Genomic DNA, 57,671 nt, shown 5'->3' on the forward strand with positions numbered 1-57,671 from the left:
CGGTGCGGAAGGTATCGGCCTGTGCAGAACAGAGCACATGTTCCTGTCACCGGCAAGAGTGCCTATCGTGCAACAAATGATTATGGCAGATAAGGATATCGATCGTCAGCTGGCATTGAATCGGCTTCTGCCAATGCAGCGTGCAGACTTCGAAGATATGTTCCGTGAGATGAACGGATTGCCGGTTACCATTCGCCTGCTTGATCCTCCGCTGCATGAATTCCTCCCGAATCTTGAGGAGCTTACAGAGCGATTGGATGCACTTCGTTCCTCGGGAGAAGAAGAACGTGAGCAGGAATATGAGCGCAAGGAGCTTGAACGGATGATCCGCCGAGTTCGGGATCTGGAAGAAACGAATCCAATGCTTGGACAGCGTGGCTGTAGACTTGGAATTATGTTCCCCGAAATTTATGAGATGCAGGTAGAAGCAATATTCCAAGCTGTGCTGCGTTGTCTTCGTGATGGTGTTGCAGTTCAGCCACAGATTATGATCCCACTTGTCGGTCACGTTAATGAACTGCAATTCCTGCGTAACATTGTTGATCTCGTGGCGGAACAGGTATTGGGTGAAGAGAGACGTAATTGCATGTATAAGGTAGGAACGATGATCGAAGTGCCTCGCGCGGCATTAACAGCAGGCGAAATTGCTCGTTCGGCGGATTTCTTCTCCTTCGGTACGAATGATCTGACGCAAATGACATTTGGCTACAGTCGAGATGACGCGGAGGGAAAATTCCTAACGCATTACGTGGAAAATAAGCTGCTTCCTCATAATCCATTTCAAGTGCTGGATACGGAAGGTGTTGGGAAGCTGATTGAGATGGCGGTCAATCAAGGCCGCTCCGTTAACCCGATGCTCACGACCAGCATTTGTGGGGAGCATGGTGGTGACTATGAATCCATTATGTTCTGTCATCAGATCGGCTTGGATTATGTTAGCTGCTCTCCGTATCGGCTTCCAGTCGCTCGTATTGCAGCGGCACAGGCGCAGATCCGTCTGGGAGGCGCATTAAGGCGACAAGCAGAATCACATGCAGGAGAACGGCCAGTAGATCAATCATCACAAGAAGCAGCGGTATGATTAGCTTGACTTTATAACCCTGCGCATGACTTACGGGGCGGAGTGCGTGATCTTCTGCAATCAGGAGTTACGCACTGTCCGCCCAGAATGCTATAATCTTGTCAGATGATGAACAGAATCCTACGTATTTCACGTATGGGCAGGGATCGTGATTCAAGGCGACCTTTATAGCATGAAACGGAGGGATGCGCTATCGAACTAACAACGAGACAGTTAGAAATTATTAAAATCGTCAAGAAGCATGCCCCCATTACGGGAGAACAAATCGCGGAGATGTTGACGGTCAGTAGACCTACGATTCGTGCGGATTTATCCTTGCTGGTCATGCTCGATTATATTGCGGCAAAGCCCAAGGTAGGCTATTTTCTCGGGGAGAAGGCGGAGAAGAAGGAGTCGGATTCCTACGTCCTGCGCAACATGAAGGTCGGACAGGTTCAGGGCATGCCAGTTGTGGTTGATGTGAAGACGACAGTACAGGATGCGGTTGTCACCTTATTCCTAGAGAATATCGGCAGTCTCATTGTAACCGATGAAGGCGGCAAGCTTGCAGGTGTCATTTCGCGCAAGGATTTACTTAAGGTTACATTAGGCAATCCGAATGCGTCCTCGATGCCTGTCAGCATGGTGATGACCAGACAACCGAATATTGTAACGATTACGCCAGAGGAATCTGTATTGGAAGCTGCGCGTAAAATGATACATCACCAAGTAGACAGCCTTCCGGTCGTATCTTACCCAGAGAATCGTTCTGATCTGGAAGGGAATGTCGTAGGACGAATAACGAAGACGACGATCATCAAGCTGATGCTCGACAAAGTAGACCAGGATTAGCAGGGGGACGAAGCGTATGGGGAACGCGTCATATACGATAACCGTGTGTTCAGATTCCGTCGGGGAGACGGCAGAGGCTGTAGTGAAGGCGACAATACGCCAATTCGAAGCGCCGCAAATCAGGATTAAGCGCTATATGAATGTGCGCAATGAGGAAGAGCTCCGCATGTTGATGGAGGAGGCTGCCGAATCCGGAGGATTTGTCGTGTATACGCTCGTTCAGCCTGAATTGCGGGAAGCCATTAAAGAGCATGCAATCCGTCTAAATGTTCGAGCTGTGGATGTTATGGGGCCGATGATTCAAGCTTTCGTCGATACGTTTGCGGATCAGCCGAAGCGAATGCCAGGATTGCTGCATCGTTTGGATGCCGATTATTTTCAGCGCGTTGAAGCCGTGGAGTTCGCTGTCAAGTGTGATGATGGCAAGGATCTGCATGCGATCCTGAAGGCGGATATTGTGCTGTTAGGGGTCTCTCGCACCTCCAAAACACCATTGAGCGTCTTCTTGGCTCATAAGGGGAAGAAGGTTGTCAATTACCCGGTAGTGCCTGAAATTCAGCCGCCGGAGCACTTGTACAGCATCTCCCCAAGTAAAATAATCGGTTTGACGATGAACGCTGAGCATCTATTGAAGATCCGTTCTGAGCGGCTGAAGACGATGGGGCTTCCTGTCTTAGCTAGATATGCTTCGCTCGATCGCATCGTCGAGGAATTGGAATATGCCCGTTCATTGTTCGACCGATTAGGTTGCCCTGTCATCGATGTGACGGATAAAGCAATTGAGGAAACTGCAGGCATTGTCATGGATTTGATTACGTGAGTGAAATCAACTTGTCGTAGATAAAAGGGAGAGAAGTGGAGATGGATCGTCAGCTAGCTCTGGAAATCGCACGTGTTACAGAGGCAGGCGCTCTGGCGTCAGCCTCCTGGATCGGCCGGGGTGACAAGCATGGCGCGGATTATGCCGCTACCTCTGCTATTCGGGAAATGTTCGATTCCGTTCCGATTAATGGGACGGTTGTAATCGGTGAAGGTGAAATGGATGAGGCACCAATGCTCTATATTGGAGAGAAGGTTGGGAGCCGCTTCGGGCCGGATGTTGATGTCGCAGTGGATCCGCTAGAAGGAACAGAAGTTGTTGCGAATGGATTAAATAACGGAATGTCAGTCATCGCTATTGCAGAGAGGGGCAATCTTCTGCACGCTCCAGATATGTATATGCAGAAGCTAGCTGTAGGCCCGCTGCTCGCAGGCCACGTCAATTTAGATGATCCGATTGAGGTAACACTGGAGAAGTCCGCAGCAAGGCTGGGCAAGTCTGTAGAAGATCTCACGGTCATGATTCTTCAACGAGATCGCCATCGTGAACTTATTGAAGCCCTACGCAGCAGTGGAGTTCGGATTAAGCTGCTTGATCATGGGGATGTATCCGGTGCGATTGTACCGGCAATTATCGAGAGTGGCGTTGATCTGTACGTCGGTTCTGGCGGAGCACCGGAAGGCGTGCTGGCTGCAGCAGCTCTCCGCTGTCTTGGCGGAGAAATGCAGGGTCGGCTCATGGTGCAGAGTCGAGAACAGCTAGAGCGCTGCAAGCGGATGGGGATTCAACAGCCTGATTCATTGCTTCGAATGGAACAGCTTGTAGGTACAGGCGATATCATATTTGCAGCGACGGGCATCACGAATAGCGACTTGCTGAATGGGGTTCGTAACTTACCTGGTCAGCGTGTGGAGACGCATTCGGTCATTATGCGTGCGAATACAGGAACCATACGTTACTTGCGGTGTGTGCACAATATGTCGATTAAGCTTAAGTATGCGGCAGGGATGCATGGATAGAAGCCGATTTCATTTCAAATGAGATGGCCATCCTTCACCTGAATGAAGATGCAGCAAGTGAACATGATCCTCTACGATCACAAATTCAAATTACTTCTCTTTTTGTAGACGAGACCCATCATGAATATACGTGCGAGAGCTGGATTGCAGCTGCTGGCAGCGTACGTTCAATGATGGGTCTTTTGTTGTGTTAACTTGACCATCAGAGTGCCTTGAATATGATGTGTTTGCAGTAAGTTTTCAGAAAAACAGATAAAAAGTCATAACATCTATAAAAATTATGTCTGATTTTGTCGATAATGATAAAGTTAACTAGAGGGGAGAGAAAGCATGAAGTTTAGATTTAAAGACCTGAACACTTCAATTAAAATTTTTATACTGGTTGGTGTCGGCATTTTGCTGCTGGCATTAAGTACGTCGATTTCGTATCGCGCCATGAACGAGATCAATCATAAGAACGACACCATTTTCAAGCATAATCTGATGTCGATCATGTGGGTGAAGCAGATTATGGTGAATAACCGTTCCATTGACTCCGCCATTTTCGAATTAATGGCAAGCAGTGATGATCGGCGGAATAGTGAGCTCAAAGCATCTATTGCTCGTTTCCGTGGTGAAAGTGATACACTCATGAAGAAATATAAGGAAGTCTTGCAAACAGATGAGGAAAAAACATTCGTAGCTGAGTATGAGAAGGCGCTAAAGCCATATCGCGATAGTAATATTCGTGCTATAGAGTTGGCAATCGCGAATAAGAACGAAGAGGCATATGACTATTACGTAAGCAATGTACGCGAGTCTCGAAGTAAGGTACAAGAAGTGTTGACCGAGCTTGTAAAGTGGAATGAAAATTTGGCGGATCAGCAAGCGAAGAAATCAACGGAGCTAACGAAGTCTTCCACCACGACGAACATAATCATCGGAATGATTTCACTGCTTGTATGCGTGCTGGTTGGATATGTGATCGCCAATCTGATTGTGAAGCCGCTTCGACAAATGCAAACCTTGATGAAGCAAGCACAACAAGGAGATCTCACGGTTCGCGGTTCCTATGATTCGAAGGATGAGATTGGGGTGCTGATGAAGGACTTCAACAAGATGATGGACGGTTTGTCCTCGATTATGAGCACGGTGCATGAGCGTTCGGTGCAACTGCTTCACAATTCACGCTTAGTCTCTGACAATGCAAATGAAACGGCGCAAGCGACAGAGCATATTGCCGCTTCAATGGAACAGGTCGCATCGGGTGCGCAGCTGCAGCAGACAGCATCGGAGGAAAATGCGATTGCGCTTGAAGAATTTGCACGCGGTATTCAATCGATTGTCGAAAATACATCGAGCGTTGCGGAATTGGCCAATCATTCGGCCATACAAGCTGAGCAGGGCAATGCAACGATCGTCGATGCGATGGAGCAGATGAAGTCAATTAACCAATCCGTACAAACAACGGAATCTGCTGTTGAACAGCTGCATGATCATTCTCAGCAGATCGAGAACATTATTGATGTTATTACGAATATTGCAGGGCAGACGAATCTTCTTGCGCTCAATGCCTCGATTGAAGCAGCGAGAGCCGGGGAGAGCGGCAGAGGGTTCTCAGTCGTTGCTGGAGAGGTACGCAAGCTGGCTGAACAGTCTAGTGAATCTGCCAAGCAAATAGCCGAGCTCATTGCGGAAATGCAAAACAGCACACAGGAAACGGTAAATGCAATGGCTTATGTACGTCAGGATGTTATGTCAGGTATGAAGGCAGTTGCGCAGGCAGGGCAGATGTTCGAGCATATCATGGCGCTGGTGCAGCAAGTGACAGGGCAAGTGCAGGAGACCTCAGCTGCGACAGAACAGATGTCAGCAGGTACTGAGGAGATTACGGCTTCAGTTGACGAAATGGCGAAGATTGCAGCGGATACGTCTTCCACCGTACAATCGGTGGCGGCTGCATCTGAGGAGCAGCTTGCCTCTGTAGAGACCATTTCGGCTTCGATCGGGCAGTTGAAGCAAATGGCGGAAGAACTGCAGGAGATGGTGAATCGTTTCAAGCTATAATCGCATGGAGAATAGGGATTTCATTGTATTACCGGTTGCTAGAAATAGCGGCCGGTTATTTATTTTGTATATGAAGCAGAAACATTATGTTCAGAAAAAGGATGTGCCGCAGCACATCCTTTATGTATACGATTATTTATAATAGGAGTCGATGAGTGGAATAAAGTATCCACCGCCGCCCTTGACTTGGAAGCTGATAACGACATTTTTAACACCGCCAATATTGGCTTCAATTTCTTTGAGACCATCTTCAGGAAGAATCGAATCTACTTTCTTTAGCAGTGCGTTCTTGTCAAGATCGGAAATCTCGATATTCGTTAACTCTTGATCTATTGCAGCAAGCTTGATGACGATCTTCTGATATTTTTTGTTAGGAGTGACGATGATGGATGGCGCTTGCGAACTATCGGAATGATCATAGATGACTTCCTTATAATTTTTGCCGCTGTAGGTCGTTTGTGCAGGGTCTTTGGAGTAGTAAGAGTTCGAAAAAATTTCTGCATTTAGAGGAGTGCCGTTTACTTTTTCGCCCACAATGATTTCATTTGTTTTCGAGTCGATGGCAACAGCAACATTCAATGCGCTGCCAATGCCTTTAACCGGTACATATACGTTGCCGTTATACCTAATCGGTTGCAGTGCCAATCCCTTGTCATCATTGAACTGAACTGCCTTTCCATTCACCTTCACCTTAGCAGTGCTGTCCAAGTAAGCCTCAATCTTCTTCAGGTTGGTGCCTGCATACACGCCAGTGCCTAGGCCGACTAGTAATGCAGCGCTAGTTAGAGAAGCGACTAGTGCTTTTCTCAATTCATCCCACTCCTTTTTATTCACACAAATGAAAGGAAATCATAGCTAGATAGTAGAGGAACAAAGGTCTACAATCAATAGTTCTAATTGCTTATTATTCGAGCAAACTGTCACTTTCCCAGCGTCAAGAGGGGGTGATCATTGGAAGGAGAGTGTGTACAGATAAATAAAACGCTTGGACTACGAAGAGCCCAAGCGTTTGAGGGGGGAGATATACTAGCTTTATTGTGCTTTTACAAATTCAGCAGATTTAATACCTGCTTGACGACCGAAGATAATGATATCTGCAACGGAGTTCCCGCCGATACGGTTCTCGCCGTGCAGGCCGCCGATGACTTCACCTGCTGCGTAGAGACCTGTTATAGCCTTGCCATCCTTGGTTACAACTTCGGTGTTTGTGTTGACTTTTACGCCGCCCATTGTGTAGTGGATACCAGGAGCAATTTTGATTGCATAGAATGGTCCAGCGGACAATTCGTTGTCCATGCCTGTTGTTCTGCCGAATTCAGCATCTTTTTTGTCTTTCACCGCGCCGTTCCATGTATCAAGTGTAGCTTTGAGCTGGTCGCCCGGAACGCCCATTACTTTGGCCAAATCTTCAACCGTTTCGCCTTGGATGACAAATCCCATTTTGTCGTATTGTTGAATAGCTTTTGCACGGGATTTCACGCCAGAATCAAATACAAGGTAAGCTGCTTTGTCAGACAGTTTATTAATTGCTGCCGTTACGTTATCGCGAGTATCCAGCTCGTTCGTGAATCGTTTGCCGTCTTTATCAACCAAGATTGCACCTTCACCGCGAACTGCTTCCCCGATAAGATAGGACTTCTCTTGCTGTACAGTAGGGTGAACCTGAATTTGATCCATATCTACAGTTACGCCGCCGAGCTTCTCAATCATCGTAATGCCGTCACCAGTGCTGCCGATTTGGTTCGTTGTTACGAGACCTTTCAAATCAGGGCGAACAGAGGAGATCATGTCCATGTTAGCACCATAACCGCCTGTTGTGACAACAACTGCGTTTGCGGCAATGTTCTTCTCATCCTTCTCTTCGAAGAGGACTTTAACGCCGTTCACTTTTCCGTCTTTTTCTGTAATATCAGTAACTTTCGCATTTACGAAAACCGGAATTCCTTTGGACTGTACATTCTTGACCAAGCCGCTGACGAGATATTGTCCAACAGCAGATCCGTCTTCAGGACGGTGTGTACGTTTTTCCTTCATACCGCCAGTAATCGTAAGGTTGTTCAAGCGAATGCCAATGGAATCCAACCAGTCGATTGCGCTTGCGGAATTGTCTACGAAGTAACGAAGCATTTCTTTGTCGTTCGTACCGTGACCGCCTTTTAATGTTTGTTCGAAGAAGAGGTCGTTATTGTCTTCAATGCTTTGCTCTTTTTGGAACTTGGTCTGAGATGCATTCATACCCGAAGAGGATTTCATCGTATTTCCGCCAGCTGCCGGCATTTTTTCGAAAATAACCGGATTCATGCCTTTGGCTTTGGCCTCAAGAGCAGCCGTCATTCCCGCTCCGCCAGCACCGATGATGATGATGTCATATTTGTCTTTCAATTGATCGATAGGGGTATAGCTCGCTTTAGAAGCGCCGGACACAGCTTCTGTTTCTGGTTTCTCCGTTTTTGCTGCATTGTCTTGACCCTGCGTTTGGTTCCCGTTACTGCCGCATCCTGCGATGATAAGCATGAGCGACAGAAGGAGAATCATGGTTGCTGTTGCTTTCTTTCTCATGTGAAAACCTCCACTTTCTATCTCTTTATAAATGAACATAATTTCAATACCCCCGAATGAAATCAGACGAAGCAAACCAGATGTTGGGTGAGCTATGTACTCAATATCTCCGTTGTTTTACGGTTATCTCTGGTGTTGTTCCGTACTGACAGGGTATGTGTTTGATGCTCATTTCAATTTTAATCAATTATTAATACAATGATTGTGACATATTTCACATTATAGAGTGATTTTTATCATATTTGTCCTGTGTAAATATTGGTAAATCGAAACGTAGTTAAATGGTGCCTAGCATATTGGAGTTAGAACGGGTAGATATAGGTGGTTCTTGCTAAGAAGTTTTGCTATAATGGGGGTTATATTATGAATTCCCCCCTATAACATTGTAAGGTGATCACTTATTATGGCACTCTCATTTGCAAGATTAATCAAATGCAAACCCCCGATACCCTGACATTTCGATGATGTAATTGAGATTTCCGAAATTATAGGGGGAATGCAACTTGGCACAAAAAATCTCAACTCCATCATTGCTTTTGTTTATTATTCTTGTGGGATTTCCACAAATCAGTGAAACGATATACACGCCTTCCTTGCCGGACATTGCTAGTCAATTGCAGGCAAGCAACAACATGATCCAGCTTACGCTCAGCATTTATTTTCTTGGTTTTGCATTTGGCGTGTTGTGCTGGGGAAGGTTATCGGATGCAATTGGCAGACGTCCTGCTATGCTGTGGGGCATTTTCGTATATGGAATCGGTAACCTAGGCTGTTACCTGTCAGGCTCCGTGGAATGGCTATTGGTAAGTCGGTTCATTCAGGCATTCGGTGCAAGTACAGGGTCGGTTGTGACGCAAACGATATTGCGAGAAAGCATCGACGGTTCGAAGCGTCATGCTGTATTTGCTCAAATCTCAGCAGCTCTTGCCTTTACACCGGCTCTTGGGCCTCTGATTGGGGGCTGGGTTGACCAGTCGCTAGGCTATAGGGCTGTATTTCTAACCCTTATCGTGATGAGTGTGGCAATATTCGCGTACACGTTCGCTTCTTTAGCTGAGACGAGAGTTGCCACGACGACCTCGAATGTGAGTACAATATCTGTCGCCAAGCGCCTCATTGCAGACGGCAGAGTATGGGCATTTGGCTTTCTAATCGGCGCAACGAATGGCATTCTGTTCAGTTACTATGCAGAAGCGCCTTTCGTTTTTATTGAATACTTTGAGATGACGCCTGGCATCTATGGCTTCTTTGGTATTTTTGTAGCGTTGTCTTCAATAATAGGAGCCATGCTGTCGAAAAGACTATTGTCCACTTACAAGCCAGAGCAGATCATTCTGATCGGTTGCCTCGTAACTGCACTCGGTGCTGGAGCGTTGGTCGGCTTTACGCTTAGTGGATTAAGCTCGTCGCTGTTGTGCATGGGTGTATTTGTCGCCTGCGTCTTCATCCTTCTGCTTGGGATTGGTATGGCCATTCCGAACTGCCTAAGCTTAGCGCTAGTGCGCTACAGCGATGTATTGGGGACAGCAGGAGCTATTTTTGGATTAGGGTATTATCTCATCGTGAGTCTGATTACGAGCGGAATGAGCTATTTGCATAATGACTCATTAGTGACGATGCCTATGTACTTCTTCGTGCTGGCAGCTATTATGGTTATCGTGAGCAGACGAATTTCGAGTGAGTAAGCAATGTAAACGCATAGCAACTAGAAGTGCTACTGCATAGAGACAGAAGCCGATTTTCTGAAATAGAAAATCGGCTTCTTTTGCTTTTTTTCATATGACCAAATGATTAGCATATAGATCTTAATCAAACAGTGAGGTTGAAGGGATTCCAAGTTCTGAGCGGAATAGTTAAATATGTATTTATTTCATCTATATTACTTCATATAGGAGTTGAACCACATTTGAATGATACATTCAAAACTACCTTAATCATCTTGTTATCAGTGCTAATTGTATTTGGAATCCCAACGTTCATATTCTTAGAAGTCTACCAATTTCCTAAGAAGATCGATGTGGTTCGATCTGCTATAACTTATAATGAGAAAGACCCTTCATCTTTTAAGAAAACCTCGATTTACATATCCGGGACATTCGTTCGGCCTTTTCTACGACAACATAAATTCGTAGGTTCCATTCGAATTGACGGCATCGATATTTCGAACAAGTATATATCATTAGATACGTATATATTTGAAAAAATAAAAGGGATTAATTCAGGAAGTTTGCTTTATCATAGCCCAGACCTAAAAAAGTATAAAGCGGAAGGAGCTATCTGGGCAGGCATGATTTGGTTTGATGATGATTTTCAGGATATAAACATAGAGTGTTTCAAAGAGATGAAGGAGAATGTGGACTTTATTGTCACGGCTGATTCTTATGAAGATGCGCTTCTTGTTCAACAGAAGATGAGGAAAGCTTTTGGATCTGGCTTTATGCCGAGTGAATAGTTCGATTTGATGTGCGTGGTATTCAATAGAGAAGTCCGTAAACACATAAAACAGCGGCAGTCTGGCGATTTTGGTCCATGACTGTCGCTATTTTTATCTGGAAAAGTCACGTGTTCATTTCGATTCTTACTAAAAAGTAAGGAAGATGATGAAAATGGTTAGACAAGAGTCATTAACTTGAGAAGCAAAGTCATCTATAATCCAGACATCAGATGAATTTGATAAAAGGAGCAGACATGATGAAAAAAATAATTGGTTTCGTGTTGGTTATCGCTATTTTTGCAGGAATAGGATTTGGGGTAAAACGATATATAGAAGGACCATCGCAACCGGCCGATGGAATTGTAGTGATTGGAACGAATCAAGATGTGAGCAAAGTCAAAGAGAAGTACAAAGATATAAGCAAAGAAATGATCGATTACAAACTGAAGCTGGTAACAACAACAATATCCAAGAAATTGTCAGAGGAGGATCAGAAGGAATTGGGTATGGAATTTGATACTCGAGTTGAGAAGTATTCGGTTATTACTCGTTCTACAGCTGAGCAATTCATGAAGAAGGGGATTATTAGAGCCAGAAAAGAACCTGACAGTGTGTCTATTCTTTCAGATCCAGTTACCTCCATCAAAGAATTATCGGATGGTCAAAATCTGTTATTCTCTTTATTTGACGAAACGAAGAATGGTCAAATTGATTTGAATGGTCAGATGGTGCCCGTACAGTATGTGAAACATCAGGCGTGGATCGGGTATATGCCAACTATGGATCTTGTTATTGTTGACGACCAAACTTACAACAAATTAAAGGAAGCAGAGTCAACGCTCTCATTAATTCATTTCCAAAGATACAGCTACGATTATAAAAATAAAGAGAAGGTGAACAAGATTTTGGATGAAGTCAGAAGTGTGTATCCTGATAGCGAAGACAAAGTAAACTTTGTAGATGTTCAAAATTAAGTGTAAGAGTTTGAACTTTACATGATAAGTGGGTGACAGTATGGAAGTTGTACGCATGGAAAATGTAGTGAAGAGCTATGGCGAAGGCAATAGCAGGGTAGACGCGTTAAAAGGGATTAACCTTTCGATTCAGCAAGGAGAATTTGTCTCCATCGTAGGTGTGTCCGGCTCGGGGAAAAGCACACTGCTGCATATATTAGGAGGATTGGATCGGCCGACCTCAGGACAAGTATTCATCGGGGAAAATAGTATTTACGGTTATTCGGACGATGAGCTTTCGATATTCAGAAGAAGGAAGGTCGGGTTTATTTTTCAATTCTTTAACTTGATTCCGGTATTGAATGTCCAGGAAAATATCGCGTTGCCTATGATATTAGATAATGAACAGGTAGATACGACGTATCTCGATGAAATTATTGAAACCTTAGGGCTTCAGGAACGGAAGACTCATCTGCCATCCGAACTATCTGGCGGCCAGCAGCAACGGGTCTCCATCGGCAGGGCGCTTATCAATCGTCCACATTTGATTCTGGCCGATGAGCCCACAGGCAACCTAGATACGAAAAATACAAAGGAAGTCATGGATTTATTACGTTTGACAGCGAAGAAATACAATCAAACCATTGTGTTGATTACGCATGATTTATCGATTGCTTCGGCTTCCGACCGGGTCATTACGATCGAAGACGGCAGTATTATTTCAGATCAACAGCTAGCTGCGAATAAGGCATAGACTGGGGGAGGATGAAGTTGATCAGCAGTTACAAACAACTTAGCAGCCGGTATTTAAAAGGGAATATCAAGCGAACCATCTTGACCTTGGTCGGAATCGTACTCTCAGTAGCGTTAATTTCCACGATCGGTCTGTTTATGAAGGGATCACAGCTCTCCCAAATTGAAAACATCAAAAAGCTAAATGGGTTTTCGTTTCATGTCGGCATATCCAATTACGATGAAGCGATACTGAATAAGATCAGATATAATCCCCAAATCGAATCGTATGGATTGATGTCTCAGGGCAAAACCATCCCAGTTGGAGACGTTTCGGTACAAATGAATTTCGCCGATCAACGTGCAATGGAGTTTTTACCCTATAGCCTTCTGGATGGCCAATTACCTGCAAATGAGCATGAGGCGGCTGTAGATTCATGGACTCTTCCTTATATTAATAAAAATCTTAAGCTCGGTGATTCATTTCAATTGGATGGAGAAACCTATAAACTTGTTGGGTTGCTCGACAATCGCGAGTTTACACAGAAAAGTAAAGTTGGCCGCTTATTAACCTATAAGCATGATTTTGCCATCGGAGAAGGCCAAATATTAATTACAATCAACCATAACGCGAACTTTAATGAAGTTTTGGACGAGATCAAATCATTCACTGACAATGAGTATGTGGTTATCAATGAAGAATTGATCAGAGTGTTGAAGCCACAGTCGGATCGCTCAATTTTGGCTGTGCTCGTCATCGTCATCAGTATCGTTGTGGTCGCGACAGCTGTCGTCATCTATAACGCTTTTCAAATTAGTGTCGTTGAGCGGATGAAACAGTTCGGATTGCTCCGAAGCATCGGCGCGACGCGCAAGCAGATTCGACACATCGTCATGAGGGAAGCAGCTGTGCTGGCTGTTATCGCCATTCCGATTGGGATTGTATGCAGCATCCTGGCACTTGCAGCTCTACAGTTCATTTTCTACCTGTTATTAGAAACGGGTGCAAGCGTCTCGTTCTTTCATATCGATTGGTCGATCATATTGATCAGTTCGCTCATTCCCCTGACAGCGGTGCTGGCGTCCAGCTATTATCCTGCTTTTTTTGCAGGCAGAATATCTCCCTTGCTGGCAATCAGCAGCAGGTTATCCATAAGGAAAGAATCGATCAAGAAACAAAAAAATACGGTGCTGAAAAAGCCAGTGTCTTTTCCATTGAGCCTGGCCCTAAAAAATGTGAAGAGAAATAAAAATCGATATACCATTACCATCTTATCCATCATTATTAGCAGTGTATTGTTTATTACGTTTTCGTCGATTATGGATATTGCATTTGCAACCAAATACGTGAACAATGAGTCCACGAAATCGGATCTAACCATCTATCTGCAAGATGATATACATGGTAAGACATCAGCAAGACAACAAGTTATGGAGCAGTTGAAGTCGCTTAGTAATGTATCTGAAGTTAGCCAACAGGACGCTAGTTTTCGAATCAACTTGAAGGATGTGGATCAATCTAGCGCGACTGTTGCGGACATCCAGCAGAGCGTTGGAACCAATCACTCGATTACAATCGTTAATCAGCTGGACGAGAATAAAACAAGGAAAGAATCAGAGCTTGTGATTAAAGTGCTCGTATATGGTTTTATTGCGGTTATTTCTCTGATCGGCAGTGTGAATATCATCAATACGATTACAATCAGCATTATCATCAGGCGCAAAGAACTGGCTGCATTAAAATCCATAGGCATGTCGCAAAAAGATCTGAAAAAAATGATTATCTATGAAGCGCTCATATATGGCGTGTCCGGAAGTTTACAAGGGATCTTCTTCGGTTGTATACTTTCTTATATATTATATGTGGCTGTTTCCGGTATCAAGAAGCTTGAATGGACGATCCCTTATGCGGCTTGTCTCCTTACATTTGCTGCCGCTTTGTTCATCAGTTATGTATCGGTTCTGATTCCGCTGCGAAAAATCCAAAAGGATAATATTATTGATGTGATCAGGGAAGAATAATACGAAGGGCCTGGCTATGTGTATAGTCAGGCTATTCTGATTTGTTGGCCTATGGCAGAAATAGAAAGAGGAGAAGGAGGGCCATACGTTGAGTACAATACTGCTTGTTGAAGATGACGAAGCTCTTGGACTAGCCATCGAATTTTCATTAAAAAATGAGGGGTATGAGGTAGTCAAAGCCTCTAGTGTCAAAGAAGCGAAGCAAGAGTTTGATCGTCAACCTTTTGATTTAATTATTCTAGATATCGGCCTACCAGATGGAAATGGATATGATTTATGTATGCATTTCAAAAAACACAGTGATACATCGGTAATTTTCTTAACCGCCCTTGATGAAGAAGCGAATGTGGTCATGGGACTGGATATTGGAGGGGATGATTACATTACGAAGCCCTTTCGCGTGAAGGAACTGATGTCCAGGGTGAAAGTGCAATTGCGCAAGCAAGCGCGTCTTGGGGCTTCTTCAACGATCTTAACGTCAGAAAATATCAAAATCGATATGAACCTCGTCAAGGTGTACAAAAATCATGACAGCCTACCAGTAACGAATTTAGAATATAAGCTCCTGCTAACGTTCATGATGAACGCGCACAAAGCATTGAAGAGAGATGAACTCCTGTCAAACATAACAGAAGGAGATGAGGTTTTCTTTGATGAAAATACGCTATCCGTATACATTCGACGTTTACGAGACAAAGTTGAGGGTGATCCCAAAAATCCGCAGTTCATTGTGACGCAAAGAGGATTGGGCTATCGTTGGAGCAAGGATGTGAATAGAGAGTAAGATGATGAAAATTACCGAGTTGAAACGCTACATAGTGATACTAGCCGTTCTGTTCATGCTATTTACAGGTTATCAAGTGATTGCACAACAATTGTTCTACAATCAAATGAAAAGCGATTCAGTGGCATCTTGGGGGGGAATAACTGCAAGATTGATTGAGCAAAACCCTGAAAATGAAGCAGTAATTATGAAGGTCTTAACGGGCCATTCGACTGATTCCATTCCTTATCAGGAAAAAGGAAGAGAGATCTTAAGGCAGTATGGATTATATGAGGGTCTGGAATCGCAGCTTTTTCCGCTGCTAAATAACCATATTGATCGCCATAATCAATTTATGTATTGGGGATTGGTGTGTTTCGGTTGTATGCTCCTTCTGGCAAGCTACATGCAGCACAAGATGATCTTCCATAAAATTAGACAGCTTACCTCGGCAGCCAAAAAAATCATCGAGGGGGATTACTCGGTTGTCATCAATGAAAACAAAGAAGGGGATCTCGCCAAACTGGCAGTTTCCTTTCGTTCGATGAAAGATATTATTCGCAAAAGCATGCAGGATTTACGTGAAGAGAGAGCATTTCTAGTACAAATGCTGCAGGATATATCTCATCAATTAAAAACGCCGCTTTCCACCATATCCATCTACAACGAGATGATGATGAATGAAGGCTTGCCGCGCCAGCAGCAAGTTCAACTGTTGGGAAATAATGATGTGCAAATCTCAAGAATGAATGTCTTGATTCACAATTTGTTGAAGGTAGCAAAAATCGATGCAAGAGCTATTTCATTTGAGAAAGAACCGGCCAATTTAGTAGAGACCATTGAGGATGCTCTAGATCGCTTACAGAGCATGATTATCAATCAGCATATATCGATTGATTGGCATACCCCGGAGGAAGTAGTCGTTGTTCACGATAAAGTATGGATGCAGGAAGCATTATTGAATCTGCTGAAGAATGCGATAGAACACTCCGAACCGGGTGAGAAGATTAAGATTGCAATTGAAGATACACCGATTTATACAGAGCTCGTGATTCAAGACTTCGGAGAAGGGATTGCTGCTGAGGAATTGCCGCATATTTTTGAACGATTCTACAAAGCTAAAGGCTCCAAAAAGCATGATTCGGTAGGGATTGGCTTGGCCTTAGCCAAATCTATTATCGAAGCGCATCAAGCCTTGATTAAGGTGGAAAGTGTGAGATACGAGTATACGAAATTTATGGTTACGTTCATGAAATACTAATGTTCACTTCTTAACCACAAAAACAGCGACAGCCGTGGACTAATTATGTCCATAACTGCCGCTGTCTTCATTTCTAGCAGATCCATTTCTTGTTTTTGCAAGAAATGTGGTCGGTATTATATCAACCTAAGGTCAATTAATGAAATAAGTAGCCGTGATGTGGTTGATTGTATAGGTGGAAGGTGCCGCAAACTGCAAATACAGATACCCGTCTTCAGTCGCAGTGAAAATTCTTCCTACATTGCTGTTGAAAAATGTCCCGAGATGATTGCTCGAGTCATATACCGAAAAGTACGAATAGCTCCCTTGTGCATAGACCGTAAGCTGTTGGCCTTTCTTCAAATAGATCCCTTCCAGTGAGCTCAGTTCATTGGGACGAAGTGCAAAGTACTTAACGAACTTCTGTGTTTGTTGAACCTCAGGCTTGACAGCATCGACAGGTGCAGTGGAAGCATATGCAGGTGCTGCTGTAGCCAGGGCGACCAGTACTGATAATGACATAAGCAATTTCTTCAAACGGATTCAACTCCTCTGATAGTTTTGCAAGTAATATCTGGAAGTTATGTTAAATATAACTCAACATCGGATTCTTGTAAACACTAAATTCCGATTTTTTTTGTAGGAAATGAAAAAATATCAATACGTGAAGAAAGGCTGCCAAAATGATTGGCAGCCTTTACTATGATTAAAGATATTGTGATTCATTGATTTGTAGGATTGCGAACTCAAAACTATCAATTAATTGGGTCGATCAATGCTAAAGATTTCACCTAGCTTCGAGTAGTTGTTACCGGCTAGTCGGCTCACAGGCTTTAATCGTTGTGCATCGATACGCCCGCCCTCAACCAATTCTTCCGCAATGTGAAAGCACACGACTCTCCCGATAATGAGATCACATGCTGGAGACGAAGGCGTTCCGCCAAGAGCAAGAGATTGCTCTAACGTACATTCCATGCGGATTTTGGCTTCGGCAATCCCTGGAACCTTAATTATGGTGCTTGGGATGGAAGTAAGTTGAGCGAAGTCCACTTCGCTCTCATCAGGCGGAAGATTGGCCGCGGTTAGATTGATTGCCTCGATGTAATCCTCATCCGATATATGAACAACAAACGAACCTGTTTCCATCATATTTCTAGAAGTATCTTTGCGAACGCCATTTTTCCTTTGAACGGATACAGAAATCATGGGCGGATCGGCAGAAATGATATTGAAATAGCTATAAGGTGCGGCATTTAATACGCCTTCAACTGACAATGTTGTGATGAAAGCAATTGGTCTCGGGAGGATACTGCCGATGAGCAGTTTATAATTATCCCGCTCGGTTTGCTCCTCCGGATAAATGGTTAACATGGGCTCACCCCTGATTAATATGGCTTTGCAACCAAGATGAGGCTGCATGAACCTCAGAATGCGTTAATTGATGGCCTTGCTGCTCCCAATGTACGGTTACATGTGCACCTGCTTGGGTTAACAGCGTCTGCAGTTCTTCCGTCTCTTGCGGTGCGCAAATCGGATCGTTCGTTCCTGCACCGATAAATACAGGCGTACCGGACAGGTCGGGCAGTTTCAGCCCGCGACGCGGAACCATAGGGTGATGCAGTATTGCTCCTCTTAGGGAACCTTGGTGGTGAAATAAGAGGCTTCCAGCTATATTGGCCCCATTGGAGTAACCGACTGCAATGAAGTTGTTGCGATCAAGCTCATATTTGGACGCTGCTTCATTCAGAAATTCATTCAGCTCATTGGTTCTAACGATCAGATCCTCTTCATCAAAAACGCCTTCGCTTAATCTGCGGAAAAAGCGGGGCATGCCGTGCTCAAGTACATTCCCTCTAACGCTCAGTACTGATGACTCCGGCGATACGATTTGCGCTACCGGAAGCAAATCATGCTCAGTTCCGCCGGTACCGTGGAGCAGGACGAGTGTAGGCTTCGAAGGATCCGTGCCTTTTTGGAAAATATGCTGCATGATTTATTTCCCCTCCAATTCACGTACCTGGATAGGTGGCAGGAGCTTCTCGATTTGTGCACGGTGCGGTTCATATTGTGCAGGCAGCTTCAAATTCGTACCCAGTCCCTCAAATGTCTCGTCACGGGTGAATCCTGGAGGATCAGTAGCAATCTCGAATAAGATTTCTCCCTGCTCGCGGAAATAGATCGCATTGAAATATTGACGATCGATGACCGGAGTTGGGTGATATCCGGATTGCGCAACATGCTCTCTCCATTCCTCATGATCCGCAAAGTCTGTGGCGCGCCATGCGATATGGTGCACGGTACCGTATCCGCCCGACCCGCGTTCCATTGGTGCGATATTAATGTCGATTACATTGCCAAGATCGGCGCTCCCTTTGAAGCGCATCCAGTCTCCTTCTTCTCCTATCTTTTCGAGTCCCATCACGTTCTCAAGCAATTCAGAGGTTGCCTTCGGTTGAGTACTATATAATATAGCACCTCCGAACCCTTTAATGGCCTTATCCACCGGGATTCCTCCAAAAGACCATTTGCTATTCGGACCATCCTCTCGTGCCACGATTTCGAGCTGCAGCCCGTCATGATCCGAGAATTGCAAGTATTGTTCGCCAAATCTGTTTGTTCGGGTTGTTTGCACACCGAAATGTTGCAACCGCGCCTCCCAGAAGTGCATGGAGCCCGTAGGCACGACGAACGAAGTCACTCCCACTTGTCCGCCTCCGACACGGCCTTTCCGTCCCGTTTCCCAAGGGAAAAATGTCATAATCGTTCCGGGACTTCCGTTTTCATTCCCGAAATAAAAATGATACACCTCAGGAGCATCGAAATTCACTGTCTTTTTTACAAGACGAATACCTAGTATCCCTGCATAAAAATCGATGTTTTCTTGCGCGTTTCTAGCAAATGCCGTGATGTGGTGAATACCTGTTGTATGTTTCTCCATGATAATTGCTCCTTTTGCATTTATTTTTATTGTTTCCCATAACCTCATTTTCAATTTAGAAGACCTTCGTATTGGAACGCTGCTCTCCTTTTCTAATAATAATTAATGATAAGCTGCTTTATAAAAGTTAGTATAACATAAATTATCTCGAAATCAAGATATTAAAATAAAGGGAGCAGAATGCTTATTGAATTTGGAATATGAGACAAGAAGCGGGTAATAAAATGGTGTGGACTCTAAGATGGAGAGGAATGATCCATATGTGGGTGTACCCTAATAATTGGATACCTACCAAATCGCTCGATGAAATGGCCAATACAGAATATGACGTGCTTATTGTGGGGAGTGGCGCAGGTGGGGGAGCGATGCTATATAGATTATGCGAGTTATGGAAAAACCAAGGGGCAAAGCGAATTGGGATTCTTGAAAAAGGGAATAAACTATTTCATTCGCATGCATTAAATATCCCCACCATGAATGTCGACCGTATGCGTGATCAATTATGGCCCGATAATTCTACTCCTATCGGGGAGCGGCTTCCGGAATTTTCAGGAGCTAGGTTAACGTTTGCTCTCGGCGGGAGAACATTGTTTTGGAATGCTGCTTGTCCTCGACCCGCAGAGTTTCAACTTCAATCTTGGCCTATTCATCCAGCAGAATTAGACGCATATTTTAGGACTGCAGAACGTGTATTGCATTGCACTACATCTTATGCCGATGGCTCTACTATGCAAAGGATTCTCTTGAACCGGCTGCATGCAGGTGGAGTACTAGAGGCAACTGATATGCCTCTTGCCATTGATATGTCAGGCCCACGTATGGGGGAAATTCATTCTAATGCATGGTTCAGCTCCATTCATTTTCTTGCTTACGCCCTGAATAGCAAACCATTTGATCTAGCATTGGATGCCTATACTACCCGCGTACTCCACGAAAATGGCAATGCAGCCGGCGTCAATGTAATATCTCCAGATAAAAAAACGCATACCATTCGAGCAAAAAATATTGTCATTTCTGCAAGCACGTTGGAAACGCCTCGCATTTTGCTCAATTCAGGGATACAAGGAGCAGCAATCGGACGTTATTTAACCAATCATTCATTTGTATTGGGTACGGGGAAAATAAGCCGTCGGGAGTTTTCTGATAATCTTGGCAACCTGGCAATCTTGAAACGTGAAACAAGAGAATCCCCGTATCAAATCCAAATCTTAGGTCCTAATCAATTTTTCTCATACCAGCAATTCGAGGATAAAGTGCTCCCGGATCAACTGAGTATCGTATATGCTGCCTTTGGTTTAGTGGAGTCGCGGCCAGAGAATAGAGTTTATTTAGATCCAAACCGTCAAGATGAATACGGCGTGCCTTTGAACCAAGTTGATTTTTCTTATAGCAACAAAGATTATGCAGTGATTCAGCAAATGCGTGATGGCATTGCTCGATCCGCAAATGCAATGGGAGTAACCTTAGATGGGGAGCCTACCTTATTTCCGCCAAGTAGCGATGTTCATGAATCTTGTACTTGCCGAATGGGAACTGACCCGGCTACATCGGCGACTAACCGTTATGGAGAAATTCATGGAGTTACCGGTCTCTACGTCGCTGATAATAGCGTGATACCCGTTCTTGCTGCAGCGAACCCGACAAATTCTACGGTTGCATTAGCATTTCGAACAGCCGATCATATTGTGCGTACGAATAGGTAAGGGTAGTTTTTACTTGGGAGCGTTCATGGTTTCCATGCATTTGTACAGCGACTTAATAATGAACCTCCCAGGATAAAATACTTTTCCAGAGATTCACCTGAACCTATCCCGCCACAGATGGAAGAGGACGTATGAAACATGAATCAGGAGGCGAAACTCATAGTAAGTTTGTTTTGAAGTAAATGATGATTCAAAATGAAGAATAGGAGCAAGTAGGATGGGTGCAGTTAAACTTGCAGTTATTTTTTACAGCATGACAGGAACGAATTATCGCTTGGCTCAATGGGCTGCGGAAGGCGGCAAGGAGCAGGGGGCGGAAGTAAGACTATTACAAGTTCCGGAATTGGCCCCTGAAGAAACAATACTGGAGAATCCTGCGTGGAAAGAACATGTTGATCATGTGAAGGATGTACCCGTCGTAACTCTTCAAGATCTTGAATGGGCGGATGCCCTTATTTTTAGCGTGCCGACACGTTATGGCACAATGCCCGGACAATTGAAACAGTTTTTAGATACTACCGGGAAGTTATGGTTCCATGGCAAGTTAGTTAATAAGGTGGTTAGCGCGATGGCTTCAGCCCAAAATCCCCATGGCGGGCAGGAGCAAACCATTCTGGGAATCTATACCGCTATGTATCACTGGGGTGCCATTATAGTTTCTCCAGGGTATACGGATCCATCCCTTTTTACAGCCGGGGGAAATCCTTATGGGACAAGCGTAACTGTACAAAACGGTAAAATGGTAGAGGATGTTCAGGCTGCAGTAAAACATCAAGCCAAACGTACCGTAGACGTCGCAAAATGGATCGTAGCAGGCAGTAATTAGTATGACTCTGTCCGTTGCTGTTCAGGAAGCTGAGAAAGGAAAAAGATTGCCTTCCAATGAGAAATAGGTTGTACCGCCGTTCGTGATTAATATAATCAATGCATCACACTTTTCTGACAAGCCGATTGCTGATAACTCCCGGATATCTGCTGCTCGATCCCAAAAAATTTGCTCAGTTAATGGCAAGGTGTTGGAAGCGGAAACAATCAAATCAGATTGAATGAGAACAGCTCCTTCTTGAAGCAAACTATCAGGTTGAAATATAGATTCTAATAGTTGACTTGTAATTACCGCATTAATGGGTATCCCCCCGTTTATAAACGGGGCTACAGGGTCGTCAGCCTCTATTACAATGAGAGCTTCTTGGCGTTTTCGGCTAAGTTTATGTATGGCCAGAGATAATTCAGTACTGCATTTCGTATACTTGGACAACATACGATTAAGTAAGTATGTCGAGGCAGTCGTTTCCAATTCAAGCAGTTCTCTAGACAACTTTTGGACAATGTCGATGATGCCAATATCATTATGACTGAGAGTGGCGATATTTTGATTCACCTTTTTTTCGATTTCCGTTAGCTTTTCGTTCATTTCGATCCGGAGCTGCGAGAAATCATCATGGATACTGTGTTTTTTCATATTTAACATTGCACTCCTAATGGTGATTAAGTTCACTCGTCAGGGATTTCGAATCCATACAGCGAGCCGTTAAAGGTAAATGATTTCGCACCTGTTTCCTCAGATACGATGAAGGTTAGAGCATCTGTATTTTCGGATAATCCAATCGCTGCGCGATGCCTAGTACCGAGCTTGGTCTTGTATAATTTCCGGGTTAGCGGTAGTACATTTGCCGCTGAGACAATAGTATCCTTCTGAATTAAGACAGCACCGTCGTGCAGCGGACTCCCTGTATGGAAAATGGAAACTAACAGCGTACTTGAGATCTCTGCGGATAGAGGAGTGCCAACGGTGATCAAATCGTTTATATTATCTTCTCTTTCAATGATAATAAGGGCACCTTTCCGTTGATCGCTCAGCAGCTTAATGGCTTTGAAAATTTCATTGCATTGCGTTGTATAGGGATGAAGAAGTCGACTCAAATGATAGGCGGAAACCAGCTTTCCCGTATCAGAACATATTTTAGAGAGCAACTTCAGATTTTTTAGAATATCGATATCTTCCTGATCCATGCACGCCAACATGCTCTTAATCTTCGTGGACAGCTGTTGAAATTGATTATATACATCAGTCTGCTGAGGAGAAAATAAATCGCAATTACTTTCCATACGCAACCTCCTTTACATCATATTGTTTCCATTCCCTTTTAAATTATGAGTGATTTCATTCATCCAAGTGATCTTACATATTAATGTTCTGAATTATTTCCCAGCGCAGAAAAGTTGACGAAAAAAGAATCATCATGTTACTATACATCTCGAAATCAAGATATTCGAATTCAAATATTTTTGGATTTTTGAAAGGTGAGAGTAAGGATGAAGTTTTTAACCAAGTTCTTTACTTCAAAAAATAAGGAGGAAAAAGCAATGGCAGAATTAAATATCGGAATCATTATAGGATCAACACGTGAAGGTCGTGTAAGCCCGCAGGTGGCAAAATGGGTCAAAGACATTGCAGATCAACGGGGAGATGCGAACTATACAGTTATTGATATTGCAGATTACAAATTACCTTTACTAGGTGAACCAGGGCAAGATGCTTCTGGTGCACAAGCGTGGTCTGAAGTGATTGCGAAACAAGATGGATTTGTATTCATCGTACAAGAGTACAATCATTCCATTACAGGTGCTCTCAAAAATGCACTGGATTATCTACGTGTAGAATGGAATAACAAAGCTGCGGGTATTGTATCTTATGGCTCTGTAGGTGGTGCACGAGCAGCCGAGCATCTGCGCGGTATTATGGGTGAGCTATTGATTGCAGATGTACGTGTACATCCAGCATTGTCGCTATTTACAGATTTTGAAAATGGTACTGATTTCAAACCAAAAGCAGTCCAAGCCGATTCTGTTAATCAAATGTTAGACCAATTGATCCCTTGGTCCAAAGCTTTATATACAATTCGTTAATCACATTTACAGATAAGTAAATGATCAGGCAAATATCCTTGGAAATTGCTGCATTAAATTAAGAAATGTAAAGCAACTATACGCACTTACTGGAATTGGAGCTATTTCGCTGCCTTTCTCATTAGTGAATAGCATGAAATAAGGAAGCGGAGACGAAACCAAAACACCTTCAAGGGAATGTTCTTGTATCGCAAGATATGAAGCAACCTTGGAGGTGTTTTTGCGTTGCATCTGACGACCATCTATGCAGGATTTCTTTTTTTCTTCTTCGTTTACATTCGATTCAAAATAGAGCGACCAATCGCAAATGTTACTTTTAGGTGCCTATATAACTTAAAAGTGCGTACTTACCATCGTAAAACATACTGCTTATAATACATGTTGTGGACATCTTCAAACCTTGAGGCCGTGTTATCACTGACTCCGTAGGACATATTTATTAATAGAGGAGGATAGGATTCTATGCCATTCATTGAGCTTAAAACTTGGCCAACCATGTCAACAGAAGAAAAAAAGGAATTTATTTATACCGTAACCGAACTTACAACAACATTATTACAGATTGTCCCTGATAAAATTCAAGTATTAATCACTGAACTTGAGAAAGAAAACTGGGGAAAAGCCGGGGCAGTAGCAAGCGATGCTGCCTTTGCTGAGCAGAGCAGGGTGGTCAATTGGGACACAAAAGAGTCTTATCATACGCTGGATAGTAACATAGATGGAATGGCTATTATCACGATTGATATTTGGAATACATTTGATCAAGATACAAAAGATAAGTGGGTAAACCAACTTACACAAGTCACATCTACATTGACTCATGCACCTATCGATAAAGTACTTATCGTCATTCGTGAAATGATTCCAGGAAACTGGGGACAAAGTGGTGTAACGGGAGCAGATAAAGACTTTCTTTCCAAAAGTCGAACATGTTAAAAACGATGCATCCCATATCCATTTTGCAAGTAGAAAGGAGCACTTCATGAATCTATTTTCCAATCACCATAGCTATAATCGGATGTATAAAGAAGGGGAGTTGACATTAGGCTTCCACATTCCATTAGAAAATTATCAGTTCGGGACACCGACAATGGAAAAGCAAGTGGAGTTATCGCAATTAGCCGAGCATTATGGTTTTACCAGTCTATGGCTTCGAGATGTATTATTAGAAGATCCTTCGTTTGGTGATCCAGCAGTAGGTCAAATCTATGATATGCTCATTTATTTAACCTATTTGGCAAGCCAGACGAAAGAAATCGCCTTAGGAACATCGGCGATTGTCCTTTCTTTACGTCATCCCTTACGAGTAGCTAAGGAAATCGCAACGATCGACCGATTATTTCCAGAGCGCTTGATTATGGGCGTTTCATCTGGAGATCGGAGAGCTGATTTTCACGGTTTAAACGTGAATCATGATAATCGGGGAGATCGATTCGTTGAAGCATTTCATTATCTAAATAAAGTGTTATACGAAGAATATCCCTCTATTCGATCTTCATTAGGGGTCATTCAGGGGAGTAATTTAGTTCCGAAACCGACAAAGCGAATTCCAACGATGATTACAGGGTTCGCGCAGCAATCGATGGACTGGTTTGCGAAAAATGGCGACGGATGGATGTATTATCCACGAAGCCCGCATCTTCAAGCGGAGGCTATCCGACAGTGGAGAGAACTTGTGGAACAGTACCATCCTGGAGTCTTCAAACCATTTACGCAGCCCATGCATTTGGATTTGTCAGAGAATCCTAATGAAATGCCTACCCCAATTCGTCTGGGGTTCCGTGTAGGGCGGAATCGATTAGTGGAACTACTGAACATCTATAAAGAAATTGGCGTAAATCATCTTTTCTTTGCATTATTCGACAGTAGAAGACCGGCTGAAGAAGTCATTCATGAGCTAGGCAAAGAGATTCTGCCTCATTTCCCAGCAATCAAGCAAAAATAAGAAAATACAGGGGAGTGGAGTTGTTGGAGTTCATATCCGTTTCCACTCTTTCTTTAACAACATTCAACGTTGGAGGGATTCCATATGTTTCTGAATTTGAGAGGGAAGACTGCGCTAGTTACAGGATCTACAGCAGGTATTGGTAAGGCAATTGCTACGTCATTAGCAATTGAAGGCGTTACTGTCATTATTAATGGACGCCGTGAGGATAAGGTTAAACAAACAATCAAAGAAATACAAGAACAGGCCCCTGATGCTGTCTTACAGTCATTAGTTTCTGATTTAGGCTCAGACGAAGGATGCCAAAAAGCTATAGAGGAATACCCAGAGGTTGATATTCTTATTAACAACCTTGGGATTTTTGAGCCAAAAGAGTATTTTGATATCCCTGATGGAGACTGGTTTAAGATGTTTGAGGTCAACATTATGAGTGGTGTTCGGCTTACTCGATGGTACTTAAATCAAATGATTCAAAAGAAGGAAGGAAGAGTTATATTTGTTGCTAGTGAAGCAGCCATTATGCCATCTCTAGAAATGGCTCATTATAGCGCGACGAAGACGATGCAGCTCTCGCTTTCACGTAGTTTATCTGAGCTGACGAAAGGAACAAATGTAACTGTCAACACGATTATGCCAGGTTCCACTCTGACGGAAGGCGTGGAAACGATGTTAAACAGCCTTTATCCCAATGAGAAATTGACCATGGAAGAAGCTGAATTGCGGTTTATGAAGGAAAATCGGCCAACCTCTATCATTCAGCGGCTTATTCGACCAGAAGAAATCGCACATTTTGTAACGTTCCTAAGTAGTCCTCTTTCTTCAGCCATTAATGGTTCTGCGTTGAGAATCGATGGGGGATTAGTACGAAGTGTATTTTAGTATTAGTGCAATGCGGGTACTTCGCACGAAGAACATAGCTTAGACTCTTAACGAGTAACCCTAAGATTCATGCCGTCACGGCATACGAGTCTTGGGGTTGTTTATCGATTACGTCATTTCTTTGTTTCGGAACCACATTGCGATCACATCTGTAATAATCAATACAGTGACTATGATCAACGGTTGTCCAAACTTAGTGCCACGAAAGTAGATGACCATTTTTCATACTGGATGGCAGTATCGAGCTCTAGCGAATGATTAAGTCGGAAATAGTCAAGCATTCCATAACTGTAGTAAAAAATAATCGTCAAAATGGAATATACAATAAATAATGTTCTAGACAAGGATGTATGTGAACGAAGCGCAGCGGATACATTCAACATTGTCTCCTCCTCAATCTATTTCTCTGTTATAAATTCAGTTATTTATTGCCATGGGAAATGATATCACTCATCCAGTAATTAGTAAATACACCATAATGATTTACGCAATTAAAATAATGTATCCATTTTGGATTGGGTCATTTTCCTTAATTTCTTGAACCCGGTGTCCTTCATCAGTCATGGTTCCCCTTACTCATTTCACATGTGAGGCATGATGATCGGTTGGCTATGAAGAATTATCATTAGATCTTAAGTCATTATTTTATCTGCCTTAACAAGGTTAATACCGTGAGCGTTCCTGATTAAGAGATAAAATTAGGAACTTGACGATTTCCTTAAGCCCCTTTACTATGAAAACGAGACACCCTTTTCTTGGCAAATAAGTGTGAAAATCCAAAACTCGAGTTGCTTGAAGTAAGCGTTTTCAATTGCGCACTTCAGTCATCTCCTATATATTTACACAAGATCATTAAGAGGGTATAATGTCTAAATATAACCATAGATAACAAAGAAAGGTCGCTTTATGTGTCGAATTTGTCGTCGAAGCGTTTGATGAAACGACAGGGTTTGGCAAAAATGAGACGATGAAAAGGGAAAAAGACACGTATTAAGCGTACACAAGATTTACTACAATCACTCTGTAAAGATTAATCGTTGTTTAGGCACGTTAATTTTTCTTAGTGTACATAGTTCTCGTAGGCAATAGTCTATTTTTTTAAAGAAGATAGATTAGTGGCGAAGCTATGCCTTTAGAGTAAAATTGATGGATTAATAAAATATTGCAGACATGGATGAGGAGCGACTTATGAATTCCTGATCCTTTTTTTGTTCTACGATAACGATACATAAGCGCAGTAAACAGGTTTACATAAAAAATAGTTCACGGGTTAATCATTGAATTTCAAATCCGGACAGAATCTGAATTATGCCGTCAAAAGGAGAAATAGTATGGGATGGTATGCGCTTTTTGTGGAAACGGGCAGTGAAGACATTGTTCAGAAATGCTTGAAGTCACAATTCGGCCAAGCAGATTTGTATTCATGTGTTCCGAAACGGCTAGTTCCTGAAAAAAGAGATGGGGAATTTTACAGTGTCGTCAAAACATTATTTCCTGGCTATCTATTGATTCATACGAAGATGACTCCGACCATGTATTATGAGCTAAAAAAAATACCGAAGTACTATCGATTGCTTCGCAATTCAACGTTTATGCTAGACAAAGTTAATCGAAGGGCACAGAAGTCAATGGAACCATTTTTAGAAGTGGGACATCCAGACAATAATTGCGACGATTTTTTCAACGAAATAGATGAGGGCGAAATCAGACAGATCCTGCAGCTCATCAATCATGAAAATATTATCGAGTATTCGAACGTTATTGTAGAAGACTCCAAGGTATGTGTTCAATCTGGGCCGTTATATGGCTTAGAAGGGATGATCAAAAAAATTGACAAGAGAAAAAGAAGAGCACAAATTACGATTAGTTTTTCGGGTGGTGAGCGCTTGATTGATGTAGGAATTGAAATCTTGATGCCGGATAGACATGACATGGGAGAGGTTAATGAAAATTTGGGTTAACGAAAGGCGATAGACTCCATCACTAAAAAGAAGAGGGGTAATATTTTGTTTATCGAAAATCTTGAACTTACGAAGCAACAAAAAGAGAAGCAAGAGGAATTTAAAGCTTTTGTTGATTCTGAAGTCGTACCCGTAGCAGCGCATATTGATCAAGAGGAATGTGTGCCCAATTCCGTGCTTCAGAAGATAATGGAGAAAGGGTACTGGGGAGCACCGATCCCTGCTGCATACGATGGGGCTAACATGGACTACATTACTTACGGGTTATGGAATGAAGAGATTGGTCGCGGTTGTGCAAATTTACGGAATATCATTGGTGTTCAAGGGATGGTCACTTCCTCTATTCTACGGTGGGGCTCCCAAGAGCAGAAGCAGTACTGGCTGCCACGGATGAGTTCAGGCGAGCTCATGGCTGCATTTGCGATTACAGAGTCCCAAATCGGAAGTGATATCAAAAACCTTCAAACGAAAGCTCAACGAGTGGGAGAAGAGTACGTTATAACAGGACAAAAAAACTGGATCACCTTCGCACAAAGAGCGGATGTCTTTTTGGTATTTGCACAATGTGAGGGACAAGCCGTAGCCTTATTAGTTGAACGAAATACACCGGGCCTAACCATCCTTCCGATAACTGGCATGTTAGGATTCAAAGGATCCATGTTAGCTGAATTGCGTTTTGAAGAATGCAGAGTGCCGACCGATAACTTGGTTGGTAATGTCGGCTTCGGGCTATCACTTGTTGCTAATAACGGCTTAACTCATGGACGGTATAGCACAGCTTGGGGAGCCGTTGGCTTAGCTCAAGCTTGTTTGAATGCGAGCTTAGACTATGTAATGGACAGAAAACAATTTGATCACTATTTGAAAGAGCATCAATTGATTCAACAAATGATTGCTGATATGGTGACCAATACGATCGCTGCAAGGCACCTCTGCTTCCGAGCAGGCCAGTTATGGGACAAGAATGAGGTAACCGCTACCTTTGCTACTTCGTTGGCCAAATATTTTTCTTCTGTCCATGCCTTTAAGGCGGCGAAGGATGCGGTTCAAATACACGGAGCGAACGGTTGCAGCCGTAACTACCCTGTTGAGCGATATATGAGGGATGCCAAGATTATGGAGGTTGTAGAAGGAAGCACCCAGATTCAGCAGGTCTTAATTGCACAGGATGCATTTCATCTATTAAAAAACTGATTTGAAAAATCAATCAGAATAGAAGAAAGGAATGGGTATTACGATGAATAATAGTCATTGCATTCTACTTGATAAACCAATCTCCATTAACCACGCCGAGGAGTTAGAAAGACGGATATTTTTCGTCTCTGCCAACATCCAGCAATTTCAACTGATTAAAGGTGAGAGTACGATTGATGGCATTGAGGTCAGCCTCTCGCCAGGAACCGACCCAGTTGAAATTAAAAATAAACTTATCTCTGTGATCGAAAACGAAATTTTGCTTCAAATGGTGATACCACCACGAGTTGTTTGGGAATCCAATAAAAGCGGGACGAACTTTCAGGATGATGTATTTGATAAATTGCTTGAAAACCAAATGGTTTATGAGATGGGTGAAGGCCAGGTATGCTTTGGAGATAAGCTGATCCTCTTAATGGACTCCTTAGATCGATTGATTAAAGAGATGACGATATCTCAATTTGGAGCAACCGAATACCGCTATCCAACATTAATTTCGGCAAAAGCCTTAGAGAAATGCGGATATTTCAATTCGTTCCCACATTTCTTAATGTTTGTTACGAGGCTTCATAATGATATTGATAATTATCAAGATTTCCTCGATGAGTACAAATCTCACGACAAACTCGATTCCTATTTACTTCCCTACTGTCAAAATGTCGACTACTGCTTGCCTCCAACCATGTGTTACCACACCTTTCATCAATTCCAAAATACGCAGCATGCTGAAACCCAAAATCGTGTCGTTACAGCTATCGGAAAATCGTTCCGTTATGAATCTAGGTATCATCGCACCTTAGAAAGACTATGGGACTTTTCGATACGTGAAATTGTGTTTATGGGATCCAGAGATTTCGTGTTGGATAGCCGACAAAAATTTATGGAAGCATCGTTTTCTCTGTTTCAAAGATTAGGATTGGAAGGACACTGCGAGATCGCTAGTGATCCATTCTTCTGCAGCCATGATACGGCGGCGAAAATATTTAATCAAAGAATGCAAGAACTCAAATACGAGCTCCGATTAAAGGTTGCAAGCGATCGAACCATTGCAGCAGCCTCTTTTAATTTTCACGATCACTTCTTTGGTGAGCAATTTAACATTAAACGTGGTGAAGAAGATTGGGTTTCAACTGGATGTGTTGGTTTCGGTATAGAAAGATTAGCATATGCGTTTATTTGCCAACACGGTTTGGATGAGAAACATTGGGCAAAGATTCTATCGAATGCATGTCCAGAAGCTCTTCTCGCTGAATAAATTGCGCCACGATGAACCTTCGACTGCTTGCCTGTGATGAAGCAACCTATCAAAGCTGTTTTTAAAATTTTATAATTATGGGGGATTGGATGGAGCAACAGCGTCTATTTCAAATCTTAGAACTCGATGGCACATTACGAATTGGCAATATGGTAATCAACGAGAAATTGGCCATAGAGATGTACAAGCTTCTTGTATTAAATCGGGTATTTGATCGGAAGCTGGTGAACATGCAGCGAAAGGGCCAAATCGGTACTTATGCTGCGTTCGAAGGGCAGGAGGCAAGTCAAGTTGGAAGCGCTATGGCTCTGATGGAGCAGGATTGGATGTTTCCTACCTATCGAGATCATGCAGCGATGCTGACCTTCGGATATGAGATGGTAAAAATCATTTGGTATTGGATGGGTAGAATTGAGGGGTGTGTCCCACCCGATAACCGAAATATCCTTCCTCCTTATGTCCCGATTGCGACACAGATTCCCCAGGCAGCGGGGGCTGCCTGGGCTAGTAAATATAAGAATGAACGTGCTTGCTCTCTTGTTTACTTTGGCGATGGAGCAACCTCAGAAGGGGATTTTCATGAAGGATTGAATATGGCCTCTGTCTTCAAAGCGCCAGTAGTGTTTTTCTGCCAAAACAATGGCTATGCAATTAGTGTTCCGTTCTCCCGTCAAACTGCCAGTGAAACCATAGCGCAAAAAGCAATCGCTTATCAAATGGAGAATGTTCGGGTTGACGGTAATGATGTATTTGCTGTGTATGTTGCGACCAAAAACGCCTTGGAAGCTGCAAGAAGCGGTAAGGGGCCTACTCTAATAGAAGCGGTAACGTATCGATATGGTCCTCACACGACTGCTGATGACCCAAGCCGCTATCGAAGCACTGAGGAAAGTGAGTCATGGAAATCACGAGATCCAATACTGCGTTTAGAAGTATATTTGCGCAGACAGGGTGTACTGGATCAAGATGTACAAGAAAAAGTTGCTACAGAAGCGGAACGATTAGTGAATGATGGCATTCAATATGCACTCACAATTCCAAAATCGGATCCAGCAATCATGTTTAATCACGTGCTTTCCAATAAACCGTGGAATATTCAAGAGCAGGAGAGCAGTTTCAATCGCTTTATGCAAGAGCATCATCAATAGATTTCACGGAGGGACTGGATATGCAGAGGGACTTGAATCTCGTTCAGGCAATAAATGAGACCTTGGATTTGTTATTGGCCGAAGATGACAAGGTACTTCTCCTAGGACAAGATATCGGTAAAAATGGCGGTGTCTTCCGTGTGACCGAAAACTTGTTTCATAAGTATGGTGATCAGCGCGTAGTAGACACTCCTTTGTCTGAAGCCGGTATAGTAGGTTGTGGAATTGGTTTGGCGTTGAATGGTCTTAAACCCATTGTCGAAATCGAATTTTTGGGATTTATCTATCCTGCCTTAGAACAAATCTTGTCACATCTCTCAAGACTGCGTATGCGGACACAAGGCAAATATGAAGTTCCGTTAATCATAAGAGCTCCCTTTGGGGCTGGGGTACGTGCTCCTGAGCTGCATTCGGAGAGCATTGAGTCTCTTTTTTTCCAATCACCAGGGTTAAAAGTCGTCATACCTAGCAACCCCTATGATGCCAAAGGTCTTCTTATTGCTGCGGCAGAAGGCAATGATCCCGTCATTTTTCTAGAGCCTATGAAAATTTATCGCAGCGTGCGTCATCCTGTACCACAGCATCGATATTCGGTTCCACTTGGTAAGGCGAACGTTATGAAAGAAGGAACAGATATCACAGTTATCTCTTGGGGCTCCATGGTTTGGAATGTGGTTCAAGCGGCGGAGCTGCTTGAGAAGTCCCACGGCATTCGTCTGGAAATTGTGGATCTTCGTACCTTGTATCCGTTTGATATCGAGACGATTCAGGAATCCGTAAGAAAAACGCAGCGGGCCGTGATCGTACACGAGGCTCCATTGACAGGTGGTGTAGGAGCAGAACTTGTCGCTGTGATCCAGGAGCGAATGTTCAGTAATTTGAAATCTCCAGTAAAGCGAATCACGGGATTCGACGTTCCCATCCCTCAATTTTCAATCGAAGATTATTATCTGCCGTCTACCGACAGAATTGTTCATGAAATCGAACAAATGCTAGTTTCACTGGAGAGGTGAGCCGTTATGAAGTATGAATTTTATTTTCCGGAACTTGGTGAAGGACTTTTTGAAGGATATATTGTAGCCTATCTCGTCAAAGAAGGAGAACACGTCGTTGAGGATCAGCCGCTTGTAGAAGTCCAGACGGATAAGGTGACAACTGTGCTTCCTTCACCGGTTGCAGGGGTAATTGACAAACTGCCTTATCATCCTGGAGATGTCGTCACAGTTAACGATGTAATCATTGTCATTGATCACGGGAAGGGGGCAGCGTCAGACGCAGTAAATTTCGAGTGGTTAACAATGGACGCGACGAAGGGAAAGAAGGCTGCATGGAATGATTTTGGCATCAACCTAGGTGCCTATCCGAACGTAGTCGTGGACAATTCGCACGATGATTCGATTGTAACAATGACCTCCATGCGCAAGGAAATAGCGAATATTGTTACCAAATCAGTGCAAACCATTCCTCATGTAACGGTTTATGCAGAGGCGGATATTACAAATCTGCTCATGCATAAGCAAAGATTACAGATGAATCATGGCGTACGCTTCACATTGACACCAATCTTTTTGAAAGCATTATCTCTAACGCTAGGCCAATATCCGTTGTTTAACGCTCATGAGCATAACGGTTCATTGAAGCTCTTTCCAGCTCATAACATTGGGATTGCGGTGGACACGAACGACGGAGTCGTTATTCCTAATATTAAACAGGTGAATGAAAAACCAGTTGATGCATTGGCTGACGAGATTAATGATCTCATCGAGAGAGCAAGGTCAAGAAAATTGTTATTTACAGATTCACGAGAGGGAACAATTACAATTAGTAATGTGGGAGCAATAGGGGGAGGCTTCGCAACGCCAATTATTTTTTATCCCCAAGTTGCTATTGTTGCCTTATATCGTGCGGATAAAAAAGCAGTTGTCACCGAGAATGACGAGATTGTCGTTAGAAAAATGCTTCCGATTACGTTAACGTTCGATCATCGTTTCTTTGATGGTGCAGACGGACTCCGATTCATCAATACCTTTAAGGCTAATCTAGAGAGTCAATATGAAATATATTTGGATGAACTCCATTTTCACAGCGTAACGTCTAATTCCTCATTAAACGAATAATATTTATGGAATGACACCCTTGAATTAGAATACTTTCCCATCCAATCCAACATCCAAGACATTCATTTACATACATTTGCAAAAGAGACCTAAGGGTGCCTCACTTGATTAACTTACCGAATATCGCTGACATCTGGAATAGGAACGAAATGTAGTTTGACTTTTTCCATCTCCCTAGGAAATTGGGAAGCGAGTCAAACCCAAATTCAAAAATATGCTATGAGGAGATGTAAGAAGAGTGAAAAATCTGATCGAATTCAGAAACGTAACAAAAGAATATAAAGTAGGGGAAGTACCGATCAAGGCTTTGGCTGGTGTTGATTTTTCCATAGCAGAAGGGGAGTTCGTTGTTGTTCTAGGTGCCAGCGGCGCCGGAAAAAGTACGATTCTGAATATCCTTGGCGGCATGGATACGGCTTCTACTGGACAAGTGCTTGTTGGCAATCAAGAAATCACGAAGTTGAGCGAGAAAAAATTAACTGATTACCGTGCCGAGAAGGTTGGCTTTGTATTTCAATTTTATAACTTAATTCCGAATTTGAATGCGCTAGAAAATGTTGAATTTGCCACGGAAGTATGTAAAAACCATCTGGATGCAAAAGATGTGTTATCCAAGGTTGGATTAAAAGACCGCATCAAAAACTTTCCTTCCCAACTATCTGGAGGAGAACAACAACGCGTAGCGATCGCGCGAGCCGTTGCGAAGAATCCGTTGCTCTTACTGTGTGATGAGCCGACTGGGGCATTAGATTATGTGACAGGCAAAGCCGTGTTAAAGCTTCTTCAAGATTTGAACAAGGAAACGAAGAAGTGCGTGGTCTTGGTCACGCATAACTCTGCAATTGCTCCTATGGCGGACAAAATAATAAAGGTAAAGAGCGGGATGATCGAGAGCGTGACGATCAATCAGGACAAACAGAATGTTGAAGGGATCGAGTGGTAATGATGAAGTTATTTCTAAAATTACTCAGAGATATCAAACAATCGATCGGACAATTTCTCGCGTTTGTGTTGGTTATCGCAGTGGGCGCTTTTTTCTATGCAGGCTTGTTCACGTTAAGCGGTAATCTTAGCGATTATACGAAGGCTTACTATACGGCACATAATTTAAGCGATTTGAATGTTTACTACGATCACATATCTAAGCAGGATGTCACAAATTTAAGCGAAAACCAGGGGATTAACAAAATCGAAGCACGGTACACCTTGGATGCAACACAAGTTTTTGAAAATTTGAAGGCTGCAATCAAAATTCACTCGATTCCCGCTAATAATGAAATTAACACACCTACAGTCATTGAGGGCCGAATTCCGTCAGGAGCGGATGAGGTCTTGCTCGATTCCCATTATGCTAAAGAGCATAAGTACCAAGTCGGTTCTCAAATTCATCTCAGCGTGAATGACAATCCGATGACATTCACCATTAGCGGCTTGGGCGAAAACGTGGAGTATGTGAAAAAGAACGAAATTCAAGATCATAAATCCTCTGGAGTGGCCTATATAGCAGAAGCTGCTATTCCACGAATTGCAGGCAGTTTAACCTATAATGAAATCTTGGTTGATGCGAAGGAAGGTTACGATATTGACCAATTGGGCCAAACCATTAAAGCGCAATCCACAGAACTGACCTATGTGAACCAAGTCAGTAAAGAGCGCACATTCGGCTATTCCCAACTGAAGCAAACCATTCATAACAATAACTTAATGAGCAAGGTCATCCCGCTCGTTCTCTTTATTATCGAAGCGATTATTCTATTCCTCACCATGACGCGAATTATTGATTCGCAGCGAAATCAAGTAGGTATCATGAAGGCGCTGGGTATAAAAAACCGAAACATCATGCTCCATTACATGGGCTACCCGGTACTTGTAGGGATTATAGGCTCCATTCTAGGCTGCATTGCTGCTTCAAGTATATTTATTCCATTAGTTAAGGCATCTAATGCTAAGGCCTACTCGCTGCCTGACATTGCCTTCTCTATGTCCTTAACTTCCGTGATTCCTCCCATTCTTGTCTCTAGCGCGTTCGGAATCCTGTCCTGTTACTTAAGCGGCAGAGCCATCCTTCGAGAATGTGCAGCTCAGGCAATGCGCCCCAAACCACCTAAGAAGATGAAGAAGCTGCTCGTCGAAAGAATTCCAGGTATCTGGAGTAATATTTCTTATAACTACAAGCTCATCTTGAGAAATATATTTTTAAATAAACCAAAAGCAATCGCCAGCTCAGTTGGCGTGGTGGTGAGTACGGTATTGTTAATTACAGCTTTTGGTACAATGACATCTTTGCAAAAGGTTGCCGACCAAATTGAAAAGGTGAACACCTATGATTTAAGAGTCGATTACACGAAAGAAAGTGCCCCGAAGACGATAAAACTCCCCGCGGGCATTAAGAGCAGTTATGATTTATCCAACTTTTCCGTGGAATTCATAAAAGGAGACACTAAACAAAATGCTACGTTAATTGTTACAGAGAAAGAAAACAGTCTTATCCACTTCTTCGACGAAAAAGGCAATTCGATCGCTTTGAACGATAACGGTGTGCTGGTACCCCAATCGTATGCCAACAACTATCAGATTGCAGAAGGGGATAGCATTCAAATCAAGTTCACTTCGCCAGAGTTTGCCAACAAAACAGTTGAAATGAAGGTAGTACAAATATCCACCCAGTTTTCGAACCCTTCGTTCTATATTACGCCATCGTATTTGCAAAGCTTTGGCATCGAATACAAACCAACGTCGCTAGTAGTAGAATCAAGCAGCGCTTCAGACCTTCCTAGCGTTCGTCATTTCTTCGAACAAGATAAACAGGTAGATACGATTGCGGATAAGGCAGACTTGAAGAAATCCGCGCAATATATTTTGAAGCAAAATAGCTTTATTTTCATTATGTTTATTATCAGTGCCATCATACTTTCTTTTGGCGCAATCTATACGATATCCTCCATTAACATTTATGAGCGAAATCGTGAGCTGGCCACATTAAAGGTATTAGGCTATCCGAAGCCCAAAATAAACCGGCTTATCTTCTTCGAGAATATTATCCTTACCACCTTTGCGGTTATTATCGCGTTACCGATTAGTGGCTACATGTATACCCTTGTCGTGAAGGCGTTGTCCAGTGCCCATCAGCAAATTCCGAATCAATTAAACCTATTCGTCATGCTGATAGCGGTTATTCTTGCATTCGTGCTTACTATTCTTTCAAGCTTACTGCTACGGAGAAAAGTATCACGAATCAATATGATTGAATCGTTGAAGAGTGTGGAGTAGTGAAAAAACAGCCTTACGTTCTCTGAGAACTGTAGGCTGTTTTTTTATATGCAGCAAGAGATTCTCGATCGTTAAGAAACCAACCAAGAAGCCAAGAAAGGAATCCTTTAAGGAGGAGATGAGACAAGATGAGTGCAGAAAAATCCTTTACCAAACCTGAGATTACGGCGTATTTGGCAGAATTAGTGGAAGACATTTTGGATGAAAAAGTGGAGGATTACAACGAACCATTTATCAACTTGGGATTAGTCTCGGTTGACATTCCACTATTTACGAAAAAAGTGTCCATGCAATTTGGAATGGAAATCGAAGTTACATCGATTTTTGAGAACTCGAACATCAATCTGTATGCAGACTTCTTATACAACGCATTAAACCAATCAGATGCTTTTGCAGTGAGTAATGAGGATCTGGACGGTGCCTCGGATGGGCCTAATTCCGATGATGATGTTGCAATTGTCGGAATCAGCTGCCGCTTCCCAGGGGGAGCCAATAGTCCTGAGGAATATTGGGACGTGTTAATGAACGGAATTAATGGCATTTGTGATATGCCTGCAGATCGATGGGATGTTGATCACTATTTTAGTGATAACAAAGAAGAGCCTGGAAAGATGTATTCCAGGAAGGGTGGATTTCTGAACATACCCATTGATCGATTTGACCCGAAATTTTTTAATATGTCACCCAAAGAAGCCAAGTCTCTGGATCCACAGCAGCGACTGCTGCTGGAACTGACGTGGGAGGCATTTGAAAATGGGGGCATCAATATTGCTCAGCATTACGGAAGCAACACGGGGGTATATATCGGAATCGCCGGAGAAGAGTATTCGTTCGGCCACTATAAATCGGGAGATTTAACTAAAATAGATGCCTACTCGCTTACTGGAACAACGTTCAGTACCGCTTGCGGCAGAATCTCCTACACGTTTGGGTTTGAAGGGCCTTCCTTCTGTGTGGACACCGCATGTTCTTCCTCTCTGACTGCACTTCATTTAGCCAGCAAAGCGATTAAATCTGGTGAGGTAGATACCGCAGTCGTGGGTGCGGTGAATTTGATGATTTCACCTGCCGTTCATGTGTGCTTCTCCAAGCTGGAAGCCATATCTACCGACGGACAAAGTAAAAGTTTCGATGCTGCAGCAAATGGATATGGTCGAGGTGAAGGCGGCGGGGTGTTGCTCTTAAAACGCCTGCGTGATGCCAAAAAGGATAACGATAATATTCTTGGTATCGTAAGAGGAACCGCGATCAATCAAGATGGCAAGAGCAATGGATTAACGGCACCGAATGGGTTAGCTCAAGAAAAAGTAATCACGAAAGCATTAAAAGAAGCAAGATTGAATTATTCCGATGTTGATTATATGGAAATGCACGGAACCGGTACTAAGCTTGGTGATCCGATTGAGGTGAAGGCCGTTGTCAATACCTATGGCAAAGATAGAGCTATGGACAATCCGCTTCAGATTGGTTCGGTGAAATCGAATATTGGGCATTTGGAAGCGGCAGCAGGAGTGGCTAGTATTATCAAGGTGCTATTAGCGTTCAAAAATGAGGTTATCCCTGCAAATTTGAACTTTAATGAACCTAACCCTTTTATTCCTTGGGAGAAATCACCGGTTTCCGTTATTGCTGAAAATACAGCTTGGAAAAGCGAAGGTCGAGTAAGAAGGGTGGGCGTAAACGGTTTTGGCTTCGGAGGCTCCAATGCCCACATCATCTTGGAAGAGCCGCCTAAGAGAGAAGCGCCACAGACAAAAGATACTGATCCTATCACTATCGTAAAAATAGCTGCCAAAAGTGAAAAGGCATTAGTCGAAAATGTGAAAAGCAATCTTGCATATTTGAAGAGAAACCCTCAGATTGCGATCAACGATTTTGCGTATACCAATAATAAGGCCAAGGCTGATTTTGCTTACAGGCTTACGGTTACAGGTCAGAACCGAGAAGAGTTAGTGAACAGGCTGCAAGCCTACATAGATACGAACAACAAAGCGGGGATCTCCACGAGACATCGTGAACACATCGATATGCATCAGGACACCAAGCTGGTGTTCTTGTTTACGGGACAAGGATCGCAGTACGTCGGCATGGGGAAGGAGTTGTACGAACATAACCCTTCGTTCCAATTGGCTTTTGACCAATGTGATCGATTGTTTGAGCCGTATATCAATAAGTCGTTAGTAGAAATGATCTATAGCGATAAATATACTGGGAAAGATATTGCGAGAACCCTCTATGCACAGCCTTTAATCTTTTCAATCGAATATGCATTACTCAAGTTCTGGGAGCGTGTAGGGGTTACTCCTGGAATCGTGCTGGGCCACAGCATAGGGGAATATACTGCAGCAGTTGCCGCCGGAATCTTGACACTTGAGGACGCAGTGAAGCTGGTTGCGCTTCGCGGTCAACTGATGGATTCAGCTCCGGGAGAGGGAGCAATGTCGGCTATTTACACAAGTAAGACTGTGGTCGAAGATCTGCTGAGAGGCTATGAGGGTAAGGTGTCTATTGCCCTGCATAATGCAGAAGAGAGTATCGTAATATCCGGAGAGCGGGATGCTGTTGAGGCAATCTCGACGGAAGCAGAGAACAGAAAAGTGAAAGTGAATCGACTGCATGTATCCCATGCATTCCATTCTCACTTAATGATTCCGATATTGGAGCAATTTCGAGATGTTGCGCAGAATGAGGTGGAATTTAGAAGCAGTAGGCTGACCTATATATCGGCCACCCTCGGGAGAGCCGTGGAACAAGATGAAGTATTAGACGCCGACTACTGGACGAATCACATCAAGGATAAAGTCGATTTCTACCATGCATTATCCCAATTACAGGATGCGCAAAACACCATTTTCCTCGAAATTGGAGCAAACAACACATTATGCTCGCTTGGCAAGCTCATCCTGAATAAAGAGCATCTGTTGTTGAACTCTCTTGATATGAAGAAAAATGCATGGGAGCAAATCATGCATTGCTTAGGGGAACTGTATTGCCATGGCGTATCGATCCTGTGGGAAGGGCTTGAGACATGCTTCAATCGTTCATACAATCGAGTAGCATTGCCTGCGTATGTGTTTGATCGGGAAGCTTCTTACTGGATGCAGCCAGTGTGCTCTCATGAGGACAGCATGCCTGCGCTTGCAGGTACTGACTACCATCCGCTTATTGGACAGAGAATCAGCACTCCATATCTAAAGAATAGTACTCTGTACCAATCTACGTATACAGTAGAGAATCCGTATTTCATGCAGGAACATATTATCTTTGATACCGCGATAGCTCCTGCTGCTGCTCATATGTCTATGCTCATCTCGATTGCTAAGGATTTCCGTAATCCTGTAAGCAGTACGATATCCAATGTGGAATTTCATGCCCCATTAACAGCAATACAAGACGAGAAGCGGGTTGTGCAATTCGTTATCGAGGATACTAATATTGAGCAAATGAAATTTGAACTTGTAAGTACAGATAAGCAATCACAGCATGAGAATTGGATGACACATTGCAAGGGAAATATTCTCATGTCCCAAGAACAAGAGCGTGAATCAGAGAAGCGTGTGTCGATTGATGAGCTCACAAACAAGTACCCTGAAGTAACATCCGGATACAATGCCTATGATGTAATGAAAAAGTTTGGTTTTCAATTAGGGGACGGCTTTACCCGAATCTCGAAAGTATGGAAGGGTGAAGCTGAAGGACTCTGCTATATCGATCCCAAAAAGGACATTCCAAATGGCAAAGACTACATCGTGTATGCAGGTACGATAGACTCTATCTTCCAATCTATATTCTTTGTATCTGAATTGAGCATGAGAATGGACTCACAAAGTGAGGCGTATGCATTAAAGACCGCTATTCCCATCTCGTTAGGCAAATTGAAATATCACTATAGAGATGCCGAAAGCTATTGGTGCCATATTAAGGTGGATGATTCTCAACAATCCGGCGTAGTGGGCGATATCGATGTCTACAATGAAAAGGGAGAAATCGTCTTTGAAATTGAGAGGTTAATGGCGAAGGTAACGGAGCGGGATACCTTACTCAAAGAAATAAATAATAACGGCGAGCGTCTGCTCTATCAAGTGGAATGGATGGAACAAGCTAGAGCCAGCAAGAATACAAAAGCTGGCGGTAACGAAAAAATGGTACTCATCGGTAATGACCCGGATATCATCGATCGATTCCATGAAAGGTTAAATGGTTATGGAATACCTTCGATTCGAGTCATACAAAGTGATAAATATGTAGAGCATGATGATGATATCTTCTTTGTTTCGTACACCAATAAGCACGACGTAAAGAGGCTGCTGGAAAATATCGCGAGTCGATATAGAAAGGATACCTGCAAGCTTATTTATATAAGTACAGCAGATGAGGCTAAGCTAAATAATCTGACTGCTGACCAATTGAAAGATACCGTTGAAAAGGAATGCAGCGGGTTATTGCATCTCGTTCAATCGATAACTGAATTAAATTACTCAAACAAAATGAAAATCAAGGTAATAACGAATAATGTGCATCAGATAGATGACGCAGTGAAAGGTGCAGCTACATCACTCTATCAAGCTCCGTTATGGGGATTTACCGAAGTTATTCGTCTTGAGCATACGCTGTTATGGGACGGCATTATTGATACAGATACCCATATGCTAAAAAACGAAATAGACGACATTATCAACGAAATCCTACATGGAGAAGAGAAGCAGGTTGTGCTCGGAGAACAGCATAAGAGGTATATTCCTCGGCTGATTAGAAACTCCAAGAGCCGTGCGAATAAAAAGGAGCTTGCGATTCGAATTGATGATGACGCCGCATATTTGATCACAGGTGGCACTGGTTCCATTGGTCAAGTTTACACAGAGTATCTGATCAACAGAGGCGCCAAGAACATCATATTAGTAAGCAGAAGCCAAGCCTCTGGCAAATTGCTTGAAACGATGAACTCGTGGAAGGAAAAGGGAGTGCACATCACCCTTGAACAGGCTGATGTGAGTGACGAGGCTGACGTAATCGCAATGGTACAGAAGTTGAAACAGAACAACCTGACGATTAAAGGTGTCGTTCATGCGGCCGGTATCATTGATGATAAGATGATCAAAGATCAAACCTGGAACAGCTTCGAAAACGCATTCAAGACAAAGGTATGGGGATCCTTCCATCTGCATCATGCATTGCAGGATGAGAGCTTGGATTTCTTTGTGATGATGTCATCTATTTCATCGGTAGTAGGGAATATGGGGCAGGCCAATTATGCGGCGGCCAATTACTTTATGAATAGATTTGCAGCATACAGAAGAAGCCTGGGAATGCCGGCGATGTCGATTTGCTGGGGACCTTGGGAAGAAGCTGGGATGGCGACAAGCAACAGCAATATATTAAAGAATATTGAGAATAAAGGGCTCTATGGAATGTCCAAAGAGCTAGGCAAGAAAATGATTGACAAGGTATTTCATAAGGAGCTTGCTTCCATTGTCGTTGTCGATGCAAATTGGGAGCTATTTAGTCAGCGGACTGGTGTGGATGAGGTGACAGCGTTTTTAAGCAACTTCATCACGAACAATCATTCGCGAGGAACACAAGGTGAACAATCGGCGGCAAAAGAAGATGTCATCGCCAAGCTGCATGAATTAAGTGAAACGGAGAGATCCGAGTATCTATTATCCTTGCTGCATAAAGCTGCAGCTGACATTATCGGATTTCAGGATATCAATCAGTTATCGGTTGATAGTTCCTTTACCGAACAAGGAGTAGATTCCTTAATGATCTTCTCCTTAAGAAATGAAATAAAGGCACTGTTGGATCTGCAAGTCGACATTTCTGTCTTCTTCAATTATCCATCCTTACGGAAATTGAATGGCTATTTAGTAACCGAAGCTATGAGCTTTGAAGAGACAGAACAGAATGGCAGCAACGCAGCCAATAATGAAGAATCCGTCGAGGATATTTTGTCCGAGATCAACTCCCTGCTTAATTAACGACGATAATTTACCTGTTACTTTGTACTTCGGAGGAGAACGTACCCATGAAATTGTTCTGTTTACCATTCGCAGGCGGCTCCAAGCGTGCGTACTCGAACTGGAGTAAACTCGCAAATCGCGCTATAGATATTGAAGCCATCGAAATAAAGGGAAGGGGGGAGAGATTCGGTCAAGACTTCTATCAGGATATGACAGAAGCAGTCGACGATATTTACTCTTTAATAAAAGATCAAATTCAGAAAGACGAGTATGCGCTATATGGACATAGCATGGGAACGCTTCTGGCCTACGAACTGTACTATAAAGTTACTGCAGAAGGACAACGGAAGCCAGCGCATATTTTTTTCTCAGGCAGGCAATCACCCATTGTGAAAAATAACATGTATGTCAGTTCCACGATGCCTGACGATGAGTTTATTGCAAAAATCATTGCCTTGGGAGGCACCCATGCAGAGCTCTCGCAGAGCAAAGAATTAATGAGGTTTTATCTTCCTGTATTAAAAAATGACATCAGAATCATGGAAAACTACGAGTTTCAGCAAAGAGCAGAGAAAATTAAATGTGACATCTCCGTATTTATTGGGCTTGAAGATAGGATTGATGGCAAGCAAGAGATTGAATGGGATGACTTATGCGAACAAAGGATCAAGTTCTATCATTTTATGGGGGATCATTTTTTTATTAACGATCATACCAGTACAATCGTGAATATTATGGAGGGCGAATTATTGCCTGAAAAATGAGGGTGGTCATGAACAAGTTAACGGATAACAAGCGGGCATTTCTTTTTCAGGGTGTTGGAGCGGACTATCGGGAGCTCTTGGGCATGTTGGAAGAAGGCCAGATTCATGCCTTGAAGGAGTACTGCTACACGGTAAATAAGGAGATTGGAATCGATTTGCTCGGCTATCTGTTCCACTCTCAGCATATCGAATGCGACAGGATGTTCTACGATTGGATTACGATTTATACATGTGATTATCTTGTGTATCAGCAATATGTCGATTCAGGCATAAAGCCTGCCATTATGGCTGGTTATAGTATGGGCTTAATTACGGCTATGGCTTGTGGCAAGTCCATTTCTTTTGCCGACGGACTGCGAATGCTTCAAACGATTTATGAATACCCCAAAGGCTTTGCTATTCCATGCAGTATGGGGGTAATCGTTGGGAAGACGTACAATGAGGTTCACGATCTCATCGCCCGAGGAACATCGGAACATGACGTATATATGGCTAGCGAGAACAACGATACGTGTCTGGTTGTCTCAGGAATTAAGGACAGCGTTGATCGGGTACTGAGACTCGCTGAGCAAGAGGGAGCAATCAAGGCTTCAACCATCAATGCTCCCTATGCGTTTCATTCACCGTATGCAGCAGAAGGCATTGACAGGTTCGTGCATCTTGTCGAGGAGATTTCGATTTGTGATGGCGATATCCCGATATTATCCGTATTTTCGCAGACTGCCATCCAAAGCGCTTCTGATTTAAAGCATGAACTCATCAAAAATATGACAAGCCCAATGAACTGGAATGCCTCCATCCTCACATTAGGTCAGTGGGGGATTGAAAGTTTTGTTGAAGTTAGCTTGGAGGATTCCCTTACGAAAATATCAAGACTCATCAATCTGGATGCTGAATTTTTAACGTATAAAAAGTTCATGCGATTGAAAATGCCAAGCAAGTAAAAATACTATTCAATGAGGTGTATCACGATGGAAGAAATCAAAAACAGAACAAGAGCATTTTTGAGCCAGTTTATTAAGAAGAAAGAACTGCAGGATCAAGATGATATTTTCGCGACTGGAGATGTCAACTCTCTCTTTGCTATGCAGCTGGTGATGTTTATTGAGAAGGAGTTCGGCATCGGCATTGATAACACAGATTTGAATTTGAACAACTTCCGGTCTATTGAAGCCATTTCTACGTTCGTCGCAAGCAAAAGTGCTGCAGTAAGTCAATGATTATAAGAACATAGGAAATGAGGCTTGAAGCAGTTAACCGTTCTCGCTCTCTTTTCTGACTTTTCTCTACGGTACTTGGTTTATTGGATGGATTGAGTCCTGCTCAAGAGCACTTCTTGGCTGTCGAGTCGGGATAGTATTGATAGCTTCTGTGCAGGACTCGAAACTATGTATGTTTGTGAGCTTTGAATTTAATAATTCGCGTTAAGGTATAACGATTCCAGCTCGTTCTATGCCTTAAACGATGCGAAGGGGATGGGTGTAAACATGAAGGTGATTGGAGTCATTGGTGCAGGCGTTATGGGAACTGGCGTTGCGCATAATTTTGCATTAGCCGGGTATGACGTAGTACTTGTTGATATTTCCGAAGACATTCTTACGAGAGCTAAAGAGAAAATTGCCAACAACATTCGTTTTCAAGGCTTATACAACAAAGATTTCGCGGCGGAGAAGCCAGAAACCATTCTGAATCGAATCTCCTTTACTATGGATTATGATCGATTACAAGATGCAGACTATATCATTGAGAACGTGCCGGAGAAGTGGGAGATCAAGAGAGACGTATATCTAAAGCTTGATCGAATCTGCCCCGATCATTGTATTTTTTCTGTTAATACTTCCTGTATTTCGATTACCAAGGTTGCTGCCCTTACAAATAGGCCGTCAAAGGTCATTGGCTCTCATTATATGAATCCAGTCATCATGAAACCAGTAGTTGAAGTGATCAAAGGATACCATACTTCGGAGGAGACCATTGAAGCTACTGTTCATCTTCTCTCGACCTTGAATAAAGAAGCGATCATCGTTAACGACTTACCAGGCTTTGTGTCTAACCGTATTTCCCATTTGTTTATGAATGAGGCTGCATTCGTGGTTCAGGATCAGGTTGCAAATCCGAAAGATGTAGACGACGTATTCAAAAAATGCTTTGGACACAAAATGGGCCCGCTTGAAACCGCTGATTTAATCGGTCTGGATACCGTTGTACAATCACTGGACATTTTATACGAGAGCTACCAGGATTCAAAATTTCGTTGCTGTCCGCTTCTTCGTAAAATGGTTGAAGCCGGAACACATGGAAGGAAGAGTGGACAAGGATTCTACTCTTACCCGGTGTACGAAGGCAGTTTCGTGAAAGCATAATCAAACAAGTGTTGGACAAGGGAATCGTGTTCGGTGGGCGAGGGGATTATCACTCCATACTGAGCGCGATTCTTTTGTTTTAGCTCTCGACAGGAGGAAACATGGAGAATACAAGCGAACCTAAAAAGCGGTTGTGGTCGATGAATTTCTTTCTACTCTGGCAAGGACAGCTGGTTTCTGCGCTAGGCGATTCCATCTATGAAATTGCCTTAACCTTCTGGGTACTGTACGAAACCGGTTCACCAGGTTTGATGGGGGCATTACTGGCGACATCGTTGCTGCCCAAAGTTCTCATATCACCCTTTGCAGGTGTCATTGTAGATCGAACAGACAGAAGAAAAATGATCCTTTTAATGGACTTCATACGAGGGATATGTATTCTGTTCGTCGGCATTGCAGCCATATTGGGATATCTCGAAATTTGGATGGCTTTTGTTGCGGGGATTATTCTCGGTACGTGCGCTGCATTTTTTAATCCCGCAGTAACCTCAACGATCCCTGACATTGTTCCCTCTTCTCAGATTGTACAAGCTAGCGCTAATTTAAGTATGTTGCGTGCCATTTCTCAAATCATAGGGCCTTCATCTGGCGGTCTGCTGTATTCTCTCATAGGCGCACCCATTTTATTTTTATGTAATGGTATTTCTTATATCATTTCATTTATTCTCGCATTTTTCATGAAGGTACCGAAGTCAACGAGTCAGGATCAACAATTCAACTTCTGGCAAGATATGAAGGATGGTTTTAGGTACATCTGGAAAATGAAAGGGCTAAGAGACTTAATTGTTTTAGCTGGTTTTTTGAATTTTTTTGCAACGATAAGCATTGTATTGCTTGCACCGATGTTTAAAAATGCAGAGAACCTAGGTGAAGTTAAATACGGGCTCGCCATGGCCATCTTTACATTAGGTATGCTTGCGGGAATGATATTTACTTCCGTATTTCGGATCAAGCCTGACCACAAAAGTATGGTACTAACCGTATCAGGATTACTGGCAGGGATTGTTTTCTCCATCGCAGTCATGATGAATAACTTTATTATCATGGCTATTTTGTTATTTATCGGCGGCATTTTCAACGCAATTGTAAATGTACTGATCGAATCAACGGTGCAATTAACTGTTTCTCAGGAAATGAGAGGCAAGGTATCCTCGCTTAAGGGAACTCTTACGATGGGACTTGCACCGCTGGCGATGTTTATTGGAGGTATATTAGGCGAATTTTTCCCAATAAGATACATTGTATTTACAGGCTTCATGGCAATGACCGTATTGTTTATCCCTTTATTTTTCTTAAAATCCTTTAAGGCTTTTATTCAATACAATCCGGAACAGCAAAAAATTGGAGCGTAATTTCGAGAGGAAAAGGGAGTGAGTGTGTGGAGCAGGAAATTGATAAGTATAAATCGGCTCTCAAAAAAGCGGCCGCCAAAATAGAAGAGCTGTCCACGATCATTCAAGATCAGAAGAGCAATGAAGAAATTGCGGTAATTGGCTATTCATGCCGCTTCCCAGGAGAAGCATGGAACGCTGAAGGATTCTGGCAAGTAATGGCCAACCGAATGGATTCTGTGACCGAGATTAAACCGGATCGATTTGATTATCGCAACTATTACAGTGATGATCCTGAAGAAGAAGGCAAGATGGTTACGAAGAGCGCATCCTTTTTGCGTGATAATATCAGAGATTTTGATAATATTCATTTCGGTCTATCAGCCATTGAAGCTGCATCAATAGACCCTCAGCACAGACTCTTGCTGGAGGTAAGCTGGGAGGCTATGGAGAATTCAGCCTTGAATATAGAGGAGCTAAAGGGGAGCAGAACAGGTGTATTTATTGGAATCAGCGCTTATGAATATGCCAATGCCGAATTGTATTCGGGTCAAGCTTCCGATATAACGGCTTATTCTACTGCAGGTGTCTCACTTAGCTCGGCAGCCGGTAGATTATCCTATTTCTATGATTTCAAAGGGCCTGCGATCATCTGCGATACGGCATGTTCGTCATCTATTTCAGCCTTGAATATTGCCGTCGACAGCTTGCGGAATAACCAGTGCGACATGGCCATTGTCGGGGGCTCGAATCTATTGCTTACACCAGAGCCATTTATAGGGCTTTCCAAATTCAGCGGTTTGTCTAAGGACGGAAAATGCAAGGCGTTTGATAATGATGCAGACGGTTTTGGAAGAGGCGAGGGCTGCGGTGTCATCGTTCTCAAAAGATTAAAAGATGCCAAGCAAGCTGGAAATGCAGTTGCGGCCCTTATCAAGCATGTAGTGATCGGACAGGATGGCAAGTCAAACGGATTTACTGCTCCAAACGGATTGTCACAACAAGGCGTAATCAGACAGGCACTACAACATGCAAATTTGACTGTTGACGATATCGATTATATCGAAACACATGGTGCTGGCACACCGTTAGGCGACCTCATCGAAATCCAATCGTTATCAGAGGTCTTTAAGCATAAAAAGGAGCCTCTCTTTATCGGATCCGCCAAACCGAATATTGGGCATTTAGAAGCAGCATCAGGCATGGCCGCATTGATTAAAGTCATTATGTCTCTTGAGAATAAGAAGATCTTGCCTAACATTTATACTCAAAACCCAAATAAGAATATTTCGTGGGGGAAGGTTAAGATCGCGGACGAGTTCATGGACTGGCAGAAGACTGAAGGAGTCAGAAGAGCAGGGATTAGTTCCTTTGGTTTCAGCGGAACGCTGGCGCATGTCATCCTTGAGGAGCCCCCTCAGCCTCATGACAAGGATGAGCAATTGGATGAACTGCCAGCTCATCTATTGACCTTGTCAGCCAAGAATGAAAAAGCTTTAAAAGGATATATAAGCGCAATGAAGGAGCAATTGGTGAAGGAAACTGGCTCCATCAAGGATATTGCTTATACGTCCAATATTAGCCGCTCATTTTTGAACTACAGATTTGCAGCAGTAGGGAAGAACAAAGAAGACTTACTGGATAAAATGGATTTGGTTCTAAACAACTCTAGCCACCATGAGCTCCTCATCCAGAAGAGTACGGCCAAAGACAACAAAATCGCCTTTTTATTTACGGGCCAAGGCTCCATCTATGACGGAATTGCTAAAGAATTTTACACCACATCAAGAACATTTAGAGAAACGATGGATCTGTGTAATGAGAAGTTTAAAGCGATACTCGGCCTGTCGATATTAGATGGGATCTACGGGGAAGACACTACGCTGCTCACTAGACCGATCTATTCACAGGCAGCCATATTCTCCATTGAGTATGCCTTAACCAAGCTGTGGGGTGCGTTAGGGATAAAACCTGACGTTATCATCGGTCACAGCATAGGCGAGTATACGGCAGCCTGCTATGCAGGGCTTATCAGCTTGGACGATGTGATCCTGATGATTGCACAGCGTGGCAGAATGATGGAATCCATTGATGTCGAAGGCAAGATGGTCGTCATTCTGACGAATGTGGAATATGTGAAAGCTGCATTGGAAGAGAGCGGATGCAAACATGTTACCATTGCTGCCATTAACGCTCCTGACAATGTTACGATTTCGGGCCGAAGCGATGAGGTCGATATCGTAATTGAAACCTTGCAAACCAAACACAGAGTCTTTTTTAATAAGCTTAACATTCCTCATCCTTATCACTCCATGTTAATGAAGGAGTATGAAGGCATGTATGAGCAAAGCATCGGAGACATCACATTCTCAAACCTGCAGACAGCAATGATATCCAGCATTACGGGACAAGTGGAACAAGAAGAAGTGTTGGGTAGAAGCAAGTATTGGGTCGAGCATCTATCCAAACCGGTTAACTTCCAAGGTGCCATGCAAGAAGCCAAACGACTTGGCGTCAATATTTTTATTGAAATCGGAGGCGATGCAACCCTAAGCGGGCTAGCCAACCAATGTCTACAAGATGATGAGATCATGTTTGTTCCTTCTATGAGACGAGAATCGGAGAACTACACGCAATTTTTTAATTCCGTCTCTGCTTTATTTATGAAGGGAATGGATCTGGATTGGAACACATTCTATCAATCCTATGCTACGTGTAGAGTAAAGCTTCCAAACTATCCATTCCAGAAGAAGGAACTGTGGAGAGAGGTACGTAGAATAGACCGTGCAGCCGTGTATCCAATCCAAGCAGCAAGCTCCTCCAAGGAAATCAAAGAACTGCCGCCTATTTCACAACACTCACAACACTCACAACACTCACAACACTCACAGCATACACAACAGCCACAACAGCCACAACAGCCACAACAGCCGCAAGCTCGTGGGAATCGCTTGCGATCTAACCCGAAAGAGAAGATCAAATCCGAATTAAAAGAAATGATACAGATTTTAACGGGGCTCAAGATCGAAGAAATCGAGGACGACCTCAATCTGCTGACGCTCGGATTTGATTCTTTAGTACTTATCCAACTCAATAAACAAATTACGAATAAGTTCAACATCTCAATTACATTAAATGAGTTCTTTATTAATCTGGATACCGTTGAGAAAATCACCGAGCATATTAACAAACATACGGATTGGGTGGAAGAAGAGGAGATCGACGAAGTTGGTTATGAGACTGAGTATAATGAATCGATGAAATCGATCTCAGAGACGATGAATACGATTCCAGATGCAGAGCCAATGAACAGCTTGGCGGCTGCTGGTCAGGCGCAGAATCATTCGTTAGGTGCACTGGATGGTATGGATGCTTTGCAGAATATTTTCAATACGCAGATGAAAATCATGTCCGAACAGCTGGATATTCTGAAGGGTTTTACGAATCCCAGTCAGAAGCCATTGGCAGTTAGCAAGAATACGCCAAACTTGAAGCAGAGCGAGGTCATTGTGAGCAGCCCAAAGGCCTCAACCTTGGCTGTGGACACCAAAAGCCATTATGTACCCTACAAAAAGCTGGAATTGATCGATAATGAAAATTTCAATGAATTGCAGCTTACCTATATTCGAAACATTGAGAAGAAATATACAAGATTCACCCAAAAATCAAAAGAGAATATTCAAAGATACAGAAAAGTATATGCGAATAATCGAAATGTAGCGGGATTCAGGCCAGTCATGAAGGAAATGATCTATCAGATCGTGGCGGACACTGGACAAGGATCGAAGCTTCGCGATATCGACGGGAATAGCATTATCGATTTGACGATGGGCTTTGGCGTAAACTTGCTTGGACATAACCCGAGTTTTATCAATGAAGCATTAACGGAGGAGCTCCGCAGAGGAATGCCTCTAGGCCCAATGGGCAGACTGGCCGGAACCGTTGCCGAACAGATCAGCCAATTAACAGGCGTCGAGCGGGTAGCTTTCTATAATTCAGGAACGGAAGCCAATATGGTGGCTGTACGAATCGCCAGGGCAAGCACAGGCAAGAAGAAGATCGTTACTTTTGCGGGATCCTATCACGGCACCTATGACGGCTTGCTTGGATTGTCCTCCATTGGTGAGGACGGAAGCCTGACGACGATCCCATTGGCTCCAGGTATTATGGAGAGCGTTGTCAGTGATTTAGTTATGTTGAATTACAATCAAGAGGCTTCGCTGGATTATATCAGAAATCACGCGAATGAAATCGCCGGTGTCCTAGTTGAGACCGTTCAAAGCCGAAGACCGGATGTTCAGCCTAAGGAGTTCCTGAAGAAACTTAGGCAAATCACGGAAGAAAACGGAATTGCACTTATTTTTGACGAGATCATTACAGGATTTAGAATTGACCCAGGCGGAGCCCAAGCGTATTTCGGTATCAAAGCAGATATCGTAACCTATGGTAAGGTCCTTGGCGGCGGGATGCCGATCGGGGTTGTATCTGGAAAATCCGAGTTTATGGACTGTATTGATGGGGGCATGTGGAGCTTTGGCGATACGTCGGTTCCTCCATGTGAGCAGAAGAGAACGTTTGTTGCCGGAACCTTCTCACATCACCCGCTCGCCATGGCTGCAGCTCACGCTTCATTAACCTATATAACGGAGAACAAAGATACGCTCTATGACAGACTGAATCAAAAAACCAATGACTTTGTACAACGAGTAAACGCGTATTTCGAACAGCAGCATGTCCCAATCAAAGTCGTGAATTTCGGTTCCTTATTCAGATTTGTGTTTCGAGGGGATTTCGAAATCTTCTTCTTCGGCTTGCTGGAGAAGGGTGTATATGTATGGGAAGGACGGAATTGCTTCTTCTCCACTGAACACACGGATGCGGATATCGAATATATATTTACTGCCATCAAAATGACGATTGAAGAGATGCACCAAGCCGGATATTTTGGCGACTCCTCAATAAACCAGCATGCTGTTCAGGTGACTCAATCCACTCGGCAGGAAAAGCAGCAACCTGTAATTCCGATGTCTATCATTCAGCAACGATTATACACTCTAAGCTCCATTGGCAAAGATGACCCCTATAACATGGTGACCGTACTAAAGGTTAGGGGAGCGCTGGATCGGCATAAATTTGAGGCCGTACTCAATGAAATCGTGATGCGTCACGAGAGCCTGCGCACACGCCTATTTGTTGAAGATGGGGAGTTTAAGCAAGAAATTGTTGAACAGGTGGAGTTTACAATCGATATCGTCAAAAAGGGCTTGCATGAGGATTTGGATGAGCTCATTCAATCATTAGTTACCCCTTTTGATCTAGCGAAAGCTCCTTTGTTGAAGGTCATCCTAATCGAAGAGGGCATCCAAGAGGGTACGATGATTTTTAATTTCCATCATACGATAGCAGACGGTATTTCAATGAGCATCTTCGTGCAAGAGTTCATGCGCTTGTATGCGAATGAACGACTTATGCCTGTGAATAAGCAGTATCGAGATTTTGTTGAATGGGAAACCCGCTACTTGGCATCGGACGAGAAGAAGCAGAGCGAACAGTATTGGCTTAGCAAATTATCCGGTGATTTGAATGTTCTGAAGCTCCCTGCCGACTTTCCAACACCTGCAGAGTCTGATTTCACGGCCAATACGGTTCATATGCAGATCGGATCCGAATTGGTTCGTGATTTGAAAACAGTTGCTTCGCGTCATCAATGCTCTTTATTTATGTTGTTAGCTGCAGGGTTTAATCTTCTACTTAGAAAATTAACTGGAAATGATGATATTTGCATAGGAACTCCTGTGACAAACCGGGCAGATGGTTCTTTTGATGAGAGTATTGGTATGTTTACCAACACCATTGTGCTGAAGAACAATCTTTCAGATGACAAGACGTTTGCAGCGTTTGTCAAGGAAGTCAAACAAAATTGTATTGAAGCGTACTCCCATATGTATTACCCGTTCAATTACCTGGCAAGCCTCATGAAGAAAGCGAAAAACAGCAGGGAAGGCTTCCTTAATGTACGGTTTGTCTATGAAAAAACGGATGAAAGAGTACTCACGATCGATAATTTAGAAATTACAACCTATGAATATAAGAGTGCATTATCCGATTTTGATTTTGTCATTGAAATTCTTGAGGAAAACGGCACATTCCATATTGGGATGACTTATAAAACAAGTCTGTTCAAAGAAGAGACGATCGGGAAATGGGGACAAGACTATCAAAGAATCTTGGAGTTTATCACCCATAACGATCCGAACAACAACTCACTACTTACGCTTAAGGATTTTGACGATATCTGGCAAGGCGACACGAACAATCTTACTCTGGATGGAACGCCTGGTCGTAATGAGCTGCCAGTACCCGCTGGACATGTCGGTGCACGTGCAGGTTATGAGGCTCCGAGTACTGAGATCGAAGAGGAATTTGCTCATATATGGGAAAAAACATTAAGCTCTAGTCCGATCGGCATCAACGATGATTTCTTCCAAATGGGCGGGGATTCGATTAAAGCCATTCAGCTCATCTCACGAGCCAGAGCTAAGGGCTACATCTTCGAGGTTGATCACTTATACAAAAACCCCACGATCAAGCAGCTAGTGAAAGTAATCGAGTCGAAGCATCACAAGCAGATGCAGAATTCCTTAGCTGGGGAAGTAAAGTTAGCTCCGATGCAAAAGCAATTTTTTGAACAATTATCTGTTGATCAACATCATTGCTGCGAGAGTAGAATGCTGCACAGGGCAGCGGGCTTTCAGGCTAACACGGTAAAGGAAGTGTTTGATCAATTGATCATTCGGCATGACGCATTGCGAATGGTGTATCAGCAGGACCACGGCAATGTCGTTCAAATCAATCGAGGAGCCGGCGAAGCACAGTATGACCTTCAGGTATATGAGAATGTAACGGATCAAGAAGTTATCGAAACATGCAATGAGATCCAGAAAGGTATGGATCTTGAGAAAGGGCCGCTCGTAAGACTGGGCTTGTTCCAAATGAGCTCGGGGGACAAATTATTCATCGCTATCCATGGTCTTCTTATCGATGAGATATCTTGGAGCATTCTGCTAGAAGACTTCATGAATGGGTATACGCAGGCAGAACAGGGATTGGGCATCGTGTTGGCGGAGAACACGACTTCCTTCAAGGAATGGTCAGACAAACTGAACGAATATGCAGACTCTTATCGTGTGAAAAGGCAGGCTGACTATTGGAAAAGGTTACATGACACGACGGCCACCAAAAAATTGCCAAGGGAGAGAGGTAAACTTGCATGGAGTTGAACAAACAAGTTCAAGAGCTTGGTGTACAAGTTACCGGAGAGTTGCTGAATAATATCAACAATGCATATCATACGAATCTTCTTGATATTTTATTAGCTGCCTTGGCCCTGACGATTCGAGACTGGACAAGAGAAGAGAACACATTGATCAGCTTGATTGGCCACGGCAGGGAAGAATGGGCACAGCCTATGGATTTGAGCAGAACTGTTGGGTGTTTCCGTTCACAATTTCCAGTTGTCCTCAGAGCTTACGATGATCTCGGCGACACGATCAAACATACGAAAGACATGCTGCGGCGAATTCCGAATCAGGGACGCTTCTATGGTATCCTCAAGTACTTATCCACTGAAGACTTGAACCTTGCAGAGCCCGAAATTGGCTTTCATTATGTAGGCAGAATCGATCCAGGTGCTAGCGGAGATGGATTTGAAATTACGAATCTGGGTACCAGTGAATACTCATCCAAGTACCTAACAAGCTCACATGCTCTAGATATCGAAGCTATCCTCATCGCAGACAATTTGAAGCTCACTTTCATATACGAGCAAGATGATTTTATTCCAGGAACGATTGAGAAGCTGCTAAGCGTATATCAAAATCAATTGGATCGCCTTATTCAACATTGTACAACCAAGCAGGAATCGGAAATTACCGTTACCGATATTACGCTAGAAGATATAACGATGGAACAATTGTCCGCATACAAGAATGAGCTTCACAATGTTAAGAACATCTACCCTCTTGCGCCTATGCAAGAGGGTATGCTTTATCATGCTTTGACAGATGAGCAGGATACATACATCAAGTTGTCCTGTTTCCAGGTGGAAGGGCACATTGATCTGGAGATGCTGGATCGAGCTTTTAACATGGTTATCGATCGACATGATATTTTACGGACAGTATTTGATTATTCATCGTTTCAGCAAAATATGCAGGTCGTTTATAGAAAGCGAAGAGGAGCAGTTGAGTACATCGACATCACCGAGCAGGGCGAAGATAATGAAGCATATCTGGAGGATTTAATCAGGCAATATCGGGCAAGACGATTTGATTTAAGCAAGGATGTACTGCTTCGCATTGTACTTGTTCGAATGCAAGAGAACAGATACAGTATGATTTTTCATCTGCATCATATTCTTATGGATGGATGGTGCAACAGCTTAATTCTTATTGAATTGTTTAAAATTTATAATGAAATTAAGCATGGGATTCCAGCAAGTCTGAACGATGTCGTACCTTATTCTACTTATATCGATTGGCTCAAAAACAAAGATATCGATGAAGCTAAAGCGTACTGGAAAGATTACTTGCATGATTGTAAAGAAGTCACGAGGATCCCTTTTGAAAGAGAACATAAAATGAATGAAGTCATCAATAAAGAGATGGCATTAGAGTTGGACGAGGAAAGATTGTTATCCATCATTCGCATTGCTCAGGAAAGTAGAGTTACGGTAAATACCGTGATCCAGAGCATTTGGGCGATTCTTCTTAGTAAATACAATAATACCGATGATATTGTTTATGGGTATGTTGTCTCTGGGAGAAATGCGGAGATCGAAGGCGTAGAAGTGATTCCTGGACTGTTTATCAATACAGTCCCGCTTCGTGTGAAATTTACAGACAACTTGCAATATCCTGAACTCGTGAGGCAGATCACCAACACTACACTGCAGAACAACAAACATGATTTTGTAAGTCTTGCGGAAATTCAAAATCTGAGTGGGGTGAAAAGCGATCTGATTCGCAGCCTCCTTGTATTTGAGAATTATCCGATTGATGAGAAGCAACTGAACGAAGAAATATTGAAAAACAATGATTTGAAAATACTCAATTCCGTGTTTGTACTGCCGCATCAGCTCATTGAAGGATCAAACTATAACGTAACGCTAGTTGTCAACCAAGATGACAAGATGATGATCAATTTTATCTATAATGAGAACACATTGGCTGAAGCGGATATGTCAAAGATCATCCGAGCGTTTGATGCGATTGTGAATCAGATTATTGAAAACACAAATGTATGCGTTGATGATGTTGACATCATTGACGAGCGCGAGAAGCATCACATTCTTCATGTGTTTAATGATACGCGCAGCAACTATCCGAAGGATAAAACCATTATCCAACTGCTTGAAGAGCAAGTAGAGAGAGTTCCG

At 43.0% G+C, this 57,671-nt stretch carries 43 protein-coding genes (2 of these 43 only partly in view); 34 read left to right on the forward strand and 9 right to left on the reverse strand.

Features of this window, described 5'->3' with window-relative positions:
• From ppdK to RQP50_RS14710, 5 genes are all read left to right on the forward strand, one after another.
• On the forward strand, window positions 1-1,081 hold the end of the coding sequence (gene ppdK, locus RQP50_RS14690; RefSeq protein WP_315745857.1) for a pyruvate, phosphate dikinase. 1,649 nt of this gene lie to the left of the window's left edge; only the last 1,081 of its 2,730 coding nucleotides appear in the window; its start codon lies off the left edge, out of view; it ends in the stop codon at window positions 1,079-1,081.
• 222 nt (window positions 1,082-1,303) lie between these two features.
• Complete coding sequence (locus RQP50_RS14695) at window positions 1,304-1,912, forward strand: helix-turn-helix transcriptional regulator (RefSeq protein ID WP_227774997.1); 609 nt, start codon at window positions 1,304-1,306, stop codon at window positions 1,910-1,912.
• 16 nt (window positions 1,913-1,928) lie between these two features.
• Window positions 1,929-2,732: a pyruvate, water dikinase regulatory protein gene (locus RQP50_RS14700; protein ID WP_315745858.1), complete on the forward strand. Its 804-nt coding sequence runs from the start codon at window positions 1,929-1,931 to the stop codon at window positions 2,730-2,732.
• Window positions 2,733-2,773: 41 nt separating this feature from the next.
• Entirely contained in the window at window positions 2,774-3,751 is a 978-nt protein-coding gene (glpX, locus tag RQP50_RS14705) for a class II fructose-bisphosphatase (RefSeq protein ID WP_065291738.1), read from the forward strand.
• A gap of 330 nt (window positions 3,752-4,081) precedes the next feature.
• A complete protein-coding gene (locus tag RQP50_RS14710; protein WP_268623522.1) occupies window positions 4,082-5,797 on the forward strand; it encodes a methyl-accepting chemotaxis protein in 1,716 nt (571 codons plus the stop codon).
• Window positions 5,798-5,929: 132 nt separating this feature from the next.
• Here RQP50_RS14710 and RQP50_RS14715 read toward each other — a convergent pair whose 3' ends face one another.
• Together RQP50_RS14715 and RQP50_RS14720 are read right to left on the reverse strand one after the other, a co-directional pair.
• Window positions 5,930-6,607 carry a hypothetical protein gene (locus RQP50_RS14715; protein WP_065291740.1) on the reverse strand — a complete coding sequence of 226 codons (678 nt, stop codon included), beginning with the start codon at window positions 6,605-6,607 and terminating at the stop codon, window positions 5,930-5,932.
• Between the two features lie 222 nt (window positions 6,608-6,829).
• Window positions 6,830-8,356: a flavocytochrome c gene (locus RQP50_RS14720; protein WP_315745859.1), complete on the reverse strand. Its 1,527-nt coding sequence runs from the start codon at window positions 8,354-8,356 to the stop codon at window positions 6,830-6,832.
• A gap of 503 nt (window positions 8,357-8,859) precedes the next feature.
• Between RQP50_RS14720 and RQP50_RS14725 the strand changes: the two genes are divergently transcribed.
• The 7 genes from RQP50_RS14725 to RQP50_RS14755 all read left to right on the forward strand — a co-directional run bounded on the left by RQP50_RS14725 (window position 8,860) and on the right by RQP50_RS14755 (window position 16,521).
• On the forward strand, window positions 8,860-10,041 hold the full coding sequence (locus RQP50_RS14725) for a multidrug effflux MFS transporter (protein ID WP_315745860.1): 1,182 nt from the start codon (window positions 8,860-8,862) through the stop codon (window positions 10,039-10,041).
• Between the two features lie 221 nt (window positions 10,042-10,262).
• Entirely contained in the window at window positions 10,263-10,808 is a 546-nt protein-coding gene (locus RQP50_RS14730; protein ID WP_072730850.1) for a hypothetical protein, read from the forward strand.
• Window positions 10,809-11,047: 239 nt separating this feature from the next.
• Window positions 11,048-11,764: a lipoprotein BA_5634 family protein gene (locus RQP50_RS14735; protein ID WP_072730851.1), complete on the forward strand. Its 717-nt coding sequence runs from the start codon at window positions 11,048-11,050 to the stop codon at window positions 11,762-11,764.
• 40 nt (window positions 11,765-11,804) lie between these two features.
• Window positions 11,805-12,497, forward strand: a complete 693-nt coding sequence (locus tag RQP50_RS14740; protein WP_072730852.1) for an ABC transporter ATP-binding protein — start codon at window positions 11,805-11,807, stop codon at window positions 12,495-12,497.
• Between the two features lie 17 nt (window positions 12,498-12,514).
• Entirely contained in the window at window positions 12,515-14,497 is a 1,983-nt protein-coding gene (locus RQP50_RS14745) for an ABC transporter permease (RefSeq protein ID WP_315745861.1), read from the forward strand.
• 88 nt (window positions 14,498-14,585) lie between these two features.
• Window positions 14,586-15,281, forward strand: a complete 696-nt coding sequence (locus RQP50_RS14750; protein ID WP_072730854.1) for a response regulator transcription factor — start codon at window positions 14,586-14,588, stop codon at window positions 15,279-15,281.
• A 1-nt stretch (window position 15,282) separates the two neighbouring features.
• Complete coding sequence (locus tag RQP50_RS14755) at window positions 15,283-16,521, forward strand: sensor histidine kinase (RefSeq protein WP_083545295.1); 1,239 nt, start codon at window positions 15,283-15,285, stop codon at window positions 16,519-16,521.
• A gap of 132 nt (window positions 16,522-16,653) precedes the next feature.
• Here the strand turns inward: RQP50_RS14755 and RQP50_RS14760 are convergent, their stop codons facing one another.
• From RQP50_RS14760 to RQP50_RS14775, 4 genes are all read right to left on the reverse strand, one after another.
• Window positions 16,654-17,037 (reverse strand): hypothetical protein, encoded by a 384-nt coding sequence (locus RQP50_RS14760; RefSeq protein ID WP_021253760.1) that lies wholly within the window; start codon window positions 17,035-17,037, stop codon window positions 16,654-16,656.
• Between the two features lie 222 nt (window positions 17,038-17,259).
• Entirely contained in the window at window positions 17,260-17,871 is a 612-nt protein-coding gene (locus RQP50_RS14765) for a flavin reductase family protein (RefSeq protein WP_315745862.1), read from the reverse strand.
• 4 nt (window positions 17,872-17,875) lie between these two features.
• Window positions 17,876-18,490, reverse strand: a complete 615-nt coding sequence (locus RQP50_RS14770; RefSeq protein ID WP_072730856.1) for an alpha/beta hydrolase — start codon at window positions 18,488-18,490, stop codon at window positions 17,876-17,878.
• A gap of 3 nt (window positions 18,491-18,493) precedes the next feature.
• Complete coding sequence (locus tag RQP50_RS14775; protein ID WP_072730857.1) at window positions 18,494-19,438, reverse strand: ring-cleaving dioxygenase; 945 nt, start codon at window positions 19,436-19,438, stop codon at window positions 18,494-18,496.
• A gap of 251 nt (window positions 19,439-19,689) precedes the next feature.
• On the opposite strand from RQP50_RS14775, the gene RQP50_RS14780 reads away from it, so the two are divergent.
• Window positions 19,690-21,141, forward strand: coding sequence for a GMC family oxidoreductase (locus RQP50_RS14780; protein ID WP_315745863.1), 1,452 nt, complete (start codon window positions 19,690-19,692; stop codon window positions 21,139-21,141).
• A gap of 217 nt (window positions 21,142-21,358) precedes the next feature.
• Window positions 21,359-21,967, forward strand: a complete 609-nt coding sequence (wrbA, locus tag RQP50_RS14785) for an NAD(P)H:quinone oxidoreductase (protein WP_315745864.1) — start codon at window positions 21,359-21,361, stop codon at window positions 21,965-21,967.
• A 21-nt stretch (window positions 21,968-21,988) separates the two neighbouring features.
• Here wrbA and RQP50_RS14790 read toward each other — a convergent pair whose 3' ends face one another.
• Complete coding sequence (locus RQP50_RS14790; protein WP_072730860.1) at window positions 21,989-22,603, reverse strand: diadenylate cyclase; 615 nt, start codon at window positions 22,601-22,603, stop codon at window positions 21,989-21,991.
• Between the two features lie 32 nt (window positions 22,604-22,635).
• Complete coding sequence (locus tag RQP50_RS14795) at window positions 22,636-23,250, reverse strand: diadenylate cyclase (protein ID WP_021260955.1); 615 nt, start codon at window positions 23,248-23,250, stop codon at window positions 22,636-22,638.
• Between the two features lie 258 nt (window positions 23,251-23,508).
• On the opposite strand from RQP50_RS14795, the gene RQP50_RS14800 reads away from it, so the two are divergent.
• The 4 genes from RQP50_RS14800 (at window position 23,509) to RQP50_RS14815 (ending at window position 26,875) form a co-directional block, all read left to right on the forward strand.
• Window positions 23,509-24,051 carry an NADPH-dependent FMN reductase gene (locus tag RQP50_RS14800; RefSeq protein ID WP_139295411.1) on the forward strand — a complete coding sequence of 181 codons (543 nt, stop codon included), beginning with the start codon at window positions 23,509-23,511 and terminating at the stop codon, window positions 24,049-24,051.
• Window positions 24,052-24,513: 462 nt separating this feature from the next.
• Window positions 24,514-24,987: a tautomerase family protein gene (locus RQP50_RS14805; protein WP_072730862.1), complete on the forward strand. Its 474-nt coding sequence runs from the start codon at window positions 24,514-24,516 to the stop codon at window positions 24,985-24,987.
• 46 nt (window positions 24,988-25,033) lie between these two features.
• The gene (locus RQP50_RS14810; RefSeq protein ID WP_315745865.1) at window positions 25,034-25,996 is read left to right on the forward strand and encodes an LLM class oxidoreductase; all 963 of its coding nucleotides are present in this window, start codon (window positions 25,034-25,036) and stop codon (window positions 25,994-25,996) included.
• An 84-nt stretch (window positions 25,997-26,080) separates the two neighbouring features.
• Window positions 26,081-26,875, forward strand: coding sequence for an SDR family NAD(P)-dependent oxidoreductase (locus RQP50_RS14815; RefSeq protein WP_315745866.1), 795 nt, complete (start codon window positions 26,081-26,083; stop codon window positions 26,873-26,875).
• Window positions 26,876-27,051: 176 nt separating this feature from the next.
• Here the strand turns inward: RQP50_RS14815 and RQP50_RS14820 are convergent, their stop codons facing one another.
• Entirely contained in the window at window positions 27,052-27,258 is a 207-nt protein-coding gene (locus RQP50_RS14820; protein ID WP_072730865.1) for a hypothetical protein, read from the reverse strand.
• Between the two features lie 948 nt (window positions 27,259-28,206).
• Here RQP50_RS14820 and loaP point away from each other — a divergent pair.
• The 16 genes from loaP to RQP50_RS14900 form a co-directional block, all read left to right on the forward strand.
• Window positions 28,207-28,836: an antiterminator LoaP gene (gene loaP, locus RQP50_RS14825; protein ID WP_072730866.1), complete on the forward strand. Its 630-nt coding sequence runs from the start codon at window positions 28,207-28,209 to the stop codon at window positions 28,834-28,836.
• Window positions 28,837-28,881: 45 nt separating this feature from the next.
• A complete protein-coding gene (locus RQP50_RS14830) occupies window positions 28,882-30,030 on the forward strand; it encodes an acyl-CoA dehydrogenase family protein (RefSeq protein ID WP_315745867.1) in 1,149 nt (382 codons plus the stop codon).
• Between the two features lie 31 nt (window positions 30,031-30,061).
• Window positions 30,062-31,285 carry a class-II aminoacyl-tRNA synthetase family protein gene (locus tag RQP50_RS14835; protein ID WP_315745868.1) on the forward strand — a complete coding sequence of 408 codons (1,224 nt, stop codon included), beginning with the start codon at window positions 30,062-30,064 and terminating at the stop codon, window positions 31,283-31,285.
• Window positions 31,286-31,374: 89 nt separating this feature from the next.
• Window positions 31,375-32,433 carry a pyruvate dehydrogenase (acetyl-transferring) E1 component subunit alpha gene (gene pdhA, locus RQP50_RS14840; RefSeq protein ID WP_139295409.1) on the forward strand — a complete coding sequence of 353 codons (1,059 nt, stop codon included), beginning with the start codon at window positions 31,375-31,377 and terminating at the stop codon, window positions 32,431-32,433.
• Between the two features lie 20 nt (window positions 32,434-32,453).
• Complete coding sequence (locus RQP50_RS14845) at window positions 32,454-33,446, forward strand: alpha-ketoacid dehydrogenase subunit beta (protein WP_072730869.1); 993 nt, start codon at window positions 32,454-32,456, stop codon at window positions 33,444-33,446.
• A gap of 6 nt (window positions 33,447-33,452) precedes the next feature.
• Window positions 33,453-34,550, forward strand: a complete 1,098-nt coding sequence (locus RQP50_RS14850) for a dihydrolipoamide acetyltransferase family protein (protein ID WP_072730870.1) — start codon at window positions 33,453-33,455, stop codon at window positions 34,548-34,550.
• 238 nt (window positions 34,551-34,788) lie between these two features.
• Window positions 34,789-35,493: an ABC transporter ATP-binding protein gene (locus tag RQP50_RS14855; protein ID WP_072730871.1), complete on the forward strand. Its 705-nt coding sequence runs from the start codon at window positions 34,789-34,791 to the stop codon at window positions 35,491-35,493.
• Between the two features lie 2 nt (window positions 35,494-35,495).
• Window positions 35,496-37,820 carry an ABC transporter permease gene (locus RQP50_RS14860; RefSeq protein WP_315746149.1) on the forward strand — a complete coding sequence of 775 codons (2,325 nt, stop codon included), beginning with the start codon at window positions 35,496-35,498 and terminating at the stop codon, window positions 37,818-37,820.
• 128 nt (window positions 37,821-37,948) lie between these two features.
• Window positions 37,949-43,795 carry a type I polyketide synthase gene (locus RQP50_RS14865; protein WP_315745869.1) on the forward strand — a complete coding sequence of 1,949 codons (5,847 nt, stop codon included), beginning with the start codon at window positions 37,949-37,951 and terminating at the stop codon, window positions 43,793-43,795.
• Between the two features lie 47 nt (window positions 43,796-43,842).
• Window positions 43,843-44,541 (forward strand): thioesterase II family protein, encoded by a 699-nt coding sequence (locus tag RQP50_RS14870; protein WP_315745870.1) that lies wholly within the window; start codon window positions 43,843-43,845, stop codon window positions 44,539-44,541.
• Window positions 44,542-44,549: 8 nt separating this feature from the next.
• The gene (locus tag RQP50_RS14875) at window positions 44,550-45,485 is read left to right on the forward strand and encodes an ACP S-malonyltransferase (protein ID WP_315745871.1); all 936 of its coding nucleotides are present in this window, start codon (window positions 44,550-44,552) and stop codon (window positions 45,483-45,485) included.
• 27 nt (window positions 45,486-45,512) lie between these two features.
• The gene (locus RQP50_RS14880) at window positions 45,513-45,761 is read left to right on the forward strand and encodes an acyl carrier protein (protein WP_028532981.1); all 249 of its coding nucleotides are present in this window, start codon (window positions 45,513-45,515) and stop codon (window positions 45,759-45,761) included.
• Between the two features lie 267 nt (window positions 45,762-46,028).
• A complete protein-coding gene (locus RQP50_RS14885; RefSeq protein WP_083545298.1) occupies window positions 46,029-46,904 on the forward strand; it encodes a 3-hydroxyacyl-CoA dehydrogenase family protein in 876 nt (291 codons plus the stop codon).
• A gap of 101 nt (window positions 46,905-47,005) precedes the next feature.
• On the forward strand, window positions 47,006-48,256 hold the full coding sequence (locus RQP50_RS14890) for an MFS transporter (protein WP_315745872.1): 1,251 nt from the start codon (window positions 47,006-47,008) through the stop codon (window positions 48,254-48,256).
• A gap of 26 nt (window positions 48,257-48,282) precedes the next feature.
• Window positions 48,283-55,515 (forward strand): aminotransferase class III-fold pyridoxal phosphate-dependent enzyme, encoded by a 7,233-nt coding sequence (locus tag RQP50_RS14895; protein ID WP_315745873.1) that lies wholly within the window; start codon window positions 48,283-48,285, stop codon window positions 55,513-55,515.
• Window positions 55,506-57,671, forward strand: the beginning of a protein-coding gene (locus tag RQP50_RS14900; protein WP_315745874.1) for a non-ribosomal peptide synthetase. Its footprint extends 7,536 nt past the window's final position; 2,166 of the gene's 9,702 nt are visible here — the first part of the coding sequence; the start codon lies at window positions 55,506-55,508; its stop codon lies off the right edge, out of view. The genes RQP50_RS14895 and RQP50_RS14900 overlap by 10 nt, the downstream gene beginning before the upstream one ends.

Source organism: Paenibacillus suaedae (assembly GCF_032337355.1).
In the GTDB taxonomy this organism is placed as follows: Bacteria; Bacillota; Bacilli; order Paenibacillales; family Paenibacillaceae; genus Paenibacillus_B; species Paenibacillus_B suaedae.

Coding starts and splice junctions, on each gene's coding strand:
- RQP50_RS14700 (WP_315745858.1), top strand. CDS start 1,929: ATGGGGAACGCGTCATATACGATAACCGTGTGTTCAGATTCCGTCGGG.
- glpX (WP_065291738.1), top strand. CDS start 2,774: ATGGATCGTCAGCTAGCTCTGGAAATCGCACGTGTTACAGAGGCAGGC.
- RQP50_RS14710 (WP_268623522.1), top strand. CDS start 4,082: ATGAAGTTTAGATTTAAAGACCTGAACACTTCAATTAAAATTTTTATA.
- RQP50_RS14720 (WP_315745859.1), bottom strand. CDS start 8,356: ATGAGAAAGAAAGCAACAGCAACCATGATTCTCCTTCTGTCGCTCATG.
- RQP50_RS14735 (WP_072730851.1), top strand. CDS start 11,048: ATGAAAAAAATAATTGGTTTCGTGTTGGTTATCGCTATTTTTGCAGGA.
- RQP50_RS14740 (WP_072730852.1), top strand. CDS start 11,805: ATGGAAGTTGTACGCATGGAAAATGTAGTGAAGAGCTATGGCGAAGGC.
- RQP50_RS14755 (WP_083545295.1), top strand. CDS start 15,283: ATGATGAAAATTACCGAGTTGAAACGCTACATAGTGATACTAGCCGTT.
- RQP50_RS14765 (WP_315745862.1), bottom strand. CDS start 17,871: ATGTTAACCATTTATCCGGAGGAGCAAACCGAGCGGGATAATTATAAA.
- RQP50_RS14770 (WP_072730856.1), bottom strand. CDS start 18,490: ATGCAGCATATTTTCCAAAAAGGCACGGATCCTTCGAAGCCTACACTC.
- RQP50_RS14775 (WP_072730857.1), bottom strand. CDS start 19,438: ATGGAGAAACATACAACAGGTATTCACCACATCACGGCATTTGCTAGA.
- RQP50_RS14780 (WP_315745863.1), top strand. CDS start 19,690: ATGATCCATATGTGGGTGTACCCTAATAATTGGATACCTACCAAATCG.
- wrbA (WP_315745864.1), top strand. CDS start 21,359: ATGGGTGCAGTTAAACTTGCAGTTATTTTTTACAGCATGACAGGAACG.
- RQP50_RS14790 (WP_072730860.1), bottom strand. CDS start 22,603: ATGAAAAAACACAGTATCCATGATGATTTCTCGCAGCTCCGGATCGAA.
- RQP50_RS14795 (WP_021260955.1), bottom strand. CDS start 23,250: ATGGAAAGTAATTGCGATTTATTTTCTCCTCAGCAGACTGATGTATAT.
- RQP50_RS14800 (WP_139295411.1), top strand. CDS start 23,509: ATGGCAGAATTAAATATCGGAATCATTATAGGATCAACACGTGAAGGT.
- RQP50_RS14805 (WP_072730862.1), top strand. CDS start 24,514: ATGCCATTCATTGAGCTTAAAACTTGGCCAACCATGTCAACAGAAGAA.
- RQP50_RS14810 (WP_315745865.1), top strand. CDS start 25,034: ATGAATCTATTTTCCAATCACCATAGCTATAATCGGATGTATAAAGAA.
- RQP50_RS14815 (WP_315745866.1), top strand. CDS start 26,081: ATGTTTCTGAATTTGAGAGGGAAGACTGCGCTAGTTACAGGATCTACA.
- RQP50_RS14820 (WP_072730865.1), bottom strand. CDS start 27,258: ATGTTGAATGTATCCGCTGCGCTTCGTTCACATACATCCTTGTCTAGA.
- loaP (WP_072730866.1), top strand. CDS start 28,207: ATGGGATGGTATGCGCTTTTTGTGGAAACGGGCAGTGAAGACATTGTT.
- RQP50_RS14835 (WP_315745868.1), top strand. CDS start 30,062: ATGGGTATTACGATGAATAATAGTCATTGCATTCTACTTGATAAACCA.
- pdhA (WP_139295409.1), top strand. CDS start 31,375: ATGGAGCAACAGCGTCTATTTCAAATCTTAGAACTCGATGGCACATTA.
- RQP50_RS14845 (WP_072730869.1), top strand. CDS start 32,454: ATGCAGAGGGACTTGAATCTCGTTCAGGCAATAAATGAGACCTTGGAT.
- RQP50_RS14850 (WP_072730870.1), top strand. CDS start 33,453: ATGAAGTATGAATTTTATTTTCCGGAACTTGGTGAAGGACTTTTTGAA.
- RQP50_RS14860 (WP_315746149.1), top strand. CDS start 35,496: ATGAAGTTATTTCTAAAATTACTCAGAGATATCAAACAATCGATCGGA.
- RQP50_RS14865 (WP_315745869.1), top strand. CDS start 37,949: ATGAGTGCAGAAAAATCCTTTACCAAACCTGAGATTACGGCGTATTTG.
- RQP50_RS14870 (WP_315745870.1), top strand. CDS start 43,843: ATGAAATTGTTCTGTTTACCATTCGCAGGCGGCTCCAAGCGTGCGTAC.
- RQP50_RS14875 (WP_315745871.1), top strand. CDS start 44,550: ATGAACAAGTTAACGGATAACAAGCGGGCATTTCTTTTTCAGGGTGTT.
- RQP50_RS14880 (WP_028532981.1), top strand. CDS start 45,513: ATGGAAGAAATCAAAAACAGAACAAGAGCATTTTTGAGCCAGTTTATT.
- RQP50_RS14885 (WP_083545298.1), top strand. CDS start 46,029: ATGAAGGTGATTGGAGTCATTGGTGCAGGCGTTATGGGAACTGGCGTT.
- RQP50_RS14890 (WP_315745872.1), top strand. CDS start 47,006: ATGGAGAATACAAGCGAACCTAAAAAGCGGTTGTGGTCGATGAATTTC.